Here is a 57671-nt window from a genome sequence, read left to right on the forward strand (position 1 = left end):
TACCGATCAGCAATGCCAGCACTACGACCATAGAGATCGGGAGCTCAGGAGCTGCCCACCCTAAAAACAACAACGGCACTGATTGCTGATTCTCAAGCACAAACGCCAGAATCACCAAGACCAGCAGAAGAATAAAAATACCAATAAAGATGCGTTTGAGATTACGCATGAGAACCTCTTAAGAAATGGCGACTGTCAAACCCCCTCCTCCTCTTCCTCATTCACCCGATCGCGAAGCTCTTTACCCGGCTTGAAATGCGGAACGAATTTACCGTCAAGGCTGACAGACTGGCCAGTCTTTGGATTGCGGCCAACGCGAGGCGCACGATAGTGCAGAGAGAAACTGCCAAACCCACGGATTTCGATACGATCACCGGTGGCCAGACATTGGGACATTTGTTCAAGCATGGTCTTGATGGCCAGCTCCACATCCTTGGATGAGAGCAGCCCTTGATGGGTGACAATTCGTTCGATCAACTCCGACTTCGTCATATTTTTCCCTTCTTTTTCAAGCAGCTAGATCAGCGCTTGAAAGGTTTTAGCACGCCCGGAAGATTTTGAACAGCCCAGGGATTGACATATCTTCCACCGCGTCGAAACGCCCGTTTTCAGGGCATCACAGCAACAAACAGGGCACAGCATACTTAACGGCATATCACTAGCATGGTTCGCGTCACGTAGCCCGCCGGGTTGAAGCCAAAAGGAAACTCATCTTCATCCTTGGCATCATCTGATCGCGTGATCACTTTGTAGCCCGCGCCCTTGCACTCCTTTGCCGCGCGCTTCTGGCATTTCTCCCAGCCAGAGCCCAACCCAGAGCAATCGACCTCTATACCACTGACGCCACGCACAGCATGGGTTTTGGCACTGGTCGTACAGCCCGCCAGAACCAGTACAGCCATGAGGACAATAAACTTGTTCATCCACTTCCTTATGCCAGGCAACTGCCCGACGACTACACGCTTAAGACCAAGCTTAGTCGTGAATAGGCGATTGATCCGATTAAAGAAACAGACCACCCAGAAGCCAGATTGGTTTCACCAAAACCGTCATGCAAGCCGCGGACACTAAATCGCAGGCACAAAAAAGGGCGACCGAAGTCGCCCTTTTTCATGATCAAGCAGAACTTAGTTCTGTTTGGCCATTGCCTGGCGCAGCAGTGCCGCCATGGTGGTGTCGCCAGTAGGAGCTTCTTCAGCCTTCAGGCTTTGGATAGCTTCTTTCTCTTCAGCATCGTCTTTCGACTTGATGGAGAGCTGGATCACGCGGCTCTTGCGGTCAACGCTGATGATCTTGGCTTCTACTTCCTGGCCTTCTTTCAGAACGTTGCGCGCGTCTTCAACGCGGTCACGGCTGATTTCGGAGGCTTTCAGAGTCGCTTCGATATCGTCGGCCAGAACGATGATGGCGCCTTTGGCGTCAACTTCTTTCACAGTACCTTTAACGATGGCGCCTTTGTCGTTCTCTTGAACGTACTCGGAGAACGGATCGCTTTCCAGTTGCTTGATACCCAGGGAGATGCGCTCGCGCTCTGGGTCAACCGACAGGATAACGGTGTCCAGCTCGTCGCCCTTCTTGAAACGACGAACAGCTTCTTCGCCAACTTCGTTCCAGGAGATGTCGGACAGGTGAACCAGACCGTCGATGCCGCCGTCCAGACCAATGAAGATACCGAAATCGGTGATCGACTTGATGGTGCCGGAGATTTTATCGCCCTTGTTGAACTGGCCAGAGAAATCTTCCCATGGGTTAGATTTGCACTGCTTGATGCCCAGGGAGATACGACGACGCTCTTCGTCGATGTCCAGAACCATAACTTCCACTTCGTCGCCAACTTGTACGACTTTCGAAGGGTGGATGTTCTTGTTGGTCCAGTCCATTTCCGAAACGTGTACCAGACCTTCAACGCCTTCTTCCAGCTCAGCGAAGCAGCCGTAGTCGGTCAGGTTGGTTACACGAGCGGTAACGCGAGTGCTTTCTGGGTAACGGGCTTTGATAGCAACCCATGGATCTTCGCCCAGTTGCTTCAGGCCCAGGGAAACACGGTTGCGTTCGCGATCGTATTTCAGAACCTTAACGTCGATTTCGTCACCAACGTTGACGATCTCGGAAGGATGCTTGATGCGCTTCCAGGCCATGTCGGTGATGTGCAGCAGGCCGTCCACGCCACCCAGATCGACGAATGCGCCGTAATCGGTGAGGTTTTTGACGATACCTTTGACTTGCTGGCCTTCCTGCAGGGATTCCAGCAGAGCTTCACGCTCGGCGGAGTTCTCGGCTTCCAGGACGCTGCGACGGGAAACGACAACGTTGTTGCGCTTCTGGTCCAGCTTGATGACCTTGAATTCCAGCTCTTTGCCTTCCAGGTGCGTGGTGTCGCGCACTGGACGGACGTCAACCAGGGAACCTGGCAGGAACGCACGGATGCCGTTAACGTCGACAGTGAAGCCGCCTTTAACCTTACCGTTGATAACGCCCTTGACCACTTCCTCAGCTGCGAAGGCTGCTTCCAGAACGATCCAGCATTCAGCGCGCTTGGCTTTTTCACGGGACAGCTTGGTTTCACCGAAACCGTCTTCAACCGAGTCCAGCGCAACGTGAACTTCGTCACCGACATTGATAGTCAGATCGCCAGCGTCGTTGTAGAACTGCTCAAGCGGGATGAGTGCTTCAGACTTCAGGCCAGCGTGAACGGTTACCCAGCGAGCTTGGTAATCGATATCAACGATAACACCGGTGATGATGGAGCCTGCCTGAAGGTTCAGGGTTTTTAGGCTTTCTTCAAAGAGTTCCGCAAAGCTTTCGCTCATTTTAATTCCTGTAAATGAGGGCGAAGGATACGCCCATCTCCACACCCCAGACGGTGTGGGTTAGTTTCATATAGAAGAAGCGTCGCAGGACTATGACTGGTCCCCTGCGGCCTTCTTGGTCACCCGGCGATATCGCGAATGGCGATCTCGCTCATGATGCGTTCAAGCACCTGATCGATGGACAACTCCGTGGAATCCAGCTGTATGGCGTCAGCCGCCGGCTTAAGCGGGGCTACCGCTCGCTGGGTGTCACGCTCATCGCGTGCACGGATCTCATCTAGCAGACTCGACAGACTAACACCCTCGACTTTGCCCTTCAACTGCAAATATCGACGGCGCGCCCGCTCCTCGGCACTGGCGGTCAGGAAAATCTTCAATGGCGCATCGGGAAAAACCACCGTACCCATATCGCGGCCGTCGGCCACCAGGCCCGGCGCTTCCTGAAAAGCACGCTGGCGCTGCAGCAGCGCCTCGCGTACGGCGGGCAATGCAGCCACTTGCGAAGCGCCGGAGCCGACGCTTTCGGTGCGAATGACATCGCTGACTTCGTCACCTTCCAGAATGATCCGTTGCAGCTGACCTTCGGTCGCGGCAATGAACTGAACATCCAGATGAGCGGCGAGTTTCTTCAGCAGCTCTTCATTGGTCAGGTCGACACCATGATTGTGCGCAGCAAACGCCAGCAGGCGATAAAGCGCACCGGAATCCAGCAGATTCCAGCCCAGACGCTTGGCCAGAATCCCGGCGACCGTGCCCTTGCCCGAGCCGCTTGGCCCATCAATGGTGATGACCGGTGCAATGTTTTTCACGACTGAGCCTCTTGTGCCACACGAATACCGACCTGCCCGCAAAGCGCGAGGAAGTTCGGGAACGACGTCGCGACGTTGGCGCAATCATGGATGCGGATCGGTGCAGTGGCGCGCAACGAGGCAACGCTGAACGCCATCGCAATACGGTGATCGCCGTGACCGTGCACTTCGCCGCCGCCGATCTGGCCGCCGTCGATGATGATGCCGTCCGGGGTCGGCTGGCATTTGACGCCCAGCGCCAGCAAACCATCCGCCATGACCTGGATGCGATCCGATTCCTTGACCCGCAACTCTTCAGCGCCAGTCAGCACGGTACGCCCTTCGGCACAGGCAGCCGCCACGAACAGCACCGGGAATTCGTCGATGGCCAGCGGAACCAGCTCTTCGGGAATCTCGATACCTTTGAGTTTAGCTGCCCGTACGCGCAGGTCAGCCACAGGCTCGCCGCCGACTTCACGCTGGTTTTCCAGGGTGATGTCCGCGCCCATCAGACGCAGGATGTCGATCACGCCAGTACGAGTCGGATTGATGCCGACGTGCTCGAGCACCAGCTCTGAACCCTCGGCGATCGACGCTGCCACCAGGAAGAACGCCGACGAGGAGATATCGCCAGGCACTTCAATGTGAGTCGCGGTCAGCTTACCGCCAGACTCAACCGAAGCCGTCGCACCTTCAACGCTGACCGGATAACCGAAACCACGCAGCATGCGCTCGGTATGGTCGCGAGTCGGAGCCGGCTCGGTCACGGTGGTCTTGCCTTCAGCGTACAGACCGGCGAGCAGCAGGCAGGACTTCACCTGAGCACTGGCCATCGGCATGGTGTAGGTCAGCCCCTTGAGCTTGTGCCCACCACGAATGGTCATCGGTGGACGACCTTCAGCAGCGGTTTCAATCACGGCGCCCATTTCACGCAGTGGATTGGCTACGCGATTCATCGGACGCTTGGACAGCGAGGCATCGCCAGTCAAAACACTGTCGAAGTTCTGCGCCGCCAGCAAGCCGGACAGCAAACGCATCGAAGTACCGGAGTTACCCAGATAGATCGGGCCCGGCGCCGGTTTCAGACCGTGCAGGCCGACACCGTGAATGGTCACGCGGCCGTGATGCGGGCCTTCGATGACCACACCCATGTCGCGGAATGCCTGCAAGGTCGCCAGGGCGTCTTCGCCCTCAAGAAAGCCTTCAACTTCGGTGACGCCTTCGGCCAGCGAGCCGAGCATGATCGAGCGGTGGGAAATGGATTTGTCACCCGGTACGCGAATCCGACCGGACAGGCGGCCACCAGGTTGAGCCAGGAAGATCAGATCGTTGGAATTCATAGCGTCCACATAGGCCCTGCGGGCCAGGATTTTACTGAAATGCTCGCGGGCAACCCGGGCGCGCGTGAAAACGCCCAGCAATTGGTGCCCATCCCCTGCATCGACCGCGTCGCGCAAGGCGTCGAGGTCGCTGCGAAATGTATCGAGTGTGCGCAGGACAGCCTCGCGGTTGGCGAGGAAGATGTCGTGCCACATCACCGGGTCGCTTCCGGCGATTCTTGTGAAATCGCGGAAACCGCCCGCAGCGTAACGGAAGATCTCAAGATTTTCATTGCGCTTGGCCAACGAATCGACAAGACCGAAGGCCAGCAGGTGCGGCAGATGACTGGTCGCGGCCAGCACCTCATCGTGACGCTCGACCTGCATGTGCTCGACGTCGGCACCCAGTTCGCGCCACAGACGATCGACCACAGCCAATGCGGCCGGATCGGTTTGCTCAAGCGGTGTGAGAATCACTTTGTGGCGGCGGAACAGCTCGGCATTGGAGGCTTCCACCCCGCTCTGCTCGGAACCGGCAATCGGATGCCCCGGCACGAAACGCGGCGGCATAGCGCCAAACGCTTCGGCGGCCGCGCGCACGACATTGCCTTTGGCGCTGCCGACATCAGTCAGAATCGCCTGCCCCAGATCCATGCCCGCCAGACGCGCGAGCACTTTTTCCATGGCCAGGATCGGAACTGCCAACTGAATTACGTCAGCGCCCTGACAGGCTGCCGCCAAGTCATCTTCACAGCGATCCACAACGCCCAACTCAACCGCCAACTTGCGCGATTGCGGATCGAGATCGACCCCGACCACTTCGCGGCAGATGCCGCTTTCACGCAAGCCTTTGGCAAACGAACCACCGATCAAACCCAGACCGACCACCACAAGGCGACCGATCATAGGTGCAGCAGATTGCAGTGCAGTGACATCACCCACGAGCCAGAACCTTGCGCAGCGCTTCAAGGAAGCGGCTGTTTTCCGCCGGCAGACCGATGGTCACCCGCAGGTGGTTCGGCATACCGTAGTTGGCCACCGGACGCACGATCACGCCTTCGCGCAGCAAGCCCTGAAACACCGGGGCTGCGACTTGAGCGAGGTCGACGCAGATGAAGTTGCCTTTGGATTCGATCCAGCTCAGCCCCAACTCACGGAAACCGGCCTGCAACTGCTGCATGCCCGATTCGTTGAGCTGGCGGCTTTGCGCCAGATATTCCTCATCCTTCAGCGCCGCACATGCTGCCGCGAGGGCCAGACTGTTGACGTTGAACGGCTGGCGAACACGGTTCAGCACGTCAGCGACAACCGGAGTCGACAGACCGTAGCCGACGCGCAGCGCCGCCAGACCATAAGCCTTGGAGAACGTGCGCGACACCAGCAGATTCGGGTAAGCGGCGAGGAAATCCAGACCGTCCGGCAGATCGCTGCCTTCGGCGTACTCGATGTAAGCCTCGTCCAGCACTACCAGCACGTGCTCCGGAACATCCTGGAGGAATTCGTCCAGCGCTTCTGCGCCGAACCAGGTGCCGGTCGGGTTGTTCGGGTTGGCGATAAACACTACGCGGGTGTTGGCATCGATAGCGGCGAGCATTGCCGGCAGGTCATGCCCCCAATCCTTGGCCGGTACCACTTTGGCCTGAGCACCGACCGCTTGAGTAGCAATTGGATACACCGCGAACGCGTGCTCACTGAACACAGCGTTCAGGCCCGGCGCCAGATAGGCGCGCGCGACCAGCTCAAGAATATCGTTGGAACCGTTACCCAGAGTGACCTGGTTCAGTTCGACACGGCATTGCTCGGCCAGCAGCGATTTCAGCGCGAAACCATTGCCGTCCGGATAACGGGTCAGTTCGGCCAACTCTTCGCGGATTGCCGCCAAGGCTTTCGGACTGGCACCCAACGGGTTTTCGTTGCTCGCCAGTTTGACGATTTTGGCCGGATCCAGATCCAGCTCGCGCGCCAGTTCGTCCACAGGCTTGCCCGGAACGTACGGCGAAAGTTGTTGCACGCCCGGCTGTGCCAGAGCGAGGAAGTTGCCACTCATTTGCTACCGCCCCTTAGAGAACTGCTTTCGGGTAGGAACCCAGCACTTTGAGTGCTACTGCTTCCTGACTGATCTTTTCCAATACACCTTTGATCAACGGATCACGGTGATGGCCGACGAAGTCGATGAAGAACACGTAAGTCCATTTGCCACTGCGTGACGGACGCGTTTCGATACGGGTCAGGTCGATCCCGTTGTCGTGGAACGGCACCAGCAGCTCGTGGAGCGCGCCGGGCTTGTTGCTCATCGACACGATGATCGAAGTCTTGTCGTCGCCGGTCGGCGGCACTTCCTGGTTACCAATCATCAGGAAGCGCGTCGAGTTGTCCGGACGGTCTTCGATCTTCTCGGCCAGACGGGTCAGGCCATACAGCCCTGCCGCCATGTCGCCGGCAATCGCCGCCGAATTCCACTCACCTTTGACCCGCTTGGCCGCTTCGGCGTTGCTCGACACCGCCACGCGCTCGACATTCGGGTAATGCGCATCCAGCCACTTGCGGCACTGGGCCAGCGACTGCGCGTGGGAATAGATGCGGCTGATGCTGTCGGTCTTGGTACTTTCACCGACCAACAGGTGATGGTGAATGCGCAGCTCGACTTCGCCACAGATGACCATGTCGTGCTCGAGGAAGCTGTCCAGCGTGTGGTTGACCGCGCCTTCGGTGGAGTTTTCCACCGGGACCACGCCAAAATTCACCGCACCGGCCGCCACTTCACGGAACACTTCGTCGATCGCCGCCATCGGCCTGCTGATCACCGCGTGACCGAAGTGCTTCATGGCCGCCGCCTGGGTGAAGGTGCCTTCAGGGCCGAGGTAAGCCACTTTCAGCGGCTGCTCCAGCGCCAGGCACGACGACATGATTTCGCGGAACAACCGCGCCATCTCTTCGTTGCCCAGCGGCCCCTGATTGCGCTCCATGACACGCTTGAGCACCTGAGCTTCACGCTCAGGACGATAGAACACTGGCACTTCGCCTTCGGCCAGCGAGGCCATCTTTACTCGCGCGACTTCCTGGGCGCAACGCGCACGCTCACTGATCAGCTCCATGACTTTGGTGTCCAGAGCGTCAATGCGAACGCGCAGTGCCTTGAGTTCTTGCTCGGACATCAGCCGTGTTCCTTCTCGAATTCAGCCATGTACGCCACCAGCGCATTAACCGCAGTGATGTCGACGGCGTTGTAGATGGAGGCGCGCATGCCGCCCACGGAGCGGTGGCCCTTCAGATTGAGCAGGCCGCGCTCTTCGGCACCGACAAGGAACGGCTTGTCCAGACGATCATCGGCCAGACGGAACGGCACGTTCATCCACGAGCGGTCCGACTTGTTGATCGGGTTGCTGTAGAGGCCGCTGGCGTCGATGAAGTCATACAGCGTGCGTTGCTTGACGTCATTCAGTTTGGCGATGGCTTCAACGCCACCCTGCTCTTTCAGCCACTGGAACACCAGACCGGACAGGTACCAGGCCAGAGTCGGTGGGGTGTTGTACATCGAGCCGTTATCCGCCGCGACTTTGTAGTCGAGCATGGTCGGGCACAGCGCACGCGCCTTGCCCAGCAGGTCTTCGCGGATGATGTTGACGACGATACCGCTCGGGCCGATGTTTTTCTGCGCGCCGGCGTAGATCATGCCGAAACGCGAGATATCGACCGGACGCGAGAGGATGTCCGAAGACATGTCAGCCACCAGCGGAACGTCGCCGACTTCCGGGATCCACTGGAATTCCAGACCGCCGATGGTTTCGTTCGGCGCGTAGTGAACGTAAGCGGCGTCTTTCGACAGCTTCCACTCGTTCTGGCCCGGGATGGCGAAATAGTCGTAAGGCTTGGCGGTGGCGGCAACGTTGACGCGGCCGTAGCGCGAAGCTTCTTCGATGGCCTTCTGCGACCAGATACCGGTATCGATGTAGTCGGCAGAACCGTTTTCCGGCAGCAGGTTCAGTGGGATCTGCGCGAACTGCTGGCTGGCGCCACCTTGCAGAAACAGCACTTTATAATTCGACGGGATATTCAGCAGGTCACGCAGATCCTGCTCGGCCTGGGTGGCGATGGACACGAACTCATCGCTGCGATGGCTCATTTCCATGACCGACAGACCCTTGCCATGCCAATCAAGGAGTTCACCCTGGGCGCGCTGCAGGACAGCTTCGGGAAGCGCCGCAGGACCGGCGCAGAAGTTAAAGGCTCGCTTGCTCACATCCAATCTCGCTCTGATTTGATATCACGCATTAAATCGTATCGACCGTCGACACAGGAACAGCGATGAAACGCTTTCCAGTGTAGGAGTGAGCCTGCTCGCGATAGCGGTGTGTCAGCCAACGAATGCTTATCTGACACACCGCTATCGCGAGCAGGCTCACTCCCACAGGGGATCTCCATGATGTCGAAATTTCATACCGGACAAATAACAAGGGGGCGAATTTTCATCCGCCCCCTTGTTTGTCCGCTTATTCTTGCGGTTCTTCGTCTGCTGCGGCGTCGAGTTGCTGGTCTTCACCGGCATCGTCGTTTACGACAGTGCCTTCGAATTCCTCGCCCTCTTCACCCTCGAGCTCTTCACCTTCGACTTCCGAAGGTTCCTGAACCCGCTCCAGTCCGACCAGGGTTTCATCCTTGGCCAGCTTGATCAGCGTCACGCCCTGAGTGTTACGGCCCAGGCTCGACACTTCGTCGACACGGGTACGCACCAGAGTGCCCTGATCGGAGATCAGCATGATTTCTTCGCCATCCTGCACCTGAACCGCGCCGACCAGACGGCCATTACGCTCGTTGCTGACCATGGCGATTACGCCCTGACCGCCACGCTTGTATTCAGGGAACTCGGTGATCGCCGTGCGCTTGCCGTAGCCGCGCTCGGACGCCGTCAGGATTTCGCTGCCTTCTTCCGGAATCAGCATGGAGATCAACTTCTGCCCTTCCGGCAGACGCATACCACGCACACCGCGGGCGGTACGGCCCATGGCGCGAACTTCGGATTCCTTGAAGCGAGTCACTTTGCCGCCGTCGGAGAACAGCATGATTTCCTGCTCGCCATCGGTGATGGCGGCGGAGATCAGGATGTCGCCTTCGTCCAGCTCCAGCGCGATCAGACCGACGCTGCGCTGACGGCTGAAGGCCACCAACGGGGTCTTCTTGACGGTACCGTTGGCGGTCGACATGAAGATGAACGGTGCTTTCTTGCGGTCGGCAGCCTTGATGCGAGCGCGACGCTCTTCATCAGTCTCGTTGCTGTTCTCGATCTCTTCTACATCAGCTTCAGCGCCTTCGGCTTCTTCTTCATCAGCCTGACGCTTCATGGCTTCGAGATCGACCGGCAGCATGGTGGTGATGTATTCGCCTTCGCTCAATGGCAGAAGGTTGACCAGCGGACGACCACGGGCGGCGCGGGAGGCTTCCGGAATCTCGTAGGTCTTGAGCCAGTAAACCTTGCCTTTGCTGGAGAACAGCAGCAGCGTGGTGTGGCTGTTGGCAACCAGCAGGTGAGCGATGTAGTCCTCATCCTTGACGCCGGTCGCCGATTTGCCTTTACCGCCACGACGCTGAGCCTGGTACGCAGCCAGTGGCTGGGTCTTGGCGTAGCCACCGTGAGAGATGGTCACGACGCGCTCTTCTTCCGGGATCATGTCACCCAGGGTCAGGTCGAGACGGGCATCGAGAATTTCGGTGCGACGCACGTCGCCGTATTCGGCACGAATCACTTCCAGCTCTTCGCGGATCACTTCCATCAGGCGCACAGCGCTGTTGAGGATGCGGATCAGCTCGCCGATCTGATTGAGGATCTCTTGATACTCAGCCAGCAGTTTTTCGTGTTCCAGACCGGTCAGACGGTGCAGACGCAGCTCCAGAATGGCTTGCGCCTGTTCTGGCGACAGGAAGTACTTGCCTTCGCGCAGACCGTATTGCGGGTCGAGGTTTTCCGGACGGCACGAATCGGCACCGGCACGCTCAACCATCGCCACCACTGCCGAGGATTCCCACGGCGTGCTGATCAGCGCTTCTTTGGCTTCCGAAGGGGTCGGCGAGGCTTTGATCAGGGCGATGACCGGGTCGATGTTCGACAGGGCAACGGCCTGGCCTTCGAGGATGTGACCACGCTCGCGCGCCTTGCGCAGTTCGAACACGGTGCGACGGGTAACGACTTCGCGACGGTGACGGACGAAGGCTTCCAGCAGATCCTTGAGGTTGAGGATGCGTGGGCGGCCGTCGATCAGCGCAACGATGTTGATGCCGAATACCGATTGCAGCTGGGTCTGGGCGTAGAGGTTGTTGAGGATCACCTCAGGCACTTCGCCGCGACGCAGTTCGATCACGACGCGCATACCGTCCTTGTCGGACTCGTCGCGCAATTCGGTGATGCCTTCCAGCTTCTTCTCTTTGACCAGCTCGGCGATCTTCTCGATCAGACGCGCCTTGTTCAACTGGTAAGGGAGTTCGGTGATGACGATCTGCTGACGGCCACCGACCTTGTCGATGTCTTCAATGATCGAACGAGCGCGCATGTAAATACGCCCGCGACCGGTGCGGTAGGCTTCGATGATGCCGGCGCGACCGTTGATGATCGCGGCGGTCGGGAAGTCCGGACCGGGGATATACTGCATCAGCTCATCGACGGTCAGCTCAGGGTTGTCGATGAGCGCCAGGCAACCGTCGATGACTTCACCGAGGTTGTGCGGCGGAATGTTGGTCGCCATGCCCACGGCGATACCGCTGGAGCCGTTGACCAGCAGGTTGGGGATACGGGTCGGCATGACCGCCGGGATCATTTCGGTGCCGTCGTAGTTCGGCACCCAGTCCACGGTTTCCTTGTGCAGGTCAGCCAGCAGTTCGTGCGCCAGTTTGGTCATGCGCACTTCGGTGTATCGCATGGCCGCAGCGTTGTCGCCGTCGACCGAACCGAAGTTGCCCTGACCGTCTACCAGCAGGTAGCGCAGGGAGAAAGGCTGAGCCATACGAACGATGGTGTCGTACACGGCAGTGTCACCGTGCGGGTGATACTTACCGATCACGTCGCCGACAACACGGGCAGATTTCTTGTACGGCTTGTTGAAGTCGTTGCCCAGCTCGCTCATCGCAAACAGTACGCGACGGTGCACGGGCTTGAGGCCATCGCGCGCATCCGGCAGTGCACGGCCGACGATCACGCTCATCGCGTAGTCGAGGTAGGACTGTTTCAGCTCGTCTTCGATATTGACCGGGAGGATTTCTTTGGCCAGTTCGCCCATGAGAAGCCTGATTCCTTTTTCTGGTGAAACTTCGTCATATCCATGTGGGAGCAACGAAGCTCGTCGGGGCCGGCCGAGTGCCATGCGCCGACTTACGACAAATCAACATTGGATCGCGGATTTGCGCAGTAAAGACAGCTCCGTGGAGCTGCCTCGGAAAACGCCGGATGTTATCACAAAGGCCGCCACGCACCTATCCCCCTGATGCGCATGGAGCATAGTTAGTTGACCGGTGACAGGCTTAACGGGGACGAGAGAGGCTCAGAGCTTCTTTGAATGCAGAATTCAGGCTTGGTTTGAGGATGTTTATTGACTTTTAAGGCCCTTTCGCGAGCAGGCTCGCTCCCACATTGTTCTGTGGCGTTCACAAAAACTGTGGGAGCGAGCTTGCTCGCGAAGATGTCGACGCGGGATTCAAGCCTGTTAATGCAGGCGCTTGCGGCACATCAACTGGGCCATTTTCGCGGTATCCGGACGCTCGACGATGCCCTTTTCGGTGACGATCGCATCGATCAGGTCTGCCGGAGTCACGTCAAACACCGGGTTGAACGCTTCAACGTCGGCACCGACGCGCTTGCCGCCGACTTCCAGCAACTCGGCACCGTCACGCTCTTCGATCGGGATGTCATCACCACTGACCAGGTTCATGTCGATGGTCGAACTCGGCGCCACCACCATGAAACGCACGCCGTGGTGCATGGCGTTGACCGCCAGTTGATAGGTGCCGATCTTGTTGGCCACATCACCGTTGGCCGTGATGCGGTCGGCGCCGACGATCACCCAGGTCACGCCTTTGGTTTTCATGATGTGCGCAGCAGCGGAGTCAGCATTCAGAGTTACCGGAATGCCTTCGTTGGCCAGTTCCCACGCAGTCAGGCGCGAGCCCTGCAGCCATGGACGGGTTTCGTCGGCATAAACGCGCTCGACCATGCCTTCAATAAAGGCTGCACGAATCACTCCCAACGCCGTACCGAAACCACCGGTAGCCAGCGCGCCGGTATTGCAGTGGGTCAGAATCGCCTGGGCATTGCCCTGATGTTTGCGGATCAGATCAACGCCCAACTGCGCCATGGTCAGGTTGGCTTCACGGTCGCTTTCATGAATGGCGATAGCTTCGGCTTCCAGCGCCGCCAGCGGATCGGCGTTTTCTTTCAAGCGATCGAGGCGATCGTGCATGCGACCCAGCGCCCAGAACAGATTGACCGCTGTCGGACGAGAATCCGCCAGCAAGGCGAAATCCTCTTCCAGCGCCGCGTACCAATCGCCACCTTCAGCGATCCGCGCACGCGCCGCGAGGACGATGCCATAGGCCGCACTGATGCCGATGGCCGGCGCGCCACGCACCACCATCGAGCGAATTGCCTCGGCCACGCCGGCGGCGCTGGTGTAGGCAATCCACGTTTCTTCGAACGGCAAAATACGCTGATCCAGCAGGTGCAGCGCGCCGTCTCGCCAATCGATGGCCTTCACTTTCTCCGCAGCCAACAGTCGATCGCGCATCCCACACCCCGCACTCATGAACAAAAGCCGCCGATTATAGCGATCCCCCCGCGAAGACGCTCGGGTATACTTCGCCATCCTTTACAAAAGCACTGGAACCGACCCTCGATGCCGAAACCTGCCATTGCGCTCGACTTATTATTGCTGCCGACCTGGCTGGTACCCGTCGAACCTGCAGGCGTTGTGCTCAAAGAGCACGGCCTGGGCATCCGCGACGGTCGCATCGTGTTTATCGGCCCGCGCGCCGAAGCATTGAAGTGTAACGCCACGGAAATCCGCGAACTGCCGGATGTGCTGCTCGCCCCGGGCCTGATCAATGCGCACGGCCACGCAGCGATGACGCTGTTCCGCGGCCTGGCCGATGATCTGCCGCTGATGACCTGGCTGGAAAACCACATCTGGCCGGCCGAGGCCAAGTGGGTCGATGAAGACTTCGTTCGTGACGGCACCGATCTGGCCATTGCCGAGCAGATCAAGGGTGGCATCACCTGTTTTTCGGACATGTATTTCTTCCCGAAAGTCGCCAGTGAACGCGTGCACAACAGCGGCATTCGCGCGCAGATCGCCATTCCGATCCTCGATTTCCCGATCCCGGGCGCCAGCAGCGCCGATGAAGCCATTCGTCAGGGCGTCGAACTGTTCGGCGATCTTAAGCACCACGAACGCATCAAGATCACGTTCGGCCCTCATGCACCGTACACCGTCGGCGACGAAAACCTGGAGAAAATCCGCGTGATTGCCGAGGAACTGGACGCCTCGATCCATATGCACGTGCACGAAACCGCTTTCGAAGTTCAGCAGTCACTGGAGCAGCGCGGCGAACGTCCACTGGCCCGCCTCGGTCGTCTTGGCCTGCTCGGCCCGCGCTTCCAGGCCGTGCACATGACCCAGATCAGCGATGACGACCTGGCGTTGCTGGTAGAAAGCAACACCAGCGTGATCCATTGCCCGGAATCCAACCTGAAACTCGCCAGCGGCTTCTGCCCGGTCGAGCGTTTGTGGCAGGCTGGCGTCAATGTCGCGGTCGGCACCGATGGCGCCGCCAGCAATAACGATCTCGATCTGCTCGGCGAAACCCGCACCGCCGCGCTGCTGGCCAAAGCCGTCGCCGGCTCCGCCACCGCGCTGGACGCCCATCGGGCGCTGCGCATGGCCACCCTGAATGGCGCGCGGGCACTGGGAATCGAAGCACAAGTCGGCTCGCTGGAAATCGGCAAAGCTGCCGACATCGTCGCTTTCGACCTGTCCGGTCTGGCGCAGCAACCGGTGTACGACCCGGTTTCGCAGCTTATCTATGCCACCGGTCGCGATTGCGTGAAACACCTGTGGGTCGCCGGCAAACAACTGCTCGACGACCGGCGCCTGACCCGACTAGACGAAGAACAGCTGGGCGTCACCGCCCGGGCCTGGGGCCAGCGCATCAGCGGCCACACCGAATCGTAAACACTCCGGCGCAAATGCCGGGGCTACAGCCTTTTTCAAGTTTCAGAGGATTTAACATGAGTAACGTCGACCACGCCGAAATCGCCAAATTCGAAGCCCTGGCCCATCGCTGGTGGGACCGCGAAAGCGAATTCAAACCGCTGCACGACATCAACCCGCTGCGGGTCAACTGGATTGACGAGCGGGTCAATCTGGCTGGCAAGAAAGTCCTCGACGTCGGCTGCGGCGGCGGCATTCTCAGCGAAGCCATGGCCCAGCGTGGCGCGACCGTGATGGGCATCGACATGGGCGAAGCGCCACTGGCGGTCGCGCAACTGCATCAGCTGGAATCCGGCGTCAGCGTCGAATACCGCCAGATCACCGCCGAAGCGCTGGCCGAAGAAATGCCTGAGCAGTTCGATGTGGTGACTTGCCTGGAAATGCTCGAGCACGTACCGGATCCATCGTCGGTCATCCGCGCCTGCTTCCGCATGGTCAAGCCCGGCGGCCAGGTGTTCTTCTCGACCATCAACCGCAACCCGAAGGCGTATCTGTTCGCCATCATCGGCGCTGAATACATCATGAAGCTGCTGCCGCGCGGCACCCATGACTTCAAGAAATTCATCCGCCCGTCCGAGCTCGGCGCGTGGAGCCGCATGGCCGGCCTGACCGTCAAGGACATCATCGGCCTGACCTACAACCCGCTGACCAAGCACTACAAGCTGGCCAACGACGTTGACGTCAACTACATGATCCAGACCCTGCGCGAGGAGTAAGCCGATGGCCATCAGAGCAGTTCTCTTCGACATGGACGGCACCCTGCTCGACACGGCGCCGGACTTCATCGCGATCTGCCAGGCAATGCGTGCAGATCGCGGCTTGCCGCCGATCAACGACAAGCACATCCGCGACGAGATCTCCGGCGGCGCCAAGGCCATGGTCGCGGTGACGTTCTCGATGGACCCGGAATCGCCGGGCTTCGAAGAGCTGCGTCTGGAGTTCCTTGAGCGCTATCTGGTTGGCTGCGCGGTGCACAGCAAGCTGTTTGACGGCATGGGTGAACTGCTGGCCGATATCGAAAAGGCCAATCTGATTTGGGGCGTGGTGACTAACAAGCCTTTGCGCTTTGCCGAGCCGATCATGCAGCAACTGGGATTGGCTGAGCGTTCGGCCTTGCTGATCTGCCCGGATCACGTGAAGAACAGCAAGCCGGATCCGGAGCCGTTGATCCTTGCGTGCAAGATGCTTGATCTGGATCCATCGACGGTGCTGTTTGTCGGCGATGATCTGCGCGATATCGAATCCGGCCGCGATGCCGGCACGAAAACCGCGGCGGTGACGTTTGGCTACATCCACCCGGACGACAACCCGCGGCATTGGGGGGCGGACGTGGTGGTGGATCATCCGTCGGAGTTGCGCAAGGTACTCGATAGCGCTCTGTGCAGCTGCTGAGCGTCACTGGCTGCATTCCCACGCAGAGCGTGGGAACGATCTGACTTGATGAGGTTTTTATGTTTGATTACTCCGCTCGTCCCGAATTGCTCAAGGATCGGGTCATTCTGGTCACCGGTGCCGGTCGTGGCATTGGCGCGGCGGCCGCGAAAACCTACGCCGCTCATGGCGCTACGGTATTGCTGCTGGGCAAAACCGAAGCCAATCTGACCCAGGTCTACGACGAGATCGAAGCCGCCGGCCATCCGCAACCGGCAGTGATTCCGTTCAACCTCGAAACCGCCCTGCCCCATCAGTACGATGAGCTGGCCGCGATGATCGAGAGCGAATTCGGCCACCTCGACGGATTGCTGCACAACGCTTCGATCATCGGCCCACGCACGCCGATCGAGCAGTTGTCCGGTGAAAACTTCATGCGCGTCATGCAGGTCAACGTCAACGCCATGTTCATGCTGACCAGCACCCTGCTGCCACTGCTCAAGCTGTCGCAGGATGCATCGGTGGTGTTCACTTCCAGCAGCGTCGGGCGCAAAGGCCGGGCGTACTGGGGCGCTTATGGCGTGTCGAAGTTCGCTACCGAAGGCCTGATGCAAACCCTGGCCGATGAAGTCGACGGTGTGGCGCCAGTACGCTCGAACAGCATCAACCCCGGCGGTACGCGCACCAGCATGCGTGCTCAGGCCTATCCGGGGGAAAACCCGCTGAACAATCCGACGCCGGAAGAAATCATGCCGGTCTACCTGTACCTGATGGGCCCGGACAGCACCGGCATCAACGGCCAGGCATTCAACGCGCAATAACTGCCATACGTCGCATTTGTTGCCGCGGCAGATTCCTGTCGCGGCACGCATTTGCCGCTGATGACTGTCATATTTCAGTCAATTTTCCAGCGCATCCATCCCTCATCACCAGCCAACTCATTGATTCAAAACGGTTTAAATAAAAACGAACCGAATGGCACGACTTTCGCTCTAATTTCTCTCAAAACAAGCCACGTGAAGGCAATGGGGCGAGCCCGATTTCGATAGCTTACTAATCGTCATCCGGCAGACTAGACTTACGCCAAACGTCCTACGGGACTGATGGATCAGTACGACGCGCAGCCCATAGCCGCTCTCACCCAGCCTGTAAGACAGACTTACTGCTAAGGGTTCACGCCATATGAAATCACCCTCCCAGACCAATGCAATTGACTTTGACAGTGCCAAATTGCAACGCCTGGGCTTTGGTCAACTGCCGCCCCTTCTGGAGCGACCGGCCAATCTGGCGCAATTGCGTCAGCAAATGAGCCTGCAGCTGCAAACCAGTCTTGAGCCGCAACGCATCCTCGGCCTGTTTTTCCGCGAAGTTCAGCGCCTTGTACCGCTGGACGCGCTGAGCTACGTGCACCAGGGCAGCGATCTGCGCCTGGAATTCGGTACCCGCGGCCACCATTCGATCAGCTATAGCCTGAGCCACGAAGGCGAGCATATGGGCGAACTGGTGTTCCGTCGCAATCAGCGCTTCAACGAACAGGATCAGGGCAACCTTGAATCGCTGTTGTCGTCGCTGCTGTACCCGATGCGCAATGCCCTGCTCTACCGCGCCGCCACGCAGAGCGCCCTGCGTGATCCGCTGACCGGCGCCGGTAACCGCATCGCCATGGAGCAGACCTTGCAGCGCGAGATCGACATGTCGCGTCGGCATGTGCAGCCGCTCTCGGTGCTGATGCTCGACATCGATCACTTCAAACGGGTCAATGACAGCCATGGCCACAGCGCCGGCGATGACGTACTTAAAGCCATAGCCGCGACCATCAAGGCGCAACTGCGCAACGTCGACATGGTGTTTCGTTACGGTGGCGAAGAGTTTCTGGTGCTGCTGTCCAATACCGGCCGGGATGCGGCCGCGATGGTCGGCGAACGGCTGCGTTATGCGACGCAGGCAGCTGAATACTATGCGGACGGGCAGTTGATCGAATTGACTGTGAGCCTGGGATGTTCGACGTTGTTGCCGGGCGAATCGGCCGACAGCTTGCTGCGCCGGGCTGACAGTGCGCTGTACGTGGCCAAGCGTGAAGGGCGTAACCGATTGGCGATGGCGGGCTGACATCTTTCGAGCAGCACAAAACAGTGTGGGAGCGAGCCTGCTCGCGAATGCAATCTGACATTCAACCATGAGTTGACTGACGGACCGCTTTCGCGAGCAGGCTCGCTCCCACATTGGTTTCATGCAGCCGAAATCAGCTCTCGACTACGGCCCTGCGCTCTCGGTTGACCAACAAGCGCTCCGACGTTTCCAGTTGCATGCAACGCTCCAGAAACAGGTACATGTAGTCGTAGCTCTTGCACACTGCCTGACGCAGTTCTTCCTGCAAAGCCTTGGTCGGGTTCATCCCGGCCAGGGTGCAGATGATTTCCAGCGCCTCCCAAGGGTGAGCATCGTCATACTGGGCGTGCATCTTCAGCCACTTCATTGCACGCTTGCGGTCTTCTTCAGGAAACGCCGCCGCGTAAACTCCCGTCGAACAAACCACAGCCGACCACTCCCCGGTCGCGCCCTCGATGGCGTAGTTGGTGGCGGCGATAGCCACGATCAGCGAATCGGCCGAACTGGTGTGCCAGCACCAGTGACTCAGCGCATGCAGTTCCGGTGGCACATGTTGGGCCTGGAGATCTTCAAGACTGACGCCATGGGCACGACTCCAATGCACCCAGTAATCAGCGTGATTGAGTTCAACGCGGATATTGCGCATCAGCCAGCGCCGCGCCATGTCTTCTCCGGGGTGGCGGGCAAACCGGGTTTTGGTGAGATTCTGCGCCATGTACAACGCGAACTGCTCAACCACTGGCCAGCCGCCAATCAGGTACTGACGCATGGTTCTGGCACTGAGCTTGTTATCCCGCATGCGCATATACAACTCATGTTCGACAACCCGGCGCTTGCTCTCGCTGCAATCCTCAATGAGCTGTTGCGCCCAGGCAGGATAACTTGCAGCTTCCATGAGTGGTCCGGTTCGGTTGAATGTGTCGATCACTGTTCGGCTCCTTTTGATTTGTGATTGTAAGGATCGGCGAGAGACTTCAACGGAACGTGCCAGGCGCTTTGAATAACAGCGGGTGCGGTCTGGCGGGCCGACTTTGCAAACTGTCACAGGTAAACAACTGTGGGCGTTCTATAACATAACCCTGAGCGTAGTCCACACCGATTTCAAGCAATGCCTGCTCGATCTGGGTTGTTTCAACAAACTCGGCAATTGTCTGCTTACCCATGACATGCCCGATGTGATTGATCACTTCGACCATTGCGCGGTTAATCGGGTCGTCCAGCATATCCTTTACGAAACTCCCGTCGATCTTCAAGAAGTCTACAGGCAAATGTTTCAGATAAGCGAATGAAGACATTCCGGCACAAAAGTCATCAAGTGAGAAGTAACAACCTAAGCCTTTGAGTTCATTAATAAATCTAATTGCACTCCCCAAGTTTGAAATTGCACTGGTCTCGGTAATTTCAAAACAAATCATTTCAGGCGGTATCGCATAGTTAACAAACTGCTCACGCAAAAAGTGCAAAAACGCGTCATCTCCTATAGTAATGCCTGACAGATTAATCGCACACATCGCTAATGGCCGTTTATGCTCTTGCGCAATACATTGAGCAATAACCTTAAATACGTTCTGAACTACCCAGCGATCCAGTTGACTCATCAAACCATAACGCTCGGCAGCAGGAATGAAACTGTCCGGCAGAATCATCCGCCCGGCTTCATCATGCAGTCGCAGTAGGATCTCGATGTGCCCACCCTTGTTGTCGCCCGGCTTGAGCGGGGCGATTTCCTGGGCGTACAGACAAAAACGGTTTTCTTCCAGCGCCATGTGCAGACGCTGCACCCACGCCATTTCGCCAAAGCGCAGCGACAGCTCGGAATCGTCGGCGTGGTAGACCTGCACCCGGTTGCGGCCCTTCTCCTTGGCCATGTAACAGGCCATATCGGCCGCGCGCAGTGAGGTTTCGAGGGTCGTCGGGGTTTGTGCGATATGCACCAGGCCAATGCTCACCGTGGTCAGGAATGGCCGCCCCTTCCAGACAAAATGCAGATTCTGCACCGTCTGGCGCAACGCCTCGGCAATCTTTTCCGCCGCTTCCGGTGCGCAGTTCTCCAGCAAAATGCCGAATTCATCACCGCCAAGGCGCGCCAGCGTATCGCCTTCGCGCAGCCCCGATTGCAACAACGTGCAAATGTGCCGTAACAGCTCATCGCCGGCGGCGTGACCACAGGTGTCGTTGACCAGTTTGAATTGATCGAGGTCGAGGAACATCAGCGCATGCCGCCCGGAATGGCGCGTGAGGTTGTGCAGCGCCTGCTCCAGTCGATATTCAAACTCGCGGCGGTTGGCCAGCCCGGTCAGCGCATCATGGGTCGCCTGCCACGACAGATTGGCGATGTATTGCCGCTCCTGAGTCATGTCGTGCAGCACCAGCACCGTGCCACTGACCTTGCCGGCATTGCGGATCGGCGCGCCGACCAACGTTACCGACAACGTTGTGCCATCCAGGCGCTGGATCAGTTTCGAATGCTCGCTACCGCCGCTGAGCTTACCGCTGAGAATGTGCTCGATCAGCGTCAGGCCTTCGGCCTGAGCGTTGTCGTCGAGCAGATTGAACAGCGCGGCCAGCGGCAGGCCGGCCGCCTGCTCGGCCTTCCAGTGAGTCATGGATTCGGCGGCAGGGTTCATGTAATCGATGGCACCGCTGACATCGGTGGTGATGACGCCATCACCGATCGAATGCAAGGTGACGTGCGCCCGATCCTTCTCCAGTTGCAGCGCCTCGGCAAAGGCATGACGCTGCTTGAGCAGTTTGTGTGTGCGCCACAAGGCCAGCACGATCAACCCAAGTGCCGTGGCCAGGTTGGTGAACAGCAGCAGACGCATGATCATCCGCGAGCCTTCGCCCAAGGCATCGCTGAAGGCTTTCGCCGCCGGCGTCACACCATCGTTGATAGCGAAAATCCGCGCCTTCCAGCGCTGGACATCGGCACTGTTGGCGGTGTTCTGCGAGATGCTGCGGTGCATCTCCTGCGCCACGTCATCCAGCTCGACCAGATAGGCGTCACCGACGGTCCAGCGATCAATGGCCGTTTCCAGATAACTGAAATGGCGGAAGTTGAGGTACAGCCAGATCAGGCTGGAGACGTCATCCGGGTGGTTGCCGCCCTTGAGAATACCTTCGCGCGCTGCGGCCAGGTCCGGCGGTTGATGATCCAGCGCCAGGCGCAACTGATGACCGCCTTGCGGCACGGCAATCGCGTTGCGGTATTTGAGGAAAATTGCCTCGTCGCGGCTGTCGGCATACAGATTGAGGTAGTAGATCGCGTCTTTCTGGCCCTTGGACCAAAGGCTTTCACCGGCGACATAACCGCGAACGGCCGACAGCACGTAAAGACTCACGCCACCCAATAACGCTTGAAACAACACGACGGCAATAAATGGCCAGACGATGCCCAACAACCGTGGCGTTCCGAGAGTCCGCTTTTGCTTCATGAGATCCCTTGCGCAAGCACTGCCAGATGAACACCGGAAAATCCCGCTCCTGACAGCTCAGCCTAGGCTAATTTTCGACAAGTCAAAGGGACAGCTCTGCCGTCCTCTAAGTCGATTGTGCAAATGGCGGGTCTGCTTGAACGTTCCGGTTGAGTTTACTCAATGCAATTCAAGCACTAAGCACAGAAACCGGAACGAAACTCAAGGGCGCTGGATCTGCTGCAGGTGACCATAGAGCTTGGCATACAGGCCACCGTCAGCGATCAACTGCTGATGATCGCCGTCTTCAGCGACCTGACCACCGTCGAACACCAGCACGCGATCAGCCTGCTTCACCGCCGACAGTCGGTGGGCAATGATCAGCGTGGTGCGGCCATTGAGAAAGCGCGCCATGGCCTGATGCAGGTTGTACTCGGTGGCGGCGTCAAGAGCCGAGGTGGCTTCGTCGAGGATGACGACTTTCGGCTCGGCGAGGATCATCCGCGCAATGGCCAGACGTTGCCGCTGCCCGCCCGACAGACGCACACCGGAACGACCGACAATACTGTCCAGGCCATTGGGCAAAGCACGGATGGTCGCTTCGAGCTGAGCGATTTCCAGCGCCTGCCAGCAGGCTTCGTCGCTGCGAGTGCGGCCCATGGTCAGGTTGGCGCGCACGGTATCGTTGAACAGTGCCGGGTGCTGCAGCACCACCGCGACGTTTTCCCGCACCGTGTCCAGGCCGATCTCCTGCTGGGTCGAACCGCCGAAACGGATGCTGCCGGACACTGGCGTATACAGCCCGAGCAGCAATTGCACGAGGGTACTTTTGCCACCGCCGCTGGCGCCGACAATCGCGACTTTTTCACCGGGCGCAATCGACAGATTCAACTGATCCAGCACCAGTTCATCACCGTAGCCGAAGCTCAGGCCTTGCACCTGAATGCCGACGGTGTCACGGCCCTTGAACGGATCGACGCCACCGGGATATTGCGGCTCATCGGCGCGCGCCAGCAGTTCGTTGATCCGCGCCAGCGCCCCGCCCGCCGCGTAATAGGCGTATTGCAGATTAAGCAGTTGTTCAACCGGGCCGATCATGAACCACAGGTAGCTGAACACCGCCAGCATCTGGCCGATCGACAGGTCGGAGAACAACACCGTGAGCATCGCCGCAGCGCGGAAAATGTCGATGCCGAACTGGAACAGCAAACCACTGGCGCGGTTCGAGGCGTCGGTTTTCCATTGCGAGTTGACCGCGTAGTTGCGCACTTCCTGCGCACGCAGACCGAGTCGCCCGAGGAAGAAGCCCTGACGGTTGCCGGCACGGATTTCCTGAATCGCATCGAGGGTTTCGCTCAACGCCTGAGTGAAGCGTGAGGTGCTGTCGTTCTCGAGTTTCTTCAGGTGTTTGACGCGTTTGCCCAACTGCACCGTGGCGTAGATCACCAACGGGTTGAACAGCAGAATCAGCAACGCCAGTTTCCAGTGCATCCACATCAGGATGCTCGCGGTGCCGACCAGGGTCAGCATCGCCACCAGAAAACGACTGAGGGTTTCGCCGACAAATTTGTCGAGGGTATCGAGATCCGTGACCAGGTGCGTGGTCACTGTGCCGCTGCCGAGGCTTTCGTATTCGCCGAGGGAAATGCGCTTAAGGCGTTCGATCAAGCGCACGCGAATACGATAGACGATGTCCTTGGCCAAGCGCGCAAACAGGCGCGACTGCAACACGCCAAAGCACAGCGAGCCGCATCGCAGAGTCAAGGTGACCAACAGCATCAGACCGATGTAGCCCGCCGCTTGCTGCCACATCGACGGCAGCACATGGTTCATGACTTTCAGTGCCGCATCGCCGTGGCCGAGCAGGACTTCGTCCACCAGCAATGGCAGCAGCAATGGGATCGGCACGCTGCACAACGTCGCCAGCACAGCCACGCCGTTGGCGATCCACAGGGATTTTTTGTGTGTAAGTGCCAGTCGCCGGACTTCTGCCCAGCTCAGCCGGTCGACACGCTTTACGGCTGGCGTGTCATCGGCCCTATCAGACACAGGCCGCACGCTCCAGCCAGCGGCCGAGCAATGGCGACAGTTCACTGAGCGGTTGATAGCCGTTGGTCAGCAGTGCCAGTTGGCCGTTGCGCTCGGCCAGCAGGGTCGGAAAACCGGCGATACCGAGATCCTGCACCCAACTGAAATCGGCCTGAGTCGCTTTGTGCTGATCGGCATGATCGAACAACGCCGCGAATTCGATGCGCGGCACGCCGGCCTTTTCTGCCAACTCGACCAGCACGCTGGCCTGGGTGACATCGCGACCTTCAGCGTAAAACGCCTGCTGGATCAGCCCGACCAGTTTCCACGCGCAATCCGGCGCCAGGCTGCGCGCGGTGACGATTGCGCGGCAGGCCGGCTCGGTGTCGTAGACAAACCCGTCAGGCAACGCGCCGTCAAACTTGAACGGCTGGCCGGTGGCCTCGGTGACCGCTTGCCAGTGCTCAAGAATGTAGCGACGCGTGGTCGGCTCCAGCGCCGAACCACTGCCGGTGCGCAAACCGCCGACCACCAGATGCAACTCGACCCCGGCTGCTTGCGCCTGCTCGACCAATGCCTTGGCCACCGGAGCAAATCCCCAGCACCACGAACACATCGGATCCATCACATAGAGCAGGCGTGCAGACATGGTTAAGCCTCGGTGGATGCTTGCTTGTAGTTGTAGCCGATCGGGTGCGGCATGTTGCGCGCTTTGGCCAGTTCGATCTGCTTCTGCCGATCGATGGCGCTGCGGCGGGTTTTCTCGCTCAGCTTGTCCCAGCAATGCGGGCAACTGATGCCGGCGACGTAATGCTCGGAGGCGCGATCTTCAACACTGACCGGTGTGCGGCAGGCATGACATTGATCGTAGTCGCCTTCGCTGAGGTCGTGACGCACGGTCACGCGGTTGTCGAATACAAAGCAGTCGCCCTGCCACTTGGTTTCTTCCTGCGGCACCTCTTCAAGGTACTTCAGGATGCCGCCCTTGAGGTGGTAAACCTCTTCATAGCCTTCGCTGAGCATGTAGCTCGAGGCTTTCTCGCAGCGAATGCCGCCGGTACAGAACATCGCGACCTTCTTGTGCACGGCCGGGTTGAAGTGTTCTTTGATGTAGTCGGGGAATTCGCGAAAACTGGTGGTTTTCGGATCGATGGCGCCTTCGAAGGTGCCGATCGACACTTCGTAATCGTTGCGCGTGTCGATCAACAGCACTTCCGGGTCGCTGATCAACGCGTTCCAGTCTTGCGGATCAACGTAGGTGCCGACTTTTTTGTTCGGGTCGACGCCTTCGACACCTAGGGTGACGATCTCTTTTTTCAGTTTGACTTTGGTGCGATAGAACGGCTGCTCGTCGCAGTACGACTCTTTGTGATCGATGTCGATCATGCGTGGGTCGTTCTTCAGCCAGGCGAGCAGGCCATCAATGCCTTCGCGGCTGCCGGACACCGTGCCGTTGATGCCTTCTTCGGCGATCAGCAGGGTGCCTTTGATCTGGTTGTCGACCATCGCTTGCAGCAGGGGCTCGCGCAGGTCAACGTAATCTTCGAGGGTGACGAACTTATACAGTGCCGCCACGACAATCGGTTGTGTCATGGGTATTTCTCCAGGTGGCTACCCTCGCAAAGGGTGAACCGGATTCAAAAAAAAACGCGCCGGGTGAGCGGCGCGTTGCGGATTCTAGCAAAAAAGCAGCTTCAAGCGGCGAGCTTCAAGCGACAAGCCAAGAACACTCGCCCTTAACTTGCAGCTTGCCGCTTCAAGCTTGCGGCTGCCGTCCTCCGGCACAGGTCGGTGACGCCGGGGCGGCGCCGATCTCTGCCCATTCCTGCGGGGTGTAGGTGTGCAGCGCCAACGCATGGAACTCGCCCATCAGCTCACCGAGCGTGCCGTAGACTTTCTGGTGGCGCTTGACCCGGTTCAGGCCGTCGAACTGCGCGCTGACCACCACAGCCTTGAAGTGGGTCTGCAACCCGCGACTGTGCATGTGGCTTTCATCCAGCACTTGCAGGTGCTCGGGCTGAAGCAGGGCCAGCGTCGATTCGATGCGTTGTTGCATGGTCATCACGAACTCCGCTTACTTCTTCTTGGCCGGCGCAGCAGCGCCTTTCGGGTCCAGCTCTTTGGTCATGTCGTCGAGCAGCTTGTTGACGACAGGTACGGCGCTTTCCAGTTTGGCCTGGGTCATCTGGGCCGATTGCTGGGTCAACTGCGGCATTTTTTCCAGAACTTTCTTGCCCAGTGGCGACTTGTAGAAAGCAACAAGGTCTTTCAGCTCGGATTCGCTGAAGTTGCTGGTGTAGAGCTTGACCATGTCAGGCTTGAGCTTGTTCCAGCCGATGGCCTGATCCAGCGCAGCGTTGGCTTTGGCCTGGTAGGTTTCCAGCACGGCTTTCTTGGCTTCCGGGGCTTTGGTCTGCTCAAAACGCTGAGCGAACATTTGCTGCACTTGCATGTACACCGGAGTGCCGAGCTTGTCAGCGTGAGCCAGGGTCAGGAAAGCTTCGGCACTGGCGTTGTGGCTGGCGGTATCGGCAAGCACCTGGCCGCTGGCGCAAACCAGTGCAACCGCGGTGCAGATGGCACGAAGACGAGTCATCGAGTTTCCTTTTAAGCAAAGCGAGGTCAAACCCCAAGGGCGACCATTCTGCGCCTAAAAAACCTCGTGGCTCAACCCCCGGGCCTTGCCGCGCTTGATTGGCCGGGTTTTACCGGTCAACAATCGGCTCGATGGAACCACCACGGCCGAAGCCGGCCTAAACTGCGCAAACAGACCAACAGGAGTGTGCACGATGAGCCGTATCGAAACCGACAGCCTGGGCCAGATCGAGGTCCCGGACGACGCTTACTGGGGTGCTCAGACGCAACGCTCGCTGATCAACTTCGCCATTGGTCAGGAACGCATGCCGCTGCCGGTACTGCACGCCTTGGCCCTGATCAAGAAAGCCGCCGCCCGCGTCAACGATCGCAACGGTGATCTGCCTGCCGACATCGCCCGCCTGATCGAACAGGCCGCTGACGAAGTGCTCGACGGCCAGCACGACGACCAGTTTCCGCTGGTGGTCTGGCAGACCGGCAGCGGCACCCAGAGCAACATGAACGTCAACGAAGTCATCGCCGGTCGCGCCAACGAACTGGCCGGCAACCCGCGCGGCGGCAAGACGCCGGTGCACCCCAATGATCACGTCAACCGCTCGCAAAGCTCCAACGACTGCTTCCCCACTGCGATGAGCATCGCCACCGCGCAAGCCGTGCAGGAGCAACTGCTGCCGGCGATTGCCGAGCTGTCCGGTGGTCTCGCCGAGCTGGCGGCGCGGCACATGAAACTGGTGAAAACCGGGCGCACGCACATGATGGACGCGACGCCGATCACCTTCGGTCAGGAGCTCTCCGGTTTTATCGCGCAGCTGGATTACGCCGAACGCGCGATCCGCGCGGCACTGCCGGCGGTGTGTGAACTGGCCCAGGGCGGCACCGCGGTCGGTACGGGGCTGAATTCGCCGCACGGCTTCGGTGAGGCGATTGCCGCCGAACTGGCGGCACTGTCCGGTCTGCCATTCGTCACTGCGCCGAACAAGTTTGCCGCCCTCGCCGGCCACGAACCGCTGACCAGCCTCTCCGGCGCGCTGAAAACCCTCGCCGTGGCGCTGATGAAAATCGCCAACGACCTGCGCCTGCTCGGCTCCGGCCCACGCGCCGGTTTTGCCGAAGTGCGCCTGCCAGCGAATGAGCCGGGCAGTTCGATCATGCCGGGCAAGGTCAACCCGACGCAGTGCGAAGCGCTGTCGATGCTCGCCTGTCAGGTGCTGGGCAACGATGTGACGATCGGCATTGCCGCGAGTCAGGGTCACTTGCAGTTGAACGTGTTCAAACCGGTGATCATCCACAACCTGCTGCAATCGATTCGCCTGCTTGCCGACGGTTGCAGCAACTTCCAGCAGCACTGCATTGCCGGGCTTGAGCCGGATGCCGAAGTCATGGCTAGACATCTGGAACGTGGGCTGATGCTGGTGACAGCGCTGAATCCGCATATCGGCTATGACAAGTCGGCGGAGATTGCCAAGAAGGCCTACAGCGAAGGGCTGACTTTGCGCGAGGCGGCGTTGGCGCTGGGGTATCTGACCGATGAAGAGTTTGATGCGTGGGTGCGGCCGGAGAACATGATCGAGGCTGGCGCCAAGGGCTGAGTTTTGTAGCGCTAGGAAGTCCGTCTTCGCGAGCAGGCTCGCTCCCACATTTGAACGCATTTCCAACATGAGAATGCGGTCCACTGTGGGAGCGAGCCTGCTCGCGAATGGCAGCGACGCGGTCTAACTGGCCGCCATCTTGATCCGCCGCGCCTTCAATCCGGCAATCAACGAAGGCCCCAACGCCACCAGCGCCGACCCCAACACCACCAGCACCGCGCCGCCATAACCCAACCCATTGATCTGCTCGGCATGCACATATTCCGGCCAGATCCCCGCCGCAATTGCCACCGCGCCAAACGTCACCAACGGCGTAATCGCCAACGTCGCACTGACCCGCGACGCCTCCCAATGCGCCAGCGCCTCAGCGAACGCGCCATAGGCAATCAACGTGTTCATGCAGCACGCCAGCAACAGCCAGCCCTGCAGTGGACTCAGGTTCAGCGCTTCGAGCGGGTGCACCCACGGCGTCAGCAACAGTGCGCAGAACAGATAGATCACCATCATCACCTGCAGCGAATTCCACACCGTGAGCAATTGCTTCTGGCCCAGCGCATAGAAGGTCCACACCGTCGACGCCAACAACACCAGCAAAACCCCTGCGGTGTAATCCGACAGCGAGGTCAGCAGCTCCGCCAGCCGCTGATTGAAGAACAACACAAAACCGATCAATAGCACCGCCAAGCCAATGCCCTGGCCAATACTGAAACGCTCCTTGAACACAAAAAGACTGGCGATCAGCAACATGATCGGACCCATTTGCACCACCAGTTGCGCGGTGCCGGGGCTGAGCAGATTGAGCCCCATCAGATACAGCACATAGTTGCCGACCAGCCCGAGCACCGCCATCAGCACCAGCCAGCCGCCCTTCGGCCCAAGCACTTTGCGACTCGGCAAACGCTTGACCGCCGCCAGATAGATGAACAGACAGCCGCCGGACACCAGCAGACGACACCAGGTCACCGTGACCGGATCCATCACCAGCAACACCTGTTTGAGTTTGATCGGCAGGATGCCCCACAGAAACGCGGTCAGCAGCGCCAGGAACAAGCCGTAGACCCAGCGACCGGATGAAATGTGCATGGAAACCCCAAAACCTGCTGACAAGAGCGCTCATTCTAGGCGCGCCTTAGATCTGCACACAGGGACAGTTAAGGCCAGGACGCGAATGCAACTGTGCAGGTCGCAGCAGTAAATTGACGCGGCGCCGTTGATCGGCTGATCGGGCGAGCCAAGTGCTTCAGGCATAAGCTCATTGGATCCCCTTTCAGCGCTTCAGCCAAGGAGACCGCTTATGTTAGGAATGCGCGCCCGCGACAACGCCCCCGAAATGCACTTTCGCAGCGACCGGGTGTGCCGGGTCAATGGCGAACTGTTTTTCAGCACTCGGGAAAATACCCTTGAAGGGCCGTTTGAGAATGCCGAGAAGGCTGAGCAGGAAATAAAGGCGTATATCGCGCGGATGCAGCTTCTGGACTCCAACCGGACACCCAACTGATGCCATCGCGAGCAGGCTCACTCCTACAGGGGAACGTATTCCAAATGTAGGAGTGAGCCTGCTCGCGATAGCAATCCACCCGTCTACAAAACCCTTCCTGCCTTAACGCACTGCCTCAAACAACCCGGTCGCCCCCATCCCCCCGCCCACACACATCGTCACGATCCCATAACGCAAATTACGCCGCTGCAACTCCCGCACCAGATGCCCGACCTGCCGCGATCCGGTCATGCCAAACGGGTGACCAATCGAAATCGAGCCGCCGTTGACGTTGTATTTCTCGTTATCGATCTCCAGCCGATCACGGCTATACAGGCACTGCGAAGCAAACGCCTCGTTCAGCTCCCACAAGTCGATATCCGCCACCTGCAAGCCCTTGGCCTTGAGCAGTTTCGGCACCGAGAACACCGGGCCGATGCCCATCTCGTCCGGCTCGCAACCGGCCACGGTGAAGCCGCGGAAAAACGCTTTCGGTTTGAGCCCCAGTTGCAGGGCTTTTTCCAGGCTCATCACCAAGGTCATCGACGCACCGTCAGACAGTTGCGACGAGTTGCCCGCCGTTACCGAACCGTCTTCAGCAAACACCGGTTTCAATCCAGCAAGGCTTTCATAGGTGGTGTCCGGACGGTTGCAATCATCGCGATCGACCACGCCGTCGAGAATCTGCACCTCACCGGTGTTTTTGTCCTCGACGCGATACTTGACCGCCATCGGCACGATTTCATCGTTGAACAGCCCGGCGGCCTGCGCCGCCGCAGTGCGAATCTGACTTTGCAGGGAGTAACGATCCTGCGCTTCACGGCTGACGCCATAACGCCGCGCGACCACTTCGGCGGTCTGGCCCATCGTGTAATAGATGCCTGGCGTCTGCTGTTTGAGCAGCGGGTTGATCAGGTGATCAGTGTTGACGCTTTTCATGGTCAGGCTGATCGACTCGACGCCGCCGGCAACGATGATATCGCTGCAACCCGAGGCAATCTGGTTGGCGGCAATCGCAATCGCCTGCAAGCCTGAGGAGCAAAAACGATTGAGAGTCATGCCGGCGGTGCCAGTGCCCAAACGCGACAGCACCGCGACGTTACGGCCGATGTTGTAGCCCTGCGCGCCTTCGTTGGAGCCGGCGCCGACGATGCAATCTTCGACGCTGGCCGGGTCGATGTCGTTGCGCTCAAGCAACGCGTTGACGCAATGAGCCGCCATGTCATCGGGACGGGTCTGGTTGAACTTGCCGCGAAAGGATTTGGCCAAGCCGGTCCGCACGCTGTCGACGATCACCACTTCACGCATGGCATACCTCATTGTTGTGGTCAGTTGAGAGTGGACCGAGCATAAGTCCACCGCATCAACCACCGCGACAATCATTCACCCCGCGTATGCGCGTCTATCGGCTTAGTCCTTGTGTTTCTTCGCACGCTTGTCGGATTTCTCGAAAGCGTCTTCGAGTGCGCGGTTGATCGTGCGCAGCACCTTGACCCGCGCCCAGCGCTTGTCATTGGCTTCGACCAGGGTCCATGGCGAGATCTCCGAGCTGGTGCGGTCGACCATATCGCCCACGGCGGCGCGATAGGCGTCCCACTTGTCGCGATTGCGCCAGTCGTCTTCGGTGATCTTGAAGCGCTTGAACGGGATCTCTTCGCGCGCCTGAAAACGCTCCATCTGCGTGTCCTTGTCGATGGCCAGCCAGAACTTCACAACGATCACTCCGGCGTCAGACAGTTGCTCTTCGAAATCGTTGATCTCGCCATAGGCGCGCAGCCAGTCGGCCGGCGTGCAAAAGCCTTCGATGCGCTCCACCAGCACGCGGCCGTACCAGGAACGGTCGAACACGGTGAACTTGCCGCGCGCCGGAATGTGCCGCCAGAAACGCCACAGGTACGGCTGCGCACGTTCCTCTTCAGTCGGCGCGGCAATCGGCACGATGTTGTATTGACGCGGATCGAGCGCCGCCGCAACCCGACGGATCGCCCCGCCCTTGCCCGCCGCGTCGTTGCCTTCGAATACCGCGATCAGTGCGTGGCGGCGCATGCGTTTGTCGCGCATCAACCCGGACAGGCGCGCCTGCTCGGTGATCAGTTGTTCTTCGTAGTCTTTCTTCTCCAGGCGCTGGGTCAGGTCGAGGCTGTCGAGCAGGTTCAACTGATCGACCGGCGTGCCCAACGGCGCGGCGCTGACATCGTGGGGATGAACGTCCGGACGCTTCAGCGCATTTTGCAAACCTTCGAGGAGAATCTTGCCGACCGCCAGGCTGCGGTAGTTGGCGTCGGCGCCTTCGATCACATGCCACGGCGCGTAATCACGGCTGGTACGGCGCAGCACGCGCTCGCCGTATTTGACGAATTTGTCGTAGGTTTCCGATTGCTGCCAGTCCAGCGGGCTGATACGCCAGCTGTGCAGCGGGTCATCGGCCAGCGCTTTGAGCCGGGCCTTCATCTGTTTCTTGGACAGGTGAAACCAGAATTTGAAGATCAGCGCGCCTTCATCGCAGAGCATCTTTTCCAGACGCTCGGCACCCGCGATGGCCTGATCCAGACGCGGATCCTTGAACAAGCCGTGCACCCTGCCCTGCAGCATCCGGCTGTACCAGTTGCCAAAGAAAATCCCCATGCGCCCCTTGGCCGGAAGCATCCGCCAGTAGCGCCACGCCGGTGGCCGCGACAATTCCTCATCGGTCTGCTGATCGAAGGTGCGCACCTCGATCAGGCGCGGGTCCATCCACTCGTTGAGCAATTTGACCGTCTCGCCCTTGCCCGCACCCTCGATGCCGTTGATCAGGATGATCACTGGGAAACGCTTCTGCTGCTGCAATTCGAACTGGGCTTCGAGCAAGGCTTCACGCAATGCCGGGACGGCCGCCTCATAAGTGTCTTTGTCGATGGCGTGACCGATTTCAGCGGATTCAAACATGGGACGGCTCCTTCCAGGATTCAGCAAGACTAGCGGATTGGGCACAGCAGCGGCGCAGAAATTCCCGCGGGTGGCGGATTGTCCGCCAGTCTCGGCGACAAGCCTTGCCATGGATCAAGCAACGCCTGCGCGATCGGCTAGAATGGCCGCCTTGTCGTTGCCGAGCCTGCCATGAAAGCCGTATTGCCCCACGCCCAACTCGACTGGGATGACCAGGGACGCCCGCGTTCGCGCGTGTTCGATGACGTGTATTTTTCCGACAAATCAGGTCTGGATGAAACCCGTTATGTGTTCCTCGAACAAAACCGTCTGGCCGAGCGTTTTGCCGCATTGCCGGCAAGCGGTCGTTTGGTTATTGGTGAAACCGGCTTCGGCACCGGGCTGAATTTTCTCTGTGCCTGGCAGTTGTTCGAGCAACACGCCGTCGCCGGTGCGCGGCTGCATTTTGTCAGCGTCGAAAAATATCCGCTGAGCCCGGCAGACTTGCAGCGGGCCTTGGCCTTGTGGCCGGAACTCAAGCCGCTGGCCGATCAGTTGCTGCGCCATTACGTGGCGATCCATGCCGGATTTCAGCGCATCACTCTGGCCAACGGCCGCGTGACGCTGACGCTGTTGATCGGCGATGCACTGGAGCAACTGCCGCAGCTCGATGCGCAGATCGACGCGTGGTTTCTCGACGGTTTCGCCCCGGCGAAAAACCCCGACATGTGGACTGCCGAACTGTTTGTCGAACTGGCGCGACTGGCAGCGCCCGGCTCGACCATCAGCACTTTCACCAGCACCGGTTGGGTACGACGTTTGCTCAACGCTGCCGGGTTCAAAATGAAGCGCACGCCGGGCATCGGCCATAAATGGGAAATTCTGCGTGGCGAATTTCTTGGTTGGCCGCAGGAGGTTGCGCCGCCAGCGCCGGACAAGCCGTGGTTTGCTCGCCCTGCGCCGATCGCCGCTGAGCGTCGTGCGCTGGTGATCGGCGCTGGTTTGGCCGGATGTGCCACGGCGTCCAGTCTGGCGGCTCGCGGCTGGCAAGTGACGTTGCTCGAACGCCATGCAGCCGTGGCGCAAGAAGCCTCGGGCAATCCCCAGGGCGTGCTGTACCTGAAACTGTCCGCCCACGGCACGGCGCTGTCGCAGCTGATTGTCAGCGGTTTCGGTTACACCCGACGCCTGCTGGAAACCCTGCAACGCGGCACCGACTGGGACGACTGCGGCGTGCTGCAACTGGCATTCAATGCCAAGGAAGCCGAGCGCCACGCGCAATTGGCGCAAGCCTTCCCGGAAGATCTGTTGCAATGGCTTGATCAGCCCGCGGCGCAGGCCCGCGCCGGTGTTGGTCTGGCCCATGGCGGCTTGTTCTACCCCGAAGGTGGCTGGGTGCATCCGCCCGCGCTCTGTCAGGCGCAAGCGGCGCAGCCAAACATCGAACTGCTCAGTCATCGCGAAGTGCTGGAAATACGCAAGGTCGATGATCAATGGCAAGCCTTCGACGGCGAATGCCTACTCGCCAGTGCCCCCGTAGTCGTGTTGGCCGGTGCTGCCGAGATCAAGCGTTTTGCGCAAAGCGCCGAGCTGCCACTCAAGCGCATTCGTGGGCAGATCACCCGTTTGGCGCAGACCGAACAGAGTCAGGTATTGGCCACAGTCGTCTGCGCTGAAGGCTACGTCGCTCCTGCACGATTGGGCGAACACACCCTCGGTGCCAGTTTCGACTTCAATAGTGACGACCTCACCCCGACCACCGCCGAACACCAGGGCAATCTGGCAATGCTTGCAGAGATCTCCGCTGATCTGGTCGCGCGCCTGACCATCAGCGAGCAGGATGTCGACAACCTTGAGGGGCGCGCCGCGTTCCGCTGCACCAGCCCGGACTACCTGCCGATCGTCGGTCCGCTCGCCGACCGCAGCGCTTTCATCCAGGCATACGCGGTACTGAGCAAGGATGCCCGGCAAGTGCCGGACATCGCCTGCCCCTGGCTCGACGGTTTATACGTCAACAGCGGTCACGGCTCACGCGGTCTGATCACCGCGCCGCTGTCCGGCGAATTGCTCGCCGCGTGGCTGAACGATGAGCCGTTGCCCCTGCCCAGAAGCGTGGCCGAGGCCTGCCACCCCAACCGTTTTGCGTTACGTCAGTTGATACGCGGCCGGTAAAACCTTACGCATCGGGCATCGCACAGATGCCCAGATCCATCAGGCGTAACGCGTCCCCGGTCAGGCGCTCGAGCACCGCTTCCTCTGCCTGCTCCCGTTCGAGCCCGATTGCCTCGACCTGGCTGCGAAAATCGGCCGAGGTCAGGCTCTGCGCTTGTTCGTATGCTGCATTCATCCGATCCGGGAAGATTTCATTGATGCTGGCGAATTGGCGGGGGAACGTGCGCTTGAGGTAATCGCACCAGAACGGTTGACGCAGCATGAATCTCAGCCATTCGGATGACAGCTCAGCGGTGTCGACCATGTTCCTTGCCCGCTCCAGATCCGCCTGGCTCACTTTGGCCAGGACCGAAAATCGCATGTTGCGCGGTTGCCCCGGCAGGTCAAGCTGATCGGCAAGACCGATGCGAAAAGCGAGGTTGACTTCCAGTGGATCGACGGTCGGGTTCTTGCCCACATGGTCTTGAGCGATCTGGTTCAGCTTGTCCAGCCTGAACAGGCCCCGACCGAGCTGGAGCAAAGGTCTGGCCGTGATAATGCGGCCACCCGCAAGGTTGGTCAGCTTGTCGACTTCCACCGCGACCTCGAGGTGGCTGAAGTTGAGCGCCGCCGAATCTGTACAGTTTATCGGGTTGGCCGCCTGGTTCAGCACTTGCTCGCACAAGACCGCATCGGACTCGGCGGCCTCGAGCACTGCCCACACCCGTCGGTGCATGTCGTGACTGACCTTCTCCGAATCTGCCGTGTTGCCGAGTTCGGACAACAACTGGAACAAACCCTCAGCCTTGGGTTCATCCTTGAAGGCTGTCCAGATGCGATTACGCCGCCCCCACTCCGCGCCGGCGCCTTCCTTGAACCACAGCGCACGCGCCTTCTGTTCGTCGAGACGGGCGATATCATTTTCCAGATAGCCCATACCGATGCCGACGTTGTTTCGATAATCGGCCAGGTGCGTGCTGCTTGCCAGCGACAAGGGATTACCTCGCAAGTTGACGGCGCGGCTGAAACCTCTGGAGGTTTTGAACAACCAGTCCGGCAAATCCCTGATGTTGTTATCACGCAGATCCACCCAGTCCAGAACGGGCAATCGCGCCAGGCCTTTGGGCAATTCGGTAGCCTGTGTCTCGCGCAGGGACAGCGTGCACAGATCCAGCATCTTGCTCACGTCCAGGGTCGCCCCCAACGGATTACCGTTCAGATTCAAGAGGTGCAGCGTGCGCAAGTTGCCCAACTTCGCCAGGGTGTGTTCGGTCAGTTTGATCTGGTTGCCCGCAAGGCTCAACCGGGACAGATGGGGCAGGTGCGACAATACCTCGGGCAAGCGGGTGAGTTTGTTGCTGTCGAGTTCCAGAGACTCGACTTGCTTGAATGACTTGAGGAAATAAACAAGATCATCATCCTGGTCCATGTTCTTCAGCGACAAATGCTTGACATGGTCGAAGTTCAGCCCTGAAGGCAAAGTCGGCAATTTTCCCACACGCATCCCGTCAAGATTCAGCGCGTAGACGGATTTGCCACTTGCATCGTTCACCGTGAAAAGTCGTCGGAACCCATCCTCTATCTGCTCAGCCGTCGACTTGCGACTTTGCCGTACTTCTCGCAAATCGCCACCGAGCGCCTTCATCGCGACTCGATCCTCACTCCAGACGTCCAGTACGTCGCGCAGTTGCTCGCGTTCACGGCGCAACGCTTTTACCCGGATCGCGCGGGTCAGCGCGTCGGTGCCCAACCCATCGATAAATTCGCTGGCCTGTGCCTCGGAAAAGCGCGGATAGAGTTTTCTCACCTTGCGCAGTAGCGCCCGCGGATGAGCGGTCGCGGTCGATGCATGATCAGCTTGAATACACGCGACTTCGGCGGCCGGCGCCGCAAATTTGCCATCGGTCAATAGACGGGCACTGGCCTCACGATCATCCAGCGCAACCTGCAGCAGTTTTTTACGCAGCCGCGCACTGTCAGCGCTGACCGGATCGGGAAAACCGGCAGCGTTACGCTGGCGCGACGGGAGTGCCTTGAGGATGGCGGCATAGAGGTCGTCGGGACCCGCGGCCACGCGACCGAGGGATTTACCGTCGCCGGCGAACACTTCATAACCGCCACCGGACTTGACCAGCGTGCACGTGTTCAACGGTGTCGCCGACTCACTGCCGATGGCCTCCAGCACTGGCCCGGTCAGCGTCTTGTCACGCAGCGCAAGACGCAGTCCGGCGTCCCAGCCACTCAATCCCTGTAGTAACCCGATAGTCAGTTTTTCGCTGTCGGCATTGGCGACCTGCGGCATGTGCAGCCCGCTCAGCGCACGATCAAGACGCACCTGGGCAGCGGCGTTGCGGACTTTCTGTGCGAGGCGCAAAGGCACCCGCCCGGTCGAGCGCAAATGGATGCGCTCGACACTCGGCGCCTGATCGATCAAACGCTGGGCATAGCGCGCAGGGATGTCTGCAAAGACGCTGCGCAACTTCTTCACCTCGTCAGTATCGCTCTGGTCATAACGTTGATACATCCGCTCGAAAACCGAACGACGATCCGCTTTCAAAGCCGCCCCCAGATTTCTCGCCAGCGCCTGCCTTTCGCTGTCGGCATTGGGCCTGGTCCCCAGCAACGTATCGACTTCTTCCTGATAGAGGCCATCGATCACCGTTTGAAGTAATTGACCGCTATCCAACTGGTCCTGGCTGACAACCACACTGAGGGTGTCATCGGCAATGCGGGTGGCCGGATACCTGGCCGTGAGGTTGGCGTCGTCATCAATGACCTCAATATAACGATCAGTCGGCCAGCCCGGCAGTTTCGGCAGACCGTGCAGTTGTTCCTGCAACGGCTGGCCAGAATGCGTTTCACCTTTTTCCAGCTCACGGATAAGTTGGCGCAGCCGGCGTCCGATGCGCAGCCGCTCCACGCTGTCGCGCAGCCGCACCGGCAGCGCCAGATTGTCGCTAAAGGCGCGGTACAACTCATCGTGGGTGACACCACTCAGCCGGCGCACAATGTCGATATCGCTGTCGACGAATTCACTCAGATGCGGGTCCATGCGCTTGAGGGTATAGGCCGCGCTGTTCCACTGTGCAGGATCTTCGGCGGCAAATCGCCAGCCGCCCTCGACATGTCGCTCAAGCTCGGGGACATAGGCTTGCAAGCGCTGGGGATGGGCCAGGCGCCAGCGATGGGTCTGCGCATCGATGGCCCCGGAAACGATTCGATGATCGACGCGGCCGACGATGTTGCCGCTGATCTCGTATAACTCTTCGGAGTCAGCGGCGACCGTAAACCCCACAGGCAGCCGATGCTCATAGCTCGTAAGATCAGGCTTCCACAACCGCGGTTTGCCAAGCGCATTGGTGACAGCACTGAACTGCCCGAAAAACTCCGGATGACCAAGGACCAGTTTGCGTCCAAGCGTCCCTACCACCTTCTGTCCGGCGCCAAAAGCCGCCATCAAGGCAATATTTTCCGCCACGCTCAACAGGTGTGAAAACGCCTGCTGGTGGTCGCCGCGACGCCAGTCCTCGACACCCTCGTATACCTCAGCCAACAGTTGTCCGACCGCGACGCCCATCATCAATTGCCCCACGACCGGCACAAAAAGCCCGGCCACCGAGGCAATCGTCACACCCATCTGAAGAAAGTCGAGCAGGCGTTTCTGGCGCACGTCTTCATCGATGTCAGCCGTCGGCACCGCGAGTTTGCGGGCGTCGAGTTGCAGTTTGCCGACGTGGCTCTGCACCATGAATTCGAACAGTGGCACGGTGATCGGCAACTGCCTGATGTGCCCCAGATCCGCCGTATCGGCGAAGGTCTTGAAGAAGTCCGCCTTGTCATCTTCGTCGATGCTGTTGGCGAAATAGTCCTTGTAGCTTTTCACCTTCAATTGCTGCGTGAGGTACTGCTTGAACGCGTTAAAGCTCGGGTATTCGTACAAGGGCCTTTCGGGCTCGTTGGCCATGTACACCAGGCACCATTGATCCGGATACAACTCGAACGAGCGAGCAGAAAACACCACCACGCCCCAGATACAACTGTCGAGTATCTCGATGCCTTGCATGATCAACGGGCGTTTCCGGTACTGCAGGGTCTTCGCTGACACCACGCCATCAGCGGCAATCAGACTTTGGATCGTCTGCACGCCTGCCGGTGTGATGTGTTGCCTGAGCCCGGCCAGATGCATATCCAGTTGCAGCAGGTGTTTTTTCATCGTCGCAATGTCGCGGGTCATCGGGCTGGTCGCTACGACCTCGCCGGCGCTGTCCTTGAGGCCGAACACTGCCTGGAAATGTTCCTGATAGCGCTTTCCCAGATCCAGTTCGCGACAGAACCTGGCGAACGACGCCGGGGTCAACCCAGGCACGCCTGACGGCCTACTGGCCACGCGCACCAGGCTGCCGACGGGATAGTCGTCAGCTTCCTCGTCCTCACTGAAGTTCTGCATCGCCGCTTGCAATAACGTCTGGGTGGCATGCGGAACCGTTTCAATCGCCTCGCCATCGGTGGAAGTCGGCGGGCAACCGCAATCGGGGCCCGGCAGACTCAACAGGTCTTTCTCGACGTCGAATACCGCTGACCACTTGCTGCTCAGCGCACGGGTCAACTCGGTTTTGCAGAACGTGTTCAAAGGCGTGAGCCGCAGCAGGTCCTTGTCGACCTGCAGTTGAGAGACGTGCAAGTCTCGCGCGGTTTGATCGAGCGCAACCAGGGTGGCGGCCGAACTCTTGAGGAGCATGTCAGGCAGGCTCTTTTGCAATGCCTCGGCGCTGTCCAGATCGCCGGTGGCTTCGAGCAAGGCGCTGAGAATCCTGTTCTGAGTCAGCGCCGGCGGTACGGATTTTTTCTGTGTAGTGATCATCGGCAATAGTCCTTTATTGCAGGTTTGAGGTTTAACCCTACCAATACAAAGTCAAATAAAACACTTTTAACTGATATTTTTCGCCCGTATCAAAACCGGCATATTTCGCCGTTGACAGTGCGGTATCCATTTATATCCAGCATTCAAAATACTGCTAAATCCGACCGGCAAACCATTGAATAATGGCGTTATTCCTGAGCAACACTTGCGCCTACCATGGAAGTTCAATTCAAGGAACGAGCTTACTGACATGCTCCCATCAGCAACGGATACACCCGTCAATATCAAACACCTGCACACTGCAAAAACAATTGAACATTACCTGTCGGAAAAACTGGCAAATGCAGATAAAAGGAAAATCACCGAGTATCGAGAAACCCTTGAACAGGCACATCCCTACCAGGTTTTTTTCGACAACTTGTTAGCCCCGCTTAAAACCCCAGACGACTTCTGCAGGCAACGACTTCAGGAGGCATTGCAAAATAAATACAACAGTCAGCTCAATCCCCAGGACTTGATCAGGCTCCAGCCCCGGCATTCCGTGAGCAAGGCGATGCCTCTCTACACCTTGCTCGACGCTGCAATGTTGAACTTCACCGACATCGAAACAGCAGCGCATTATTTTTCCGACGACAGCGAGACACTCACTGACGCTCAAGGCATACCAACCGAGGGCTCCACGAACACCAGGATTGGCGCCCGCCAATTCGCTGCATTGAGCCGCATGCTTGATCTTGGAGTGCAGTATCAAAACTACATATCGCGAACTTTCAACGTGTCTTCAGTCAAATTGAACGCTCTGCGCCTGGCAAAACTCAACATGAAGTTGGCGGCCTATAGCAAATACTTCAGCAATGACATCCATCAATCCCTGTGGTTCATGCTGAAAAACCTGAGCCGCGGATCGGCAGATATTGCCAACGGGGATAGTTTTAACAATGCACCCCTCCAGTTGTATTCGGTACAACTGTTTGGCAAGTATCTTGTAGACGCGGTTTTAATTACCTGTCGCCTGACAGATCAATCAACCCAGGACCGCTACCTGTTATATGTACCTAATGATACGGGCCCCGGTTTTTACCTCAACCCTGACGAAGACAACTGCAGAATCACCTTGGCGGCCAAGCTGCTCGGGCAATCCTCATTGCGCAAACTGTTCGCCTCCCGACTGCCCAAAACAGATCAGAATGGGTTTCTGACAAGTCACTTGTCTTCCATCTCGTTTATTGACGACATTACGTTTCACCCGTTAAAACAGCGGTTGTTCGAATACATCGCCAATCGGCATCTGGATACATTTCTCGCCGATGCCAGGCAGTGCGCCGTTCCCGTCGCGGACATCAGCAGCTCAAACCAACAGCAGCGGCGAGAGCCCCTTGAGCTTCAGCAACGCCGGATGCTCTGCGAAACACTGACTGACGACTTCAGCAGGCGTCTGCGCACCTGCGCAACGGATGCGCTTATAAGCGAAGTGTTTACCGGCGTCGAAGGCTGGACGTCCGCTGAAAAGTTGCATGCGATCCATCAACTGCTGGATCTCAAGGAAAAGTCATCCTTGGCCGGTGATGTTGAGCCAACGGCAGCCTTATAACTTATCGTTCTAAAACTCCATTTCCCGAGGCGGGTCAGTTTCTGAGTACCCGCCATTTTGGCGAGGTAGCGTTTGACCCCTCCCCAACGGAAAAACCGGTAAGGACTTTATGTGCGGATTAGCTGGCGAGTTACGTTTTGATCAACAACCTGCAGACCTTGCAGCGATCGAGAGAATCACCCATCACCTGGCCCCTCGCGGCCCCGACGCGTGGGGCTTCCATGCCCAAGGGCCGATTGCCCTGGGTCATCGTCGCCTGAAAATCATGGACCTGTCGGATGGCTCGGCGCAGCCGATGATCGACAGCCAACTCGGCCTGTCACTGGCCTTCAACGGCGCGATCTACAACTTCCCGGAACTGCGCGCCGAACTCGAAGCGCTGGGCTACGCGTTCTATTCCGGTGGCGACACCGAGGTGCTGCTCAAGGGCTACCACGCCTGGGGCGAAGCGCTGCTGCCGAAACTCAACGGCATGTTCGCCTTTGCCATTTGGGAACGCGACGCGCAACGTCTGTTCATCGCCCGCGACCGTCTCGGCGTGAAGCCGTTATATCTGTCGCGCACCGGCCAACGCCTGCGCTTTGCCTCGGCCTTGCCGGCGCTGCTCAAGGGCGGTGACATCAATCCGATCCTTGATCCGGTGGCGCTCAATCACTACCTGAATTTCCATGCCGTGGTCCCGGCGCCGCGCACCCTGCTGGCCGGCATCGAAAAACTGCCACCGGCGACCTGGATGCGCGTTGAAGCCGATGGCAGCACCGAGCAGAAAACCTGGTGGACCCTGCCCTACGGCCCGCACGACGACGAGAAAAACCTGAAGCTGGAAGACTGGGTCGACCGCGTCCTCGACAGCACCCGCGAAGCGGTGGCGATTCGTCAACGTGCGGCGGTGGATGTCGGTGTGCTGCTTTCCGGCGGTGTCGATTCGAGCATGCTCGTCGGCCTGTTGCGTGAAGTCGGCGTGGAGAACCTGTCGACCTTCTCCATCGGTTTCCAGGATGCCGGCGGTGAGCGCGGTGACGAATTCCAGTACTCCGATCTGATCGCCAATCACTACGGCACCCAACACCATCAATTGCGCATCGACGAGAAAGAGATCATCGAGCAACTGCCCGCCGCGTTCCGTGCGATGAGCGAGCCGATGGTCAGCCATGACTGCATTGCTTTCTATCTGCTGTCGCGCGAAGTGGCCAAGCACTGCAAGGTTGTGCAGAGCGGCCAGGGCGCGGATGAATTGTTCGCCGGTTATCACTGGTACCCGCAAGTCGACGGCGCGGCCGATCCTTACGCGGCCTATCGCAACGCGTTTTTCGACCGCAGCTACGACGACTACGCCGCCACCGTGCAGCCGCAATGGCTGACCGCGCATGACGCTGCCGGCGACTTCGTCAAAGAACATTTCGCCCAGCCCGGCGCTGATGCTGCCGTCGACAAAGCCCTGCGTCTGGACAGCACGGTGATGCTGGTCGACGACCCGGTCAAACGCGTCGACAACATGACCATGGCCTGGGGTCTGGAGGCGCGTACGCCGTTTCTCGACTATCGACTGGTCGAGCTGTCGGCCCGTGTGCCAGGCAAATTCAAGCTGCCCGATGGCGGCAAACAGGTCTTGAAAGAAGCCGCGCGCCGAGTCATTCCAAGTGAAGTGATCGACCGCAAAAAAGGCTACTTCCCGGTCCCAGGCCTCAAGCATTTGCAGGGCGATACGCTGAACTGGGTACGCGAACTGCTGCTCGATCCGAGTCAGGATCGTGGCCTGTTCAACCCGGCCATGCTCGACAAACTGCTGACTGATCCGCAAGGCCAACTGACGCCATTGCGCGGTTCGAAGCTGTGGCAACTGGCAGCGCTGAATCTGTGGCTCAGTGAACAAGGAATCTGATCGATGAAACCCCACGCCACGGCCATCAACCAACGGCTGCTACGCGGTCAGACACCGTCCTATGAACGCTTGCAGGCACGTCTGGCCGAAGACGGCAGCACGCTGGCCGCCGAGCCGATTGCGCTGCATTGCGGCTGGGGCCGGTTGCTCATCGGCCACACCTTTCCCGACCCGGCATCGCTGGCGCAGGAACTGCTCAAAGAGCAGCCCGGCGAACGCGACATCGCCTTGTACGTCGCCGCCCCGCAGCAGATTCTCGGACTTGAGCCGACGCAATTGTTCCTTGACCCATCCGACACCTTGCGCCTGTGGTTCAGCGATTACCGGCAGGCGACCCGAGTGTTTCGCGGTTTTCGTATCCGCCGTGCACAGAGTGAGGCGGACTGGCAGGCGATCAATCAGTTGTATCAGGCGCGCGGCATGTTGCCGATCGATGCCACGCGACTGACTCCGCATCATCAGGGCGGCCCGGTGTATTGGCTCGCCGAGGATGAAGACAGCGGCGCGGTGATCGGCAGCGTCATGGGCCTGAATCACCAAAAGGCGTTCAACGACCCGGAAAACGGCAGCAGCCTGTGGTGCCTGGCGGTGGATCCGCAGTGTTCGCGACCGGGAGTCGGTGAAGTGCTGGTGCGGCACCTGATCGAGCACTTCATGAGTCGTGGTTTGAGCTATCTGGATCTGTCGGTGTTGCACGACAACCGCCAGGCGAAAAACCTCTACGCCAAGCTCGGTTTCCGCAACCTGTCGACCTTTGCCATCAAGCGCAAGAACGGCATCAATCAACCGCTGTTCCTCGGCCCCGGCCCGGAGGCACAGTTCAATCCGTATGCGCGGATCATCGTTGAAGAAGCCCATCGACGCGGCATCGATGTGCAAGTGGATGACGCCGATGCCGGGCTGTTCACCCTCAGTCATGGCGGGCGCCGCGTGCGTTGCCGCGAATCGCTGAGCGACCTGACCAGCGCGATCAGCATGAGCCTGTGTCAGGACAAAAGTCTGACCCATAAGGTGCTGAAAGGCGCCGGATTGAACCTGCCGTCGCAGCAACTGGCGGGCAATGCCGACGACAATCTGGCCTTCCTCGACGAGCATCAACGGGTGGTGGTCAAGCCGCTCGACGGTGAACAGGGCCAAGGCGTGGCCGTGGATTTGCAAAGCATCGAAGAGGTGCAGCAAGCCATCGAAACGGCGAAGCAGTTTGATAGCCGTGTGCTGCTGGAAAGCTTCCATGAAGGCCTTGATCTGCGGATTCTGGTGATTGGCTTTGAAGTGGTGGCAGCGGCGATTCGCAAGCCTGCCGAAGTGGTTGGCGATGGTCAGCATTCGATCGGCGCATTGATCGAGGCGCAGAGTCGGCGGCGGCAAGCGGCGACCAGCGGCGAAAGCAAGATTCCACTGGATCACGAAACCCAGCGCACCCTGCATGCCGCGGGTTACGACTACAGCAGCATTCTGCCGGCCGGTGAACATTTGTTTGTGCGCCGTACGGCGAATCTGCACACCGGCGGCACGCTGGAAGATGTCACAGCGATTCTGCACCCGACGTTGGTCGATGCCGCGGTAAGGGCGGCGCGGGCGCTGGATATTCCAATGGTCGGCCTCGACTTGATGGTGCCAGCGGCAGATCAGCCCGAGTACGTGTTTATCGAGGCCAACGAACGTGCCGGGCTGGCCAACCATGAGCCGCAGCCGACGGCGGAGCGGTTTGTCGATTTGTTGTTTCCGCATAGTCAGCCGGCGATTTAACCCTTTCCTGATCGTTCCCACGCTCTGCGTGGGAACGCCTCACCGGACGCTCCGCGTCCACTCTTGGGACGCAGAGCGTCCCCGGCTGCATTCCCACGCAGAGCGTGGGAACGATCAGTGCTCAACCCATCAGGAGTTTCCATGACCACGCAAATCCCCGAACCGGATCTCAACTACCTGCAAAAAGTCCTGCTGGAAATGCTCGCCATTCCCAGCCCCACCGGTTTCACCGACACCATCGTGCGTTACGTCGCCGAGCGTCTGGAAGAACTTGGCATTCCCTTCGAAATGACCCGGCGCGGGACCATTCGCGCCACGCTCAAAGGCAAGAAAAACAGCCCCGACCGCGCCGTTTCCGCGCACCTGGACACGATCGGCGCCGCCGTTCGTGCGATCAAGGACAACGGGCGCCTGACCCTCGCCCCGGTCGGTTGCTGGTCGAGCCGTTTTGCCGAGGGCAGCCGCGTCAGCCTGTTTACCGACAACGGTGTGATTCGCGGCAGTGTCTTGCCGCTAATGGCCTCCGGGCACGCGTTCAACACTGCCGTCGATGAAATGCCGATCAGTTGGGACCACGTCGAACTGCGTCTGGACGCTTACTGTGCGACCAAGGCCGATTGCGATTCCCTGGGTATCAGCATCGGCGACGTGGTCGCGTTCGATCCGCTGCCGGAGTTCACCGAAAGCGGCCACATCAGCGCCCGTCACCTCGATGACAAGGCCGGGGTTGCGGCACTGCTCGCGGCACTTAAAGCCATCGTCGACAGCGGTCAGGAACTGATGATCGACTGCCATCCGCTGTTCACCATCACCGAGGAAACCGGCAGCGGCGCGGCGGCGGCATTGCCTTGGGACGTCAGTGAATTTGTCGGCATCGACATCGCGCCGGTCGCACCGGGGCAGCATTCCAGCGAACACGCGGTGAGTGTGGCGATGCAGGATTCCGGCGGCCCGTATGACTATCACCTGTCGCGACATTTGCTGCGTCTGGCCGGTGAAAACGAACTGCCGGTGCGCCGTGACCTGTTCCGCTATTACTTCAGCGATGCGCATTCAGCGGTGACGGCGGGCCACGATATCCGCACTGCCCTGCTGGCTTTTGGTTGTGATGCGACCCATGGTTATGAGCGTACGCACATCGACAGCCTGGCGGCGCTGAGTCGTTTGCTCGGGGCTTACATTTTGAGCCCACCGGTGTTCGCCAGCGATGCAGCGCCAGCGAATGCTTCGCTGGATCGCTTCAGTCATCAGATTGAACATGACACGCAGATGGAGAGCGATACGCGGGTGCCGTCGGTGGACAGTCTGGTGGGGCAGCGTTCCGACAGTTAAATCTTTGTTGGCAGAACCATCGCCTTCGCGAGCAGGTCGAATCGTCGCACCGTCGCTCCCACATTTGGAATGCGTTCCCCTGTAGGAGTGAGCCTGCTCGCGATGGCGTCAGTACAGGCAACACAAAACTGGCAGCCAACCCGCAATCGCCGTAGCATCCCGCCATTGATTCAGCCGAGGTGCCCATGCTCATTCCTTACGACGCTCTTGAAGTCGACACCCTCACCCGCCTCATCGAAGATTTCGTCACCCGCGACGGCACCGACAATGGCGATGACACGCCGCTGGAAACCCGCGTGCTGCGCGTACGTCAGGCACTGACCAAAGGCCAGGCGCTGATCGTCTTCGACCCGGAAAGCGAGCAGTGCCAGTTGATGCTCAAGCACGATGTGCCCAAGCATCTGTTCGACTGAAAATCCTCAGCGGAGCTTTTCGGTGGCCTGCTTGCGCTTGATCCGGTCATAGACCTCTGCGCGATGCACATTGACCTTCTGTGGCGCCTCGACGCCAAAACGCACGCTGGAACCGTTCACTGACAGAACGCGCAAGGTGATGTCGTCACCGATTGAAATCAACTCACCAACGACACGGCTGAGTACAAGCATGAGATTCGTCCTTCAGGGTTAGCGAACCCTGAAGATGCGCGGCTTGCGGCAGCTCTACAATGCACGGCGAACAAATCAGTTTTGCCTTACACCCATAGTCGCATCGAGCCGTCAGACATTTCCGACAAATAGCCGTCAGGCCGCCGAAAAGCGCGGCCCGAACAGAATCACGCTGGCGCCGATCACGCACAACGCCACGCCGATCCAGTCAGATCCCAATGGGCGTACCCGCTCGACTACCATCAGCCAGCCAATCGACGCAACGATGTAGATCCCGCCATAAGCGGCGTAGGCACGACCGGCATAGTTGGCTTCAACACGGGTCAACAACAGTGCGAACAAGGTCAGACTGAGCAGCGCAGGAATCACCCACAACGCACTTTTACCCTGACGCAGCCACATGAAGAAGGCGAAACAACCGGCGATTTCAAACAGCGCCGCGAGGAAGAACCACAAGTAATTGAGCATTGACGCGTCTCGACAGGGTGACCATTGCGGCCACCCTAACGACGCCGCCGACAACGGGCAAGGTCAGCCGTTGTTCTGTTTGGCTTTGGCGCGCATTTTTTCCGCCATGGAAGTCATTTCGTTGTAGAGCAGTTGCGGGTTCTTCTGCTTGATTGCCCAGGCCATGCGCCCTTGTTCGTGGGGCAGGATCATGAATTCGCCGGCCGCTACTTGCTGATAAATGTAGTCGGCGATATCCGCCGCGGTGATCGGCGAACTTTCCAGCAACTTGCCGACCTGCGCTTTCATCGCCGGCGTCGGGCCACGGAAAGAGTCGAGCAGATTGGTCTGGAAGAATGACGGACAAACCACATGCACGCCGACTTCCTGTTGTGCCAGTTCAATCAACAGACTTTCCGAAAGCGCCACCACGCCAGCCTTGGCCACGTTGTAATTACTCATCGCCGGGCCCTGCATCAGCGCGGCCATGGAGGCGATGTTGATGATCTTGCCTTTGCTTTGCTCAAGCAGCGGCAGAAACGCTTTGCAGCCCTTGACCACGCCCATCAGGTTGATCGCGATCTGCCAGTCCCAGTCTTCCAGCGACAGCTCGCTGAAGAAACCGCCCGACGCAACACCGGCGTTGTTGACGATGATGTCGATGCCACCGAGCTTCTCTTCGCAGGCTTGGGCGAATGCGGTGAGCTGGCTGTAATCACGCACATCGCAGCGCTGAGTGAAACCGTCACCGCCCGCCTCGCGGACCATTTTCAAGGTTTCCTGCAGGCCGGGTTCGCTGACATCGGACAAGGCCAGTTGCCAGCCTTCACGCGCCCAGCGCAGCGCGATTTCGCGACCCAGGCCCGAGCCCGCACCAGTGATCATCATGCGATTTTGCATAGCACACAGCCTTGTTGTTCCGGGGAAGATGCGCCGAGTGTAGCGAAGGATCGGCGCGCGCCCACGCTCCATCAAGTTGCTGAATGCAAGATCAAAAGATCGCAGCCTTCGGCGGCTCCTACTTGGATTCGTGTAGGAGCTGTCGAGTGAAACGAGGCTGCGATCTTTTCGCTGCAAAGGAAATAATCGAGCAATCCAAATACATTAAAAAAACATTGAATTTTCTTTCACGCGCACCGGTCGGAATTTGTAAGCCGTCTGGAATTACTTAGTCTCCAGTCGCCCTTGAATACCAAGACTTCTCGAACACTATCAACAAGGAAATCGACATGGGCACAATTCTAATCATTATCCTGATCCTGTTGCTGATCGGTGGTCTGCCGGTCTTCCCGCACTCCAGAAGTTGGGGTTACGGTCCATCGGGCATTATCGGCGTGGTGTTGGTGGTGCTGTTGGTCCTGCTGTTACTCGGTCGGATATAACGCTTCAAGCGTAAAAAGAAAGAGGCCCTGCTCAGGGCCTCTTTTTTATTGCGCGGATTTTATTGTCGGCAAGCGATCAATCCGGCTTGCCGTGAATCACGCCAGCGGTGTTATCCATCAGGCTTTTGGTCGCCGTTTGCAGGAACGCTTCCAGCTTGAGTTTCAACTCGGCGGTACGCGGTGCATTCGGCACCACTTCGGCGTGCGGATTGGCGCCCAACTGGTACTGCCAGATCTTCGGCCCCATGTCTTTGTCTCTCGGCAACACCAGAATCTGGTCGGCCGTGACGATAGCGGTGGTCTGCTCACTGCCCGACGGCTTGATCACACCGAAACCGGTGTCGCCTTCCGGCAGGTTGAGCAAGTCGCGACCCCAGCACTGATGACGCACTTCGCCACCGAGACGGCCCATGATGGTCGGCACAATGTCGATCTGAGTGCCGACAGTGTGGTCACGGGTACCGAATTTCTCCTGGATGCCCGGCGCAATCATCAGCATCGGCACGTTGAAGCGGCCCAAGTCCATTTCGGTAATCTGGCGCTCGTTGCCGAAACCGTGGTCGCCGACGATGACGAACAGGGTTTCCTTGAAGTACGGCTCTTTGCGCGCCTTCTCGAAGAACTGACCCAGCGCCCAGTCGGAGTAGCGCATGGCGGTCAGGTGCTCGTTGAGCGAGCCACGATCGGTTACGCGCTCGACCGGCAATGGCGTCGGCAAGGCGTATGGCGTGTGGTTGGACAGGGTTTGCAGCAGCGCATAGAACGGCTTGCCGTTTTCGCGTGCTTTCAGCTCCTGCAGGCCACGGTCGAACATGTCCTGGTCGGACACGCCCCACGTCGGATCGGAGAACACCGGGTTGACGAAGTCGTTACGGCCAACGAAGTTGGTCATGCCCTGGTTACTGAAGAAGCCCGACTGGTTGTCCCAGGCGAAGTCGCCGTTGTAGACGTACACGTCGTCGTAGTCACGGGCGCTGAGCACCTGCGGCAGACCGGACAGCTTGTGGCTGCCTTCCGGGGTCTGCATCAGGTATTCGAAACCTGGCAGGTTGGGGAAGCAGGCCATGGTCGCGAACATGCCTTGGTGGGTGTGCGTACCGTTGGAGAAGAAGCGGTCGAACAGCAGACCTTCCTTCGACAGTTTGTCCAGGTATGGAGTGATGTTGCCTGGCGCGCCCAATGCACCGACCGAGTGACCGGCCATGCTTTCCATCAGGATCACCACGACGTTCTTGATCGGCAGGGTCTTGTCGGCCGGCGGCGTGTAATCACGGCGCACGGCGGCAATATCGGCATCGACCAGTTTGTCGTTTGGCATCAGCAGCATGTCGCGCACAACTTTCTGCGCCTGCTCTTGCGGCAACGTGGCTTTCCAGATGTTGTCGCGATCTTCGCCCATGCGTGACTTGGCGGCCTCGATCAGCGACAGCGTGGCGTTGAGGCCGAGCTGGTTGGCGAAGTTGGAATCGGTGGTGTAGACGTCACCCCAACGCATTGGCGGGCCCTGACGCAGAGTGCCGCGAGCGGCGACCACGCAGATCAGCAGGCAGACCACGAACACCGCCAGACGGGTGTACCACGGCGCGACCTGACGGCTGCTGACGCTGCCGCCGCTGAAAGGCCCGCGCGGACGGGTGGCACGGTCGGCGCCTTTGAATGCCAGCGTCAGGATGACGGTGCCAATGGCCCACGCCAGCAGGTAGCGAACTACCGGAAAACCGTACCAGAGCATGCTCATCACGGTCTTCGGGTCTTCTTTCACGTACTGGAACACCAGACCATTGAGGCGCTGGTGGAACTCACGGTAGAAGTCCATCTCCATCAGGCCGAGGAACAGCGCAATGCTCGACGCGACCGTCAGCCACAGACGGAAGAAACCGCGCGCAGCCATGGCGCGGGCACTGAACAGCGCCAGCACCAGCGGAATGCACAGGTAAACCACCAGGCGCAGGTCGAAGCGCAGGCCGTTGGCGAAAGCTTCGAGGAAGGTCGAAGCCGGGGTATCGAGGATCATCTCGCGGTTGTAGACCAGCAGCGCGAGGCGCAGCACGGAAAACATCACCATCATGACCAGTGCACACAGCAGCGTGTAGGCCAGATGCGATTTGACGGTCGGTTGCAGCAGGCGAGCAGAAGATCGCTGCTGATTCAGGGCGTCCGGGTTTGCCATGTCGTTTTAGGACCCATTGGAAGTTGAAGTTGCAAAAATACAGCGGCGCCATGCCCTCTATTGGTCATTCCCGACCCCGGGGCTTGCGCAGTGCGCAAATGTTGCACGATCACCCGCACCATTGCCATTGATTACTGCCCCGCCGCCAGACACTTTCATTTACAGCAGCGGGCAAACAGCGCGGGCGAATTGTCAGGAACACTTTGTGAAAATTTCGTGCAACGCATATCTGGAAACACAATATAGATACAAAACAAAACGCCCCGAATCGTTCGGGGCGTTTGCCTGTACACGCGACTTTACTTCTCGGCGCGTTCTTTCAGAGCCTTCAAGGTATTGAACGGCGCATCAACAACGAACTTGTTGGCAACCATCGCCGGCACGCTGCCACCTGGTTCGGTGTGCACTTGATAAGTGACTTCAACCTGGTCGCCCTTCGGTACGAACTTCCAGAAGCCTTTGACCTGCTGCACGCGGACAAAGCCTTTTTCTTCAGGAACGTACGTCGGCAGACCTTTGAGGTTGCGGGTCAGGCTGCCGTCGGCGCCTTCGACGGTGGTGACTTCGATCACCGAGTCACGCGGAGTTACCGGCCAAGGCGTATTGAACTGGCTATAGGTCCAGCTCTTGTCGCCTTCGTGCTTGAGCAGTTTCTGGGTCTTGCACTCGTGAATCCAGGCGCAGGCGCCAGCGACGTCTTCCTGAAGTGCGCGCAGTTTGGCAACGGTGGTTTTCATCAGCGCAACGCCCTGGTAGGACTTGTAGTCCGAGCCCGGCACTTCACTCAGGGACACCTTGATGCCGTCCTCGTTCTTGGCGACTTTCCAGTCTTCAGCCTGAGCGATGGACGTGGCCAGCACAGCGGTCAAACCACACAACACAGCGATACGATGCAGCGAACCCATAGTCTTATTCCTTATTGTTGAAGTTCCGTTCGTTTGACACATCACGCCGCCGTCATCTGCTCCCACCAGCCAATCAGCCTGATCGCTTCTTCCGAGCTGCTACCACAGACTTCGACATCAGCCGCGAAGCCGGAACAGACGGCCGGGCGCTCCGGGCGGCCGAAAATGCTGCACAGGTTTTCGACCGAGAGTTGCACGCAACGTTCGCCAGCAGGTTTGCCATCAGGCATGCCGGGAATCGGCGAACTGATGGAAGGGGCAATGCAGCAAGCGCCACAGCCTTCACGGCATTTCATGACGAACAATTCCTCGCGACGGGCGATGTGTAAAAGGGACGCGGAACAGAGTAACCGCTAAAACGGCTGTTTCAAATTCCCGGAACCGGGGTTTTTAGCGATAACTCAATGTGACTGACCAGTCTCCGACAAAGCGTCTGGTCCGCGGGTCACCGATGGGCCGGGTTTACTGCTTGAATTCAAAATCCAGCGCCGCGCCTTCGACTTCGCGGCGCTCTTCGTTGCGCAGTTGCAACTGCATTTCGTTGCTGAGCAAGCGGCCGTTGAGCTGGAATCCATTGTTTTTCTCGCCAAACATCTGCGGCAGGATCGTCTCGCGCTTGGGCATTTCAACCGTGCCTTGGGGCTTCAATTCCTCGACCATGTCCTTGGGCAGGCTCAAATCGAGTCTGGCCGACGGCAACTTGGTTTTTACCACTTCACTGGCGGGTTTCGATTTCGAGGCAACTGGCTTGCGCTTCTTGATGACTTTTTGCTGAGGTTTCTTCGCGGGAGCTGCCTTCTGCGCAGCCGTGGCTTTTTTAGCGGGACTCGTCGCAGCCGGTTTTTCCTGAACTGCAGCGGCCACGACGCCAGGCGCATGACCGATCATCAGCAAACCCAGCAACACCCAAGCAGCAGGAAAAATCGCTTTCATGAACCCAACGACGCTAACGGCAGAGGGCCATATGCTCGCTTGTTGAACGCCACAAGACAAGCATCACCCACCGCTCGTTCAGAATCCGCCAGCGGTTTCCTGACACAGTTGCGTCGCCAACAGACCCAGAGTCATCAACGCCCGCTCCGCCTCGCGGTTCCACGGAATCCCGCAATTCAGGCGGATACAGTGGTTGAACTGCTCGGTATTACTGAAGATCAGCCCCGGGGCAATGCTGATGCCCTGCTGCAACGCACGCACATGCAATTCTTGTGTATTGACCCTGCCCGGCAGACTCACCCAAAGGATGAAACCGCCCGTGGGCCGGGTCATTTGCGTGCCTTCGGGGAAGTACTGCTGGACCGCCAACTGGAAGGCGCTGAGGTTTTTCCGGTATTCCTGGCGGATGTACCGTAAATGCCGGTCATAACCACCGTTTTCCAGATAAGCGGCAATCGCCATCTGCGTCACGCTGCACGCCGAATGAGTGCTGAAGGTCTGCAAGCGCTGGATTTCCTGCTGATACTTGCCCGCGATCATCCAGCCGATGCGTACGCCGGGTGACAAGGTTTTGGAGAAGCTCGAACAGTAGATCACCCGATCCAGTCGGTCATAAGCCTTGAGCGCTTTGGTTTTGCCTTGCTCGAACATCAGCTCGCCATAGATATCGTCTTCGACAATCTGGATATCGAAATCCGAGGCCAGACGCAGCAACTGTTTTTGCCGCTCTTCGGGCATGGTGCCGCCCAGCGGATTGCTCAGCCGCGAGGTCAGCACCAGCGCTTTGATCGACCATTGGTTGGCCGCCAGTTGCAGGGCTTCGAGGCTCATGCCGGTGGCGGGATCGCTGGGGATCTCGATGACTTTCAGGCCGAGCAGGTCAGCCAGTTGCAGCAGACCGTAATAGGTTGGCGATTCGGCGGCGATCAGATCGCCCGGACGGGTCAGCACACGCAGCGACATCTGCAGGGCATCGACGCAACCGTGGGTAATCACCACTTCTGACGGATCGACCACCACACCAGCATCGCGCATACGGATCGCCACTTGCCGGCGCAGCGGTTCAAAACCGGGGCTGAACATGTAGCTGAAGGCACGCGGGCTATGGAACCGGGTGACCTTGGCCAGTTGCTGATGCAGTGCGCGCACCGGCAAATAATCCACGCTGGGCACAGCGGCGCCCAACGGGAACACACCTTCACGGCGTGATTCGACCAGCACCTGTTGAATGATGCTGCTGCGAGTGACCAGCCCCGGCCGTTCGACCCGGGCAATGTCCGGCGTCGGCGCAGTCAGCGCAGGTGTCTGGTGGACGTAATAACCGGACTGCGGACGCGCCCGAATCAAGCCCTGATCTTCAAGATTGGCATAAGCCTGCAACACCGTCGCATGGCTGACATTGAGCTGCGAACTCATCTTGCGCACCGAAGGCACGCGCTCCCCCGGTTGATAGACACCACGGCGGATGTCTTCGGCCAGTTGCTGAGCAATACGTTGGTAGAGCAAGAGATTGGTCATGACGCAGCACTCGATTTCACGGGCATTTTATTCTTGTGTGAAACAATACCGGAACAGTTTAGAAGTGTACTGGGACAGTTGCCACATTACTCGACCATACAGTGTGCTGTCTGCCCCTGACTGTACTGATTTGTGGGCCATTCGACAGACGTAAAAAAGCCCGGCACTGCATGACAGCCCGGGCTTTCCAGAGACGCAACCCTTAACGGGCGGCGCCGAGCTGGCCTTTTTCGTCGGAGAAGACGATTTCAACCCGACGGTTCTGTGCGCGCCCACGCTCGGAAGCGTTGGCGTCCACCGGGTATTCGTCGCCGTAGCCTTCGACCTGAATGCGTTTGTCGTCGATGCCCAGGTCCATCAGCACGTCCGCCACCGATTGTGCGCGGTCACGGGACAGTTTGAGGTTTTCCTGTTTGCCACCGGTGCTGTCGGTGTAACCCTCGATGCGCACCACGCGTTTCGGGTTCAGTTGCAGGAACTGCACAATCTTCAGCACCACGCGGTTGGCCGAGTTTTTCAACTCGGCTTCACCGGTGTCGAACAGCACATCGCCGAGGGTCATCACCAAACCGCGATCAGTCTGTGTGGTGGCCAGTGCGACGATCTGCTCTTCGAGCCATTTACCTTGCTGCTGTACGCTCAGCAATTTCGACTCACGCAGGGCCAGTTGCAGACGCTGACGTTCCAGCTCGAGCTTGGCCGCGCGCTCTTCGTTGAGCACCTGATTGGTGTGCTCGCGGGCGATCTCGCTGTAGCGCTGGCTCAGGTAGGCGTAATGCACCACATCCGAACCGCTGCCCCAATAGGTCGACAGACGATCAGCGCGGGCCAGCGACTCACCGGCACGGATCACGTCTTTCGGCGCGATGCGCAGCACGTTGGAGTCTTCCTTGACCTTCTGGAAGTCGGCGCTGGCTTCTTGCAGCGCGGATTCGCTGTGTTGACCGGCGCAGCCGTACAGGCTGGCACAACCGGCGAGAATCAAACCGCCGAGAACTTTCGACTTGAAGCTCATTGGGTATCTCCCAGTTGCTTGCGCAGTCGGACGATGCGGGTATTGAGCACATTCACCTGCTCTTCACTTTTTTGCGTCAGCACTTTGGCTTCGGCCAGACGTGCATCCAGTTCCGCCTGCTCGGAACGCATGCGCGCATTCCGGTAGGACTCGTCAGCCATGTTGCCTTTGGCGCGGTTGTATTTGGTTTCGGCCAGTTTCATTTCCGGCACTTCGTCGGCAGTGGCGCCAACAGCCTTGGCCTGGGTGATGGCTTGCTCGGTCAGGCGCATTTGTTCGATGGGTGCCGGATCGGTCGCGCAACCGGCCAGAGCCAGAACGGCCACAGCCGCGAAAAGAGGTCGAATACTCACTAAGAATCCCTACTGTTTTGGGGCACTGACAGGTGGTTGCGGCTGTTGCTGCTGCGCCTTCCAGCGCTCGATATTGCGTTGCAGCGCGGCTTCCGTCAGTCCGGACGCGGGCAATTCTGTCATCTTTTTGGCCAACTGTCCGCGCAACCACGGATCGTTGCACGCCGAGTTATGGGAAACCGCGAGAAACAGCCCCGGGCGGTCGACGGGTTGCTCGAACGCCAGCAGGTCATTGGCCATGCCCAATGCCTGCGCGGCGGCCATGCCTGAGTAACGGCCGGCGAGTACATATTCCACTTCACCGAGGAGCAGTTTCTGAAAGGCTTGAGTGAGGTTGGCTGTCCGGGTCAGGGTCAGATTCTGCTCGGCGAAAGTGCCGAATGCCTGGGTGATTCGAGACTTTTCCGACAACGCGCCGGCGTGGCCATGCAGGTCTTTGGCCTCGCTGTAGACCAGCGTCGAGCCTTTGCGCGTCCACACCAGGTAGTCGTTTTCCAGCAGCGGTGGATAGATGTAGTCGAGGTTTTCCAGTTCGGTGAAAGTCAGCGGCGCGTCGGCGAGCATGTCCATGCGCCCGCTGCGCACTTCGTCGAGGGCTTGCGAGCGTTTGCCGGCGTAGAGCAATTCGACTTTGATGCCGAGGTCTTTGGCGACTTGTTGCAACAGGTCGGCGCTGGCACCGATCAACTGCTTGGGATTTTGCGGATCCTGCCACAGGTACGGCGGTGCATCCGGGCTACCGGTGACGACGAGGCGTTCGCATTTGCCAGCGGCCATGGTCAAACCGGGCAACAGGGCCAATCCCAACAACCATCTGCAGCGCAGATCCATGGCAACACGCTCCCACTCAAATCCAAGACAAAAAAAAGCCCGACCAAAAGGTCGGGCTCTTTATAAGTGAAGCCGCTGGATTAGACCAGCTTCTCCAGCTCAGGGACGGCTTCGAACAGATCCGCCACGAGACCGTAATCGGCCACCTGGAAGATCGGCGCTTCTTCGTCCTTGTTGATCGCAACGATCACTTTGGAGTCTTTCATACCGGCCAGATGCTGGATCGCGCCGGAGATACCGACGGCGATGTACAGCTGCGGCGCAACGATCTTGCCGGTCTGACCGACCTGCATGTCGTTCGGTACGAAACCTGCGTCGACCGCAGCGCGCGAAGCACCGACGGCAGCACCCAGCTTGTCGGCCAGGGCGTACAGGTGTTTAAAGTTGTCGCCGTTCTGCATGCCGCGGCCGCCGGAAACGACGATCTTGGCAGCGGTCAGTTCCGGACGATCGGACTTGGCCAGCTCTTCGCCAACGAAGCTCGAAGTGCCCGCGTCGTGTGCAGCGCCAACGGCTTCAACAGCAGCCGAACCACCTTCAGCGGCAACCGGGTCGAAACCGGTGGCACGCACGGTGATCACTTTGATTGCAGCGGTCGACTGCACGGTAGCGATGGCATTACCGGCGTAGATCGGGCGCTTGAAGGTATCAGCGCTTTCGACCGAGATGATCTCGGAGATCTGGTCAACGTCCAGCTGCGCAGCAACGCGCGGCAGGATGTTTTTGCCGTTGGAGGTGGCGGCGGCCAGGATGTGGCTGTAACCAGCGCCCAGCTCTGCCACCAGCGGAGCAACGTTTTCCGGCAACTGATGCGCGTAAGCGGCATTGTCAGCGTTGAGGACTTTGCTCACACCAGCGATTTTCGCAGCGGCTTCAGCCACGGCGCCAGCGCCTTGGCCGGCAACCAGAACGTGGATGTCGCCGCCGATTTTGGCCGCAGCAGCCACGGTGTTCAGCGTGGCCGGGGCCAGCACTTTGTTGTCGTGTTCAGCAATAACCAAGATAGTCATTTAGATTACCTTCGCTTCGTTTTTCAGTTTCTCGACCAGTTCAGCCACCGACTTGACCTTGATGCCTGCGCTGCGTGCAGCCGGCGCTTCGACTTTCAGGGTCTTGTTGGTGGAGGCGGTGGAAACGCCCAAAGCGTCCGGAGTCAGCACTTCGAGAGGCTTCTTCTTGGCTTTCATGATGTTTGGCAGGGACGCATAACGCGGCTCGTTCAAACGCAGGTCGGTGGTGACGATCGCCGGCAGTTTCAGGGAAACAGTCTGCGCGCCGCCGTCGATTTCGCGGGTC

General features: G+C 59.0%; 49 protein-coding genes (2 of these 49 only partly in view). 14 read left to right on the forward strand and 35 right to left on the reverse strand.

Features of this window, described 5'->3' with window-relative positions; genetic code table 11:
- The 11 genes from CKW17_RS15530 to mtnA all read right to left on the reverse strand — a co-directional run.
- Positions 1-169, reverse strand: partial view of a LapA family protein gene (locus tag CKW17_RS15530; RefSeq protein ID WP_095120517.1) — the 5' portion only. 71 nt of this gene lie to the left of the window's left edge; 169 of the gene's 240 nt are visible here — the first part of the coding sequence; it begins with the start codon at positions 167-169; its stop codon lies off the left edge, out of view.
- A 26-nt stretch (positions 170-195) separates the two neighbouring features.
- Positions 196-492 (reverse strand): integration host factor subunit beta, encoded by a 297-nt coding sequence (gene ihfB, locus CKW17_RS15535; protein ID WP_003189779.1) that lies wholly within the window; start codon positions 490-492, stop codon positions 196-198.
- A 152-nt stretch (positions 493-644) separates the two neighbouring features.
- Positions 645-923, reverse strand: coding sequence for a hypothetical protein (locus CKW17_RS15540; RefSeq protein ID WP_007908433.1), 279 nt, complete (start codon positions 921-923; stop codon positions 645-647).
- Between the two features lie 204 nt (positions 924-1127).
- On the reverse strand, positions 1128-2810 hold the full coding sequence (gene rpsA, locus CKW17_RS15545; protein ID WP_053122458.1) for a 30S ribosomal protein S1: 1683 nt from the start codon (positions 2808-2810) through the stop codon (positions 1128-1130).
- Between the two features lie 119 nt (positions 2811-2929).
- A complete protein-coding gene (cmk, locus tag CKW17_RS15550) occupies positions 2930-3619 on the reverse strand; it encodes a (d)CMP kinase (RefSeq protein ID WP_064391442.1) in 690 nt (229 codons plus the stop codon).
- Positions 3616-5823, reverse strand: coding sequence for a bifunctional prephenate dehydrogenase/3-phosphoshikimate 1-carboxyvinyltransferase (locus CKW17_RS15555; RefSeq protein WP_256586243.1), 2208 nt, complete (start codon positions 5821-5823; stop codon positions 3616-3618). Before CKW17_RS15555 ends, cmk begins: the two co-directional genes overlap by 4 nt.
- Positions 5824-5851: 28 nt before the next feature.
- A complete protein-coding gene (hisC, locus tag CKW17_RS15560; protein ID WP_095120519.1) occupies positions 5852-6964 on the reverse strand; it encodes a histidinol-phosphate transaminase in 1113 nt (370 codons plus the stop codon).
- 13 nt (positions 6965-6977) lie between these two features.
- Complete coding sequence (gene pheA / locus CKW17_RS15565) at positions 6978-8072, reverse strand: prephenate dehydratase (protein WP_095120520.1); 1095 nt, start codon at positions 8070-8072, stop codon at positions 6978-6980.
- Positions 8072-9157: a 3-phosphoserine/phosphohydroxythreonine transaminase gene (gene serC, locus CKW17_RS15570; RefSeq protein ID WP_095120521.1), complete on the reverse strand. Its 1086-nt coding sequence runs from the start codon at positions 9155-9157 to the stop codon at positions 8072-8074. Before serC ends, pheA begins: the two co-directional genes overlap by 1 nt.
- Before the next feature lie 250 nt (positions 9158-9407).
- The gene (gene gyrA / locus CKW17_RS15580; RefSeq protein ID WP_034155294.1) at positions 9408-12182 is read right to left on the reverse strand and encodes a DNA gyrase subunit A; all 2775 of its coding nucleotides are present in this window, start codon (positions 12180-12182) and stop codon (positions 9408-9410) included.
- A 423-nt stretch (positions 12183-12605) separates the two neighbouring features.
- On the reverse strand, positions 12606-13682 hold the full coding sequence (gene mtnA, locus CKW17_RS15585; RefSeq protein ID WP_095120523.1) for an S-methyl-5-thioribose-1-phosphate isomerase: 1077 nt from the start codon (positions 13680-13682) through the stop codon (positions 12606-12608).
- Positions 13683-13790: 108 nt separating this feature from the next.
- On the opposite strand from mtnA, the gene CKW17_RS15590 reads away from it, so the two are divergent.
- The 5 genes from CKW17_RS15590 to CKW17_RS15610 all read left to right on the forward strand — a co-directional run bounded on the left by CKW17_RS15590 (position 13791) and on the right by CKW17_RS15610 (position 18644).
- On the forward strand, positions 13791-15125 hold the full coding sequence (locus CKW17_RS15590; RefSeq protein ID WP_095120524.1) for a TRZ/ATZ family hydrolase: 1335 nt from the start codon (positions 13791-13793) through the stop codon (positions 15123-15125).
- Positions 15126-15181: 56 nt separating this feature from the next.
- Positions 15182-15880: a bifunctional 2-polyprenyl-6-hydroxyphenol methylase/3-demethylubiquinol 3-O-methyltransferase UbiG gene (gene ubiG / locus CKW17_RS15595; protein WP_007908399.1), complete on the forward strand. Its 699-nt coding sequence runs from the start codon at positions 15182-15184 to the stop codon at positions 15878-15880.
- A 4-nt stretch (positions 15881-15884) separates the two neighbouring features.
- Positions 15885-16556 carry an N-acetylmuramic acid 6-phosphate phosphatase MupP gene (gene mupP, locus CKW17_RS15600; RefSeq protein ID WP_038364376.1) on the forward strand — a complete coding sequence of 224 codons (672 nt, stop codon included), beginning with the start codon at positions 15885-15887 and terminating at the stop codon, positions 16554-16556.
- A gap of 59 nt (positions 16557-16615) precedes the next feature.
- On the forward strand, positions 16616-17356 hold the full coding sequence (locus CKW17_RS15605) for a YciK family oxidoreductase (protein WP_085710824.1): 741 nt from the start codon (positions 16616-16618) through the stop codon (positions 17354-17356).
- 361 nt (positions 17357-17717) lie between these two features.
- A complete protein-coding gene (locus CKW17_RS15610) occupies positions 17718-18644 on the forward strand; it encodes a GGDEF domain-containing protein (protein ID WP_095120525.1) in 927 nt (308 codons plus the stop codon).
- Between the two features lie 133 nt (positions 18645-18777).
- Here the strand turns inward: CKW17_RS15610 and CKW17_RS15615 are convergent, their stop codons facing one another.
- The 7 genes from CKW17_RS15615 to CKW17_RS15645 all read right to left on the reverse strand — a co-directional run bounded on the left by CKW17_RS15615 (position 18778) and on the right by CKW17_RS15645 (position 26681).
- Complete coding sequence (locus CKW17_RS15615; protein WP_189683916.1) at positions 18778-19539, reverse strand: iron-containing redox enzyme family protein; 762 nt, start codon at positions 19537-19539, stop codon at positions 18778-18780.
- A 79-nt stretch (positions 19540-19618) separates the two neighbouring features.
- Entirely contained in the window at positions 19619-22078 is a 2460-nt protein-coding gene (locus CKW17_RS15620) for an EAL domain-containing protein (RefSeq protein ID WP_095120527.1), read from the reverse strand.
- 201 nt (positions 22079-22279) lie between these two features.
- Positions 22280-24106, reverse strand: a complete 1827-nt coding sequence (locus CKW17_RS15625) for an ABC transporter ATP-binding protein (protein ID WP_095120528.1) — start codon at positions 24104-24106, stop codon at positions 22280-22282.
- Positions 24099-24701, reverse strand: coding sequence for a DsbA family protein (locus CKW17_RS15630; RefSeq protein WP_176470083.1), 603 nt, complete (start codon positions 24699-24701; stop codon positions 24099-24101). Before CKW17_RS15630 ends, CKW17_RS15625 begins: the two co-directional genes overlap by 8 nt.
- A gap of 35 nt (positions 24702-24736) precedes the next feature.
- On the reverse strand, positions 24737-25678 hold the full coding sequence (locus tag CKW17_RS15635; protein WP_095120530.1) for a rhodanese-related sulfurtransferase: 942 nt from the start codon (positions 25676-25678) through the stop codon (positions 24737-24739).
- A gap of 163 nt (positions 25679-25841) precedes the next feature.
- Positions 25842-26147, reverse strand: a complete 306-nt coding sequence (locus CKW17_RS15640) for a BolA family transcriptional regulator (protein WP_034155304.1) — start codon at positions 26145-26147, stop codon at positions 25842-25844.
- A 12-nt stretch (positions 26148-26159) separates the two neighbouring features.
- Positions 26160-26681 carry a DUF2059 domain-containing protein gene (locus CKW17_RS15645; protein WP_095120531.1) on the reverse strand — a complete coding sequence of 174 codons (522 nt, stop codon included), beginning with the start codon at positions 26679-26681 and terminating at the stop codon, positions 26160-26162.
- Positions 26682-26874: 193 nt separating this feature from the next.
- Between CKW17_RS15645 and CKW17_RS15650 the strand changes: the two genes are divergently transcribed.
- Entirely contained in the window at positions 26875-28269 is a 1395-nt protein-coding gene (locus CKW17_RS15650; protein WP_007908383.1) for a class II fumarate hydratase, read from the forward strand.
- A 123-nt stretch (positions 28270-28392) separates the two neighbouring features.
- Here the strand turns inward: CKW17_RS15650 and CKW17_RS15655 are convergent, their stop codons facing one another.
- Positions 28393-29352, reverse strand: a complete 960-nt coding sequence (locus CKW17_RS15655; protein ID WP_095120532.1) for a DMT family transporter — start codon at positions 29350-29352, stop codon at positions 28393-28395.
- A gap of 211 nt (positions 29353-29563) precedes the next feature.
- On the opposite strand from CKW17_RS15655, the gene CKW17_RS15660 reads away from it, so the two are divergent.
- Positions 29564-29767 carry a DUF6316 family protein gene (locus CKW17_RS15660; RefSeq protein ID WP_095120533.1) on the forward strand — a complete coding sequence of 68 codons (204 nt, stop codon included), beginning with the start codon at positions 29564-29566 and terminating at the stop codon, positions 29765-29767.
- A 102-nt stretch (positions 29768-29869) separates the two neighbouring features.
- On the opposite strand, the gene CKW17_RS15665 is transcribed toward CKW17_RS15660, so the two are convergent.
- Both CKW17_RS15665 and pap read right to left on the reverse strand, forming a co-directional pair.
- The gene (locus CKW17_RS15665; protein ID WP_095120534.1) at positions 29870-31054 is read right to left on the reverse strand and encodes a thiolase family protein; all 1185 of its coding nucleotides are present in this window, start codon (positions 31052-31054) and stop codon (positions 29870-29872) included.
- Positions 31055-31156: 102 nt separating this feature from the next.
- Positions 31157-32671 (reverse strand): polyphosphate:AMP phosphotransferase, encoded by a 1515-nt coding sequence (gene pap, locus CKW17_RS15670; protein WP_095120535.1) that lies wholly within the window; start codon positions 32669-32671, stop codon positions 31157-31159.
- 171 nt (positions 32672-32842) lie between these two features.
- Here pap and mnmC point away from each other — a divergent pair, with 171 nt between their 5' ends.
- Complete coding sequence (gene mnmC / locus CKW17_RS15675) at positions 32843-34822, forward strand: bifunctional tRNA (5-methylaminomethyl-2-thiouridine)(34)-methyltransferase MnmD/FAD-dependent 5-carboxymethylaminomethyl-2-thiouridine(34) oxidoreductase MnmC (protein ID WP_095120536.1); 1980 nt, start codon at positions 32843-32845, stop codon at positions 34820-34822.
- 4 nt (positions 34823-34826) lie between these two features.
- Here mnmC and CKW17_RS15680 read toward each other — a convergent pair whose 3' ends face one another.
- Complete coding sequence (locus CKW17_RS15680; RefSeq protein ID WP_095120537.1) at positions 34827-39662, reverse strand: NEL-type E3 ubiquitin ligase domain-containing protein; 4836 nt, start codon at positions 39660-39662, stop codon at positions 34827-34829.
- Positions 39663-39912: 250 nt separating this feature from the next.
- Here CKW17_RS15680 and CKW17_RS15685 point away from each other — a divergent pair, with 250 nt between their 5' ends.
- From CKW17_RS15685 to CKW17_RS15710, 5 genes are all read left to right on the forward strand, one after another.
- A complete protein-coding gene (locus CKW17_RS15685; RefSeq protein ID WP_095120538.1) occupies positions 39913-41253 on the forward strand; it encodes a dermonecrotic toxin domain-containing protein in 1341 nt (446 codons plus the stop codon).
- Positions 41254-41362: 109 nt separating this feature from the next.
- Positions 41363-43135, forward strand: a complete 1773-nt coding sequence (locus CKW17_RS15690) for an N-acetylglutaminylglutamine amidotransferase (protein WP_095120539.1) — start codon at positions 41363-41365, stop codon at positions 43133-43135.
- A 3-nt stretch (positions 43136-43138) separates the two neighbouring features.
- The gene (gene ngg, locus CKW17_RS15695) at positions 43139-44884 is read left to right on the forward strand and encodes an N-acetylglutaminylglutamine synthetase (protein ID WP_095120540.1); all 1746 of its coding nucleotides are present in this window, start codon (positions 43139-43141) and stop codon (positions 44882-44884) included.
- Between the two features lie 141 nt (positions 44885-45025).
- Positions 45026-46216: an osmoprotectant NAGGN system M42 family peptidase gene (locus tag CKW17_RS15705; protein ID WP_077574040.1), complete on the forward strand. Its 1191-nt coding sequence runs from the start codon at positions 45026-45028 to the stop codon at positions 46214-46216.
- A 185-nt stretch (positions 46217-46401) separates the two neighbouring features.
- Positions 46402-46629: a YheU family protein gene (locus tag CKW17_RS15710; RefSeq protein WP_003192759.1), complete on the forward strand. Its 228-nt coding sequence runs from the start codon at positions 46402-46404 to the stop codon at positions 46627-46629.
- Between the two features lie 6 nt (positions 46630-46635).
- Here CKW17_RS15710 and csrA read toward each other — a convergent pair whose 3' ends face one another.
- From csrA to CKW17_RS15725, 3 genes are all read right to left on the reverse strand, one after another.
- Positions 46636-46821 carry a carbon storage regulator CsrA gene (gene csrA, locus CKW17_RS15715; RefSeq protein ID WP_095120541.1) on the reverse strand — a complete coding sequence of 62 codons (186 nt, stop codon included), beginning with the start codon at positions 46819-46821 and terminating at the stop codon, positions 46636-46638.
- 135 nt (positions 46822-46956) lie between these two features.
- A complete protein-coding gene (locus CKW17_RS15720) occupies positions 46957-47289 on the reverse strand; it encodes a YnfA family protein (protein ID WP_008088571.1) in 333 nt (110 codons plus the stop codon).
- A gap of 63 nt (positions 47290-47352) precedes the next feature.
- Positions 47353-48168 carry an SDR family oxidoreductase gene (locus CKW17_RS15725; protein ID WP_095120542.1) on the reverse strand — a complete coding sequence of 272 codons (816 nt, stop codon included), beginning with the start codon at positions 48166-48168 and terminating at the stop codon, positions 47353-47355.
- Positions 48169-48491: 323 nt separating this feature from the next.
- Here CKW17_RS15725 and CKW17_RS15730 point away from each other — a divergent pair, with 323 nt between their 5' ends.
- Positions 48492-48650, forward strand: a complete 159-nt coding sequence (locus CKW17_RS15730) for a DUF3309 family protein (RefSeq protein WP_169432680.1) — start codon at positions 48492-48494, stop codon at positions 48648-48650.
- Between the two features lie 76 nt (positions 48651-48726).
- Here CKW17_RS15730 and CKW17_RS15735 read toward each other — a convergent pair whose 3' ends face one another.
- From CKW17_RS15735 to CKW17_RS15780, 10 genes are all read right to left on the reverse strand, one after another.
- Complete coding sequence (locus CKW17_RS15735; RefSeq protein WP_095120543.1) at positions 48727-50820, reverse strand: LTA synthase family protein; 2094 nt, start codon at positions 50818-50820, stop codon at positions 48727-48729.
- A gap of 299 nt (positions 50821-51119) precedes the next feature.
- Entirely contained in the window at positions 51120-51725 is a 606-nt protein-coding gene (locus CKW17_RS15740) for an START domain-containing protein (protein WP_095120544.1), read from the reverse strand.
- A 41-nt stretch (positions 51726-51766) separates the two neighbouring features.
- Positions 51767-52021 (reverse strand): YkgJ family cysteine cluster protein, encoded by a 255-nt coding sequence (locus CKW17_RS15745; protein WP_007908349.1) that lies wholly within the window; start codon positions 52019-52021, stop codon positions 51767-51769.
- Positions 52022-52187: 166 nt separating this feature from the next.
- Positions 52188-52658, reverse strand: a complete 471-nt coding sequence (locus CKW17_RS15750; RefSeq protein ID WP_095120545.1) for a translation initiation factor 2 — start codon at positions 52656-52658, stop codon at positions 52188-52190.
- Positions 52659-52736: 78 nt separating this feature from the next.
- Positions 52737-54176, reverse strand: a complete 1440-nt coding sequence (locus CKW17_RS15755) for a PLP-dependent aminotransferase family protein (RefSeq protein WP_095120546.1) — start codon at positions 54174-54176, stop codon at positions 52737-52739.
- A 202-nt stretch (positions 54177-54378) separates the two neighbouring features.
- Entirely contained in the window at positions 54379-55191 is an 813-nt protein-coding gene (locus tag CKW17_RS15760) for an OmpA family protein (protein WP_095120547.1), read from the reverse strand.
- Positions 55188-55544, reverse strand: coding sequence for a DUF4398 domain-containing protein (locus CKW17_RS15765; RefSeq protein WP_095120548.1), 357 nt, complete (start codon positions 55542-55544; stop codon positions 55188-55190). The genes CKW17_RS15760 and CKW17_RS15765 overlap by 4 nt, the downstream gene beginning before the upstream one ends.
- A 9-nt stretch (positions 55545-55553) precedes the next feature.
- Positions 55554-56375: an ABC transporter substrate-binding protein gene (locus CKW17_RS15770; protein ID WP_095120549.1), complete on the reverse strand. Its 822-nt coding sequence runs from the start codon at positions 56373-56375 to the stop codon at positions 55554-55556.
- Positions 56376-56455: 80 nt separating this feature from the next.
- A complete protein-coding gene (locus CKW17_RS15775) occupies positions 56456-57385 on the reverse strand; it encodes an electron transfer flavoprotein subunit alpha/FixB family protein (RefSeq protein WP_007908340.1) in 930 nt (309 codons plus the stop codon).
- A protein-coding gene (locus CKW17_RS15780; RefSeq protein WP_007908338.1) for an electron transfer flavoprotein subunit beta/FixA family protein crosses the window boundary here: on the reverse strand, positions 57386-57671 show its 3' end. Its footprint extends 464 nt past the window's final position; only the last 286 of its 750 coding nucleotides appear in the window; its start codon lies beyond the right edge, outside the window — the gene reads right to left on this strand; the stop codon is at positions 57386-57388. It abuts the gene before it with no gap.

The sequence above is a fragment of the Pseudomonas sp. Irchel s3f10 genome (assembly GCF_900187515.1).
GTDB lineage: Bacteria > Pseudomonadota > Gammaproteobacteria > Pseudomonadales > Pseudomonadaceae > Aquipseudomonas > Aquipseudomonas tensinigenes.

What these genes read in the sequence shown, in the direction of transcription:
- ihfB (WP_003189779.1), bottom strand. Translation starts at nt 492, where the DNA reads ATGACGAAGTCGGAGTTGATCGAACGAATTGTCACCCATCAAGGGCTG.
- CKW17_RS15540 (WP_007908433.1), bottom strand. Translation starts at nt 923, where the DNA reads ATGAACAAGTTTATTGTCCTCATGGCTGTACTGGTTCTGGCGGGCTGT.
- rpsA (WP_053122458.1), bottom strand. Translation starts at nt 2,810, where the DNA reads ATGAGCGAAAGCTTTGCGGAACTCTTTGAAGAAAGCCTAAAAACCCTG.
- CKW17_RS15555 (WP_256586243.1), bottom strand. Translation starts at nt 5,823, where the DNA reads ATGATCGGTCGCCTTGTGGTGGTCGGTCTGGGTTTGATCGGTGGTTCG.
- hisC (WP_095120519.1), bottom strand. Translation starts at nt 6,964, where the DNA reads ATGAGTGGCAACTTCCTCGCTCTGGCACAGCCGGGCGTGCAACAACTT.
- pheA (WP_095120520.1), bottom strand. Translation starts at nt 8,072, where the DNA reads ATGTCCGAGCAAGAACTCAAGGCACTGCGCGTTCGCATTGACGCTCTG.
- gyrA (WP_034155294.1), bottom strand. Translation starts at nt 12,182, where the DNA reads ATGGGCGAACTGGCCAAAGAAATCCTCCCGGTCAATATCGAAGACGAG.
- mtnA (WP_095120523.1), bottom strand. Translation starts at nt 13,682, where the DNA reads ATGCGCGATCGACTGTTGGCTGCGGAGAAAGTGAAGGCCATCGATTGG.
- CKW17_RS15590 (WP_095120524.1), top strand. Translation starts at nt 13,791, where the DNA reads ATGCCGAAACCTGCCATTGCGCTCGACTTATTATTGCTGCCGACCTGG.
- ubiG (WP_007908399.1), top strand. Translation starts at nt 15,182, where the DNA reads ATGAGTAACGTCGACCACGCCGAAATCGCCAAATTCGAAGCCCTGGCC.
- mupP (WP_038364376.1), top strand. Translation starts at nt 15,885, where the DNA reads ATGGCCATCAGAGCAGTTCTCTTCGACATGGACGGCACCCTGCTCGAC.
- CKW17_RS15605 (WP_085710824.1), top strand. Translation starts at nt 16,616, where the DNA reads ATGTTTGATTACTCCGCTCGTCCCGAATTGCTCAAGGATCGGGTCATT.
- CKW17_RS15610 (WP_095120525.1), top strand. Translation starts at nt 17,718, where the DNA reads ATGAAATCACCCTCCCAGACCAATGCAATTGACTTTGACAGTGCCAAA.
- CKW17_RS15615 (WP_189683916.1), bottom strand. Translation starts at nt 19,539, where the DNA reads ATGGAAGCTGCAAGTTATCCTGCCTGGGCGCAACAGCTCATTGAGGAT.
- CKW17_RS15620 (WP_095120527.1), bottom strand. Translation starts at nt 22,078, where the DNA reads ATGAAGCAAAAGCGGACTCTCGGAACGCCACGGTTGTTGGGCATCGTC.
- CKW17_RS15630 (WP_176470083.1), bottom strand. Translation starts at nt 24,701, where the DNA reads ATGTGTTCGTGGTGCTGGGGATTTGCTCCGGTGGCCAAGGCATTGGTC.
- CKW17_RS15635 (WP_095120530.1), bottom strand. Translation starts at nt 25,678, where the DNA reads ATGACACAACCGATTGTCGTGGCGGCACTGTATAAGTTCGTCACCCTC.
- CKW17_RS15640 (WP_034155304.1), bottom strand. Translation starts at nt 26,147, where the DNA reads ATGACCATGCAACAACGCATCGAATCGACGCTGGCCCTGCTTCAGCCC.
- CKW17_RS15645 (WP_095120531.1), bottom strand. Translation starts at nt 26,681, where the DNA reads ATGACTCGTCTTCGTGCCATCTGCACCGCGGTTGCACTGGTTTGCGCC.
- CKW17_RS15650 (WP_007908383.1), top strand. Translation starts at nt 26,875, where the DNA reads ATGAGCCGTATCGAAACCGACAGCCTGGGCCAGATCGAGGTCCCGGAC.
- CKW17_RS15655 (WP_095120532.1), bottom strand. Translation starts at nt 29,352, where the DNA reads ATGCACATTTCATCCGGTCGCTGGGTCTACGGCTTGTTCCTGGCGCTG.
- CKW17_RS15660 (WP_095120533.1), top strand. Translation starts at nt 29,564, where the DNA reads ATGTTAGGAATGCGCGCCCGCGACAACGCCCCCGAAATGCACTTTCGC.
- CKW17_RS15665 (WP_095120534.1), bottom strand. Translation starts at nt 31,054, where the DNA reads ATGCGTGAAGTGGTGATCGTCGACAGCGTGCGGACCGGCTTGGCCAAA.
- pap (WP_095120535.1), bottom strand. Translation starts at nt 32,671, where the DNA reads ATGTTTGAATCCGCTGAAATCGGTCACGCCATCGACAAAGACACTTAT.
- mnmC (WP_095120536.1), top strand. Translation starts at nt 32,843, where the DNA reads ATGAAAGCCGTATTGCCCCACGCCCAACTCGACTGGGATGACCAGGGA.
- CKW17_RS15680 (WP_095120537.1), bottom strand. Translation starts at nt 39,662, where the DNA reads ATGATCACTACACAGAAAAAATCCGTACCGCCGGCGCTGACTCAGAAC.
- CKW17_RS15685 (WP_095120538.1), top strand. Translation starts at nt 39,913, where the DNA reads ATGCTCCCATCAGCAACGGATACACCCGTCAATATCAAACACCTGCAC.
- CKW17_RS15690 (WP_095120539.1), top strand. Translation starts at nt 41,363, where the DNA reads ATGTGCGGATTAGCTGGCGAGTTACGTTTTGATCAACAACCTGCAGAC.
- ngg (WP_095120540.1), top strand. Translation starts at nt 43,139, where the DNA reads ATGAAACCCCACGCCACGGCCATCAACCAACGGCTGCTACGCGGTCAG.
- CKW17_RS15705 (WP_077574040.1), top strand. Translation starts at nt 45,026, where the DNA reads ATGACCACGCAAATCCCCGAACCGGATCTCAACTACCTGCAAAAAGTC.
- CKW17_RS15710 (WP_003192759.1), top strand. Translation starts at nt 46,402, where the DNA reads ATGCTCATTCCTTACGACGCTCTTGAAGTCGACACCCTCACCCGCCTC.
- csrA (WP_095120541.1), bottom strand. Translation starts at nt 46,821, where the DNA reads ATGCTTGTACTCAGCCGTGTCGTTGGTGAGTTGATTTCAATCGGTGAC.
- CKW17_RS15720 (WP_008088571.1), bottom strand. Translation starts at nt 47,289, where the DNA reads ATGCTCAATTACTTGTGGTTCTTCCTCGCGGCGCTGTTTGAAATCGCC.
- CKW17_RS15725 (WP_095120542.1), bottom strand. Translation starts at nt 48,168, where the DNA reads ATGCAAAATCGCATGATGATCACTGGTGCGGGCTCGGGCCTGGGTCGC.
- CKW17_RS15735 (WP_095120543.1), bottom strand. Translation starts at nt 50,820, where the DNA reads ATGGCAAACCCGGACGCCCTGAATCAGCAGCGATCTTCTGCTCGCCTG.
- CKW17_RS15740 (WP_095120544.1), bottom strand. Translation starts at nt 51,725, where the DNA reads ATGGGTTCGCTGCATCGTATCGCTGTGTTGTGTGGTTTGACCGCTGTG.
- CKW17_RS15745 (WP_007908349.1), bottom strand. Translation starts at nt 52,021, where the DNA reads ATGAAATGCCGTGAAGGCTGTGGCGCTTGCTGCATTGCCCCTTCCATC.
- CKW17_RS15750 (WP_095120545.1), bottom strand. Translation starts at nt 52,658, where the DNA reads ATGAAAGCGATTTTTCCTGCTGCTTGGGTGTTGCTGGGTTTGCTGATG.
- CKW17_RS15755 (WP_095120546.1), bottom strand. Translation starts at nt 54,176, where the DNA reads ATGACCAATCTCTTGCTCTACCAACGTATTGCTCAGCAACTGGCCGAA.
- CKW17_RS15760 (WP_095120547.1), bottom strand. Translation starts at nt 55,191, where the DNA reads ATGAGCTTCAAGTCGAAAGTTCTCGGCGGTTTGATTCTCGCCGGTTGT.
- CKW17_RS15770 (WP_095120549.1), bottom strand. Translation starts at nt 56,375, where the DNA reads ATGGATCTGCGCTGCAGATGGTTGTTGGGATTGGCCCTGTTGCCCGGT.
- CKW17_RS15775 (WP_007908340.1), bottom strand. Translation starts at nt 57,385, where the DNA reads ATGACTATCTTGGTTATTGCTGAACACGACAACAAAGTGCTGGCCCCG.